The 57,671-nt window shown below is 60.0% G+C and carries 45 protein-coding genes and 2 pseudogenes (1 of these 47 running past the window's edge); 32 read left to right on the top strand and 15 right to left on the bottom strand.

Annotation, left to right across the window (positions count from 1 at the left end; translation table 11 throughout):
* Both BREU_RS04610 and BREU_RS04605 read left to right on the top strand, forming a co-directional pair.
* Window positions 1–612, top strand: partial view of a carbohydrate ABC transporter permease gene (locus tag BREU_RS04610; RefSeq protein ID WP_043164770.1) — the 3' portion only. It extends 258 nt beyond the left edge of the window; only the last 612 of its 870 coding nucleotides appear in the window; the start codon falls outside the window, past its left edge; it ends in the stop codon at window positions 610–612.
* Window positions 613–746: 134 nt separating this feature from the next.
* Window positions 747–2,768: a beta-N-acetylhexosaminidase gene (locus tag BREU_RS04605; RefSeq protein WP_043164768.1), complete on the top strand. Its 2,022-nt coding sequence runs from the start codon at window positions 747–749 to the stop codon at window positions 2,766–2,768.
* Between the two features lie 123 nt (window positions 2,769–2,891).
* Here the strand turns inward: BREU_RS04605 and BREU_RS04600 are convergent, their stop codons facing one another.
* Entirely contained in the window at window positions 2,892–4,169 is a 1,278-nt protein-coding gene (locus tag BREU_RS04600; RefSeq protein ID WP_043164767.1) for a tyrosine-type recombinase/integrase, read from the bottom strand.
* Window positions 4,170–4,558: 389 nt separating this feature from the next.
* On the opposite strand from BREU_RS04600, the gene BREU_RS04595 reads away from it, so the two are divergent.
* From BREU_RS04595 to BREU_RS04580, 4 genes are all read left to right on the top strand, one after another.
* Window positions 4,559–4,936 (top strand): hypothetical protein, encoded by a 378-nt coding sequence (locus BREU_RS04595; RefSeq protein ID WP_044089000.1) that lies wholly within the window; start codon window positions 4,559–4,561, stop codon window positions 4,934–4,936.
* Between the two features lie 189 nt (window positions 4,937–5,125).
* Window positions 5,126–6,013, top strand: coding sequence for an ABC transporter permease (locus BREU_RS04590; RefSeq protein ID WP_044089002.1), 888 nt, complete (start codon window positions 5,126–5,128; stop codon window positions 6,011–6,013).
* Window positions 6,010–7,080, top strand: coding sequence for a hypothetical protein (locus BREU_RS04585; protein ID WP_044089003.1), 1,071 nt, complete (start codon window positions 6,010–6,012; stop codon window positions 7,078–7,080). Before BREU_RS04590 ends, BREU_RS04585 begins: the two co-directional genes overlap by 4 nt.
* A gap of 14 nt (window positions 7,081–7,094) precedes the next feature.
* A complete protein-coding gene (locus tag BREU_RS04580) occupies window positions 7,095–7,769 on the top strand; it encodes an ABC transporter ATP-binding protein (RefSeq protein WP_052382033.1) in 675 nt (224 codons plus the stop codon).
* A 50-nt stretch (window positions 7,770–7,819) separates the two neighbouring features.
* Here BREU_RS04580 and BREU_RS12325 read toward each other — a convergent pair whose 3' ends face one another.
* The 6 genes from BREU_RS12325 to BREU_RS04540 all read right to left on the bottom strand — a co-directional run bounded on the left by BREU_RS12325 (window position 7,820) and on the right by BREU_RS04540 (window position 15,152).
* A complete protein-coding gene (locus tag BREU_RS12325) occupies window positions 7,820–8,557 on the bottom strand; it encodes a hypothetical protein (RefSeq protein WP_223847562.1) in 738 nt (245 codons plus the stop codon).
* Window positions 8,554–9,258: a helix-turn-helix domain-containing protein gene (locus BREU_RS12320; protein WP_223847942.1), complete on the bottom strand. Its 705-nt coding sequence runs from the start codon at window positions 9,256–9,258 to the stop codon at window positions 8,554–8,556. The genes BREU_RS12325 and BREU_RS12320 overlap by 4 nt, the downstream gene beginning before the upstream one ends.
* A 92-nt stretch (window positions 9,259–9,350) precedes the next feature.
* The gene (locus tag BREU_RS04565; protein ID WP_052382032.1) at window positions 9,351–10,595 is read right to left on the bottom strand and encodes a tyrosine-type recombinase/integrase; all 1,245 of its coding nucleotides are present in this window, start codon (window positions 10,593–10,595) and stop codon (window positions 9,351–9,353) included.
* 577 nt (window positions 10,596–11,172) lie between these two features.
* Complete coding sequence (locus tag BREU_RS04555; RefSeq protein WP_223847941.1) at window positions 11,173–11,907, bottom strand: hypothetical protein; 735 nt, start codon at window positions 11,905–11,907, stop codon at window positions 11,173–11,175.
* The gene (locus tag BREU_RS04550; protein WP_044089006.1) at window positions 11,900–13,387 is read right to left on the bottom strand and encodes an AAA family ATPase; all 1,488 of its coding nucleotides are present in this window, start codon (window positions 13,385–13,387) and stop codon (window positions 11,900–11,902) included. Before BREU_RS04550 ends, BREU_RS04555 begins: the two co-directional genes overlap by 8 nt.
* Window positions 13,388–13,847: 460 nt before the next feature.
* Window positions 13,848–15,152 carry a class I SAM-dependent methyltransferase gene (locus tag BREU_RS04540; protein WP_044089009.1) on the bottom strand — a complete coding sequence of 435 codons (1,305 nt, stop codon included), beginning with the start codon at window positions 15,150–15,152 and terminating at the stop codon, window positions 13,848–13,850.
* Between the two features lie 266 nt (window positions 15,153–15,418).
* Here BREU_RS04540 and fucO point away from each other — a divergent pair, with 266 nt between their 5' ends.
* A complete protein-coding gene (fucO, locus tag BREU_RS04535) occupies window positions 15,419–16,570 on the top strand; it encodes a lactaldehyde reductase (protein WP_044089010.1) in 1,152 nt (383 codons plus the stop codon).
* Window positions 16,571–16,695: 125 nt separating this feature from the next.
* Here fucO and BREU_RS04530 read toward each other — a convergent pair whose 3' ends face one another.
* Window positions 16,696–17,622, bottom strand: a complete 927-nt coding sequence (locus tag BREU_RS04530) for a glycosyltransferase family 2 protein (RefSeq protein WP_044089011.1) — start codon at window positions 17,620–17,622, stop codon at window positions 16,696–16,698.
* 78 nt (window positions 17,623–17,700) lie between these two features.
* Between BREU_RS04530 and BREU_RS04525 the strand changes: the two genes are divergently transcribed.
* From BREU_RS04525 to BREU_RS04480, 10 genes are all read left to right on the top strand, one after another.
* On the top strand, window positions 17,701–19,230 hold the full coding sequence (locus tag BREU_RS04525; RefSeq protein WP_044089013.1) for an AI-2E family transporter: 1,530 nt from the start codon (window positions 17,701–17,703) through the stop codon (window positions 19,228–19,230).
* Window positions 19,230–20,453, top strand: a complete 1,224-nt coding sequence (locus tag BREU_RS04520) for a glycosyltransferase family 2 protein (RefSeq protein WP_044089014.1) — start codon at window positions 19,230–19,232, stop codon at window positions 20,451–20,453. The genes BREU_RS04525 and BREU_RS04520 overlap by 1 nt, the downstream gene beginning before the upstream one ends.
* A 62-nt stretch (window positions 20,454–20,515) precedes the next feature.
* Entirely contained in the window at window positions 20,516–21,988 is a 1,473-nt protein-coding gene (locus tag BREU_RS04515) for a D-alanyl-D-alanine carboxypeptidase/D-alanyl-D-alanine-endopeptidase (protein WP_044089015.1), read from the top strand.
* A 24-nt stretch (window positions 21,989–22,012) separates the two neighbouring features.
* Window positions 22,013–23,170: a tRNA lysidine(34) synthetase TilS gene (tilS, locus tag BREU_RS04510; protein WP_044089017.1), complete on the top strand. Its 1,158-nt coding sequence runs from the start codon at window positions 22,013–22,015 to the stop codon at window positions 23,168–23,170.
* On the top strand, window positions 23,157–23,720 hold the full coding sequence (gene hpt, locus BREU_RS04505; protein WP_044089018.1) for a hypoxanthine phosphoribosyltransferase: 564 nt from the start codon (window positions 23,157–23,159) through the stop codon (window positions 23,718–23,720). Before tilS ends, hpt begins: the two co-directional genes overlap by 14 nt.
* Complete coding sequence (gene ftsH, locus BREU_RS04500) at window positions 23,717–25,825, top strand: ATP-dependent zinc metalloprotease FtsH (RefSeq protein ID WP_044089019.1); 2,109 nt, start codon at window positions 23,717–23,719, stop codon at window positions 25,823–25,825. The genes hpt and ftsH overlap by 4 nt, the downstream gene beginning before the upstream one ends.
* 119 nt (window positions 25,826–25,944) lie before the next feature.
* Complete coding sequence (gene folE / locus BREU_RS04495; RefSeq protein ID WP_044089020.1) at window positions 25,945–26,541, top strand: GTP cyclohydrolase I FolE; 597 nt, start codon at window positions 25,945–25,947, stop codon at window positions 26,539–26,541.
* A gap of 87 nt (window positions 26,542–26,628) precedes the next feature.
* Window positions 26,629–27,495, top strand: a complete 867-nt coding sequence (gene folP / locus BREU_RS04490; RefSeq protein ID WP_044089021.1) for a dihydropteroate synthase — start codon at window positions 26,629–26,631, stop codon at window positions 27,493–27,495.
* A 167-nt stretch (window positions 27,496–27,662) separates the two neighbouring features.
* The gene (gene folK, locus BREU_RS04485; protein WP_044089022.1) at window positions 27,663–29,237 is read left to right on the top strand and encodes a 2-amino-4-hydroxy-6-hydroxymethyldihydropteridine diphosphokinase; all 1,575 of its coding nucleotides are present in this window, start codon (window positions 27,663–27,665) and stop codon (window positions 29,235–29,237) included.
* Window positions 29,238–29,436: 199 nt separating this feature from the next.
* Complete coding sequence (locus tag BREU_RS04480) at window positions 29,437–29,967, top strand: DUF3180 domain-containing protein (RefSeq protein ID WP_044089023.1); 531 nt, start codon at window positions 29,437–29,439, stop codon at window positions 29,965–29,967.
* A 47-nt stretch (window positions 29,968–30,014) separates the two neighbouring features.
* Here the strand turns inward: BREU_RS04480 and BREU_RS04475 are convergent, their stop codons facing one another.
* From BREU_RS04475 to BREU_RS04460, 4 genes are all read right to left on the bottom strand, one after another.
* Entirely contained in the window at window positions 30,015–30,920 is a 906-nt protein-coding gene (locus tag BREU_RS04475) for an acyl-CoA thioesterase (RefSeq protein ID WP_044089024.1), read from the bottom strand.
* 269 nt (window positions 30,921–31,189) lie between these two features.
* Entirely contained in the window at window positions 31,190–32,869 is a 1,680-nt protein-coding gene (ettA, locus tag BREU_RS04470) for an energy-dependent translational throttle protein EttA (RefSeq protein ID WP_044089025.1), read from the bottom strand.
* Window positions 32,870–33,027: 158 nt separating this feature from the next.
* Complete coding sequence (locus BREU_RS04465) at window positions 33,028–33,951, bottom strand: serine hydrolase domain-containing protein (RefSeq protein WP_034880541.1); 924 nt, start codon at window positions 33,949–33,951, stop codon at window positions 33,028–33,030.
* 149 nt (window positions 33,952–34,100) lie between these two features.
* Window positions 34,101–34,526, bottom strand: a complete 426-nt coding sequence (locus tag BREU_RS04460; RefSeq protein ID WP_044089026.1) for a peptide deformylase — start codon at window positions 34,524–34,526, stop codon at window positions 34,101–34,103.
* Between the two features lie 3 nt (window positions 34,527–34,529).
* Between BREU_RS04460 and BREU_RS04455 the strand changes: the two genes are divergently transcribed.
* The 11 genes from BREU_RS04455 to BREU_RS04410 all read left to right on the top strand — a co-directional run bounded on the left by BREU_RS04455 (window position 34,530) and on the right by BREU_RS04410 (window position 48,961).
* On the top strand, window positions 34,530–35,177 hold the full coding sequence (locus BREU_RS04455) for a bifunctional diaminohydroxyphosphoribosylaminopyrimidine deaminase/5-amino-6-(5-phosphoribosylamino)uracil reductase RibD (protein ID WP_226556852.1): 648 nt from the start codon (window positions 34,530–34,532) through the stop codon (window positions 35,175–35,177).
* Window positions 35,178–35,408: 231 nt separating this feature from the next.
* Window positions 35,409–36,716: an ABC transporter substrate-binding protein gene (locus tag BREU_RS04450; protein WP_004219837.1), complete on the top strand. Its 1,308-nt coding sequence runs from the start codon at window positions 35,409–35,411 to the stop codon at window positions 36,714–36,716.
* A gap of 19 nt (window positions 36,717–36,735) precedes the next feature.
* Window positions 36,736–37,692, top strand: coding sequence for a carbohydrate ABC transporter permease (locus BREU_RS04445; protein ID WP_044089028.1), 957 nt, complete (start codon window positions 36,736–36,738; stop codon window positions 37,690–37,692).
* The gene (locus tag BREU_RS04440; RefSeq protein ID WP_004219834.1) at window positions 37,692–38,558 is read left to right on the top strand and encodes a carbohydrate ABC transporter permease; all 867 of its coding nucleotides are present in this window, start codon (window positions 37,692–37,694) and stop codon (window positions 38,556–38,558) included. The genes BREU_RS04445 and BREU_RS04440 overlap by 1 nt, the downstream gene beginning before the upstream one ends.
* Window positions 38,559–38,671: 113 nt before the next feature.
* Window positions 38,672–40,666 carry a right-handed parallel beta-helix repeat-containing protein gene (locus tag BREU_RS04435; RefSeq protein WP_044089029.1) on the top strand — a complete coding sequence of 665 codons (1,995 nt, stop codon included), beginning with the start codon at window positions 38,672–38,674 and terminating at the stop codon, window positions 40,664–40,666.
* Between the two features lie 4 nt (window positions 40,667–40,670).
* On the top strand, window positions 40,671–42,302 hold the full coding sequence (locus BREU_RS04430) for a glycoside hydrolase family 43 protein (RefSeq protein WP_022245090.1): 1,632 nt from the start codon (window positions 40,671–40,673) through the stop codon (window positions 42,300–42,302).
* Window positions 42,303–42,483: 181 nt separating this feature from the next.
* The gene (locus BREU_RS04425) at window positions 42,484–44,523 is read left to right on the top strand and encodes a hypothetical protein (RefSeq protein ID WP_152598580.1); all 2,040 of its coding nucleotides are present in this window, start codon (window positions 42,484–42,486) and stop codon (window positions 44,521–44,523) included.
* 4 nt (window positions 44,524–44,527) lie between these two features.
* Window positions 44,528–45,661, top strand: coding sequence for a glycosyl hydrolase family 8 (locus tag BREU_RS04420; protein ID WP_044089030.1), 1,134 nt, complete (start codon window positions 44,528–44,530; stop codon window positions 45,659–45,661).
* Between the two features lie 28 nt (window positions 45,662–45,689).
* Complete coding sequence (locus BREU_RS04415) at window positions 45,690–47,558, top strand: sialate O-acetylesterase (protein ID WP_044089031.1); 1,869 nt, start codon at window positions 45,690–45,692, stop codon at window positions 47,556–47,558.
* Window positions 47,559–47,759: 201 nt separating this feature from the next.
* Window positions 47,760–47,915: an oxidoreductase gene (locus tag BREU_RS12085; RefSeq protein WP_022245086.1), complete on the top strand. Its 156-nt coding sequence runs from the start codon at window positions 47,760–47,762 to the stop codon at window positions 47,913–47,915.
* Window positions 47,858–48,961, top strand: a complete 1,104-nt coding sequence (locus tag BREU_RS04410) for an iron-containing alcohol dehydrogenase (protein WP_152598581.1) — start codon at window positions 47,858–47,860, stop codon at window positions 48,959–48,961. The genes BREU_RS12085 and BREU_RS04410 overlap by 58 nt, the downstream gene beginning before the upstream one ends.
* A gap of 580 nt (window positions 48,962–49,541) precedes the next feature.
* Here BREU_RS04410 and BREU_RS04405 read toward each other — a convergent pair.
* Window positions 49,542–50,438, bottom strand: coding sequence for a nucleoside hydrolase (locus tag BREU_RS04405; protein WP_044089032.1), 897 nt, complete (start codon window positions 50,436–50,438; stop codon window positions 49,542–49,544).
* 78 nt (window positions 50,439–50,516) lie between these two features.
* A complete protein-coding gene (locus tag BREU_RS04400; protein ID WP_044089033.1) occupies window positions 50,517–52,046 on the bottom strand; it encodes an FGGY family carbohydrate kinase in 1,530 nt (509 codons plus the stop codon).
* Between the two features lie 182 nt (window positions 52,047–52,228).
* Here BREU_RS04400 and BREU_RS04395 point away from each other — a divergent pair, with 182 nt between their 5' ends.
* The 4 genes and pseudogenes from BREU_RS04395 to BREU_RS04380 all read left to right on the top strand — a co-directional run.
* A complete protein-coding gene (locus BREU_RS04395; RefSeq protein WP_004219807.1) occupies window positions 52,229–53,455 on the top strand; it encodes an ROK family transcriptional regulator in 1,227 nt (408 codons plus the stop codon).
* A gap of 151 nt (window positions 53,456–53,606) precedes the next feature.
* Window positions 53,607–54,326: pseudogene (gene pelF / locus BREU_RS04390) on the top strand (GT4 family glycosyltransferase PelF); the annotation flags it as partial.
* A gap of 1 nt (window position 54,327) precedes the next feature.
* Window positions 54,328–55,872 carry an exopolysaccharide Pel transporter PelG gene (gene pelG / locus BREU_RS04385; RefSeq protein WP_044089034.1) on the top strand — a complete coding sequence of 515 codons (1,545 nt, stop codon included), beginning with the start codon at window positions 54,328–54,330 and terminating at the stop codon, window positions 55,870–55,872.
* A pseudogene (locus BREU_RS04380) lies at window positions 55,869–56,651 on the top strand (CotH kinase family protein); the annotation flags it as partial. The gene pelG and the pseudogene BREU_RS04380, both read left to right, overlap by 4 nt.
* A 46-nt stretch (window positions 56,652–56,697) precedes the next feature.
* Here the strand turns inward: BREU_RS04380 and BREU_RS04375 are convergent.
* The coding region (locus BREU_RS04375) for an ISL3 family transposase (RefSeq protein WP_044095827.1) at window positions 56,698–57,671 on the bottom strand (974 nt) is incomplete at its 5' end.

The following is a 57,671-nucleotide window of genomic DNA, read 5'->3' as shown; positions in this document are numbered from 1 at the left end:
AACAGCGTGATCGTGACCGCCGTGTCGATCGTCCTGTCGATCGTCCTCGCGTTCTTCGCGTGCGCGGCCCTGACCCTCTACCGGTTCCGCGGCCGCAAGGCGATCATGGTGTTCGTGCTGGCCATCCAGATGACCTCGGGCGGCATCATCCCGCAGTTCATCATCTTCAACCAGTTCGGCCTGCTGAACAAGTACAGCGGCCTGATCCTCGCGTACATCGCCATGGTCCTGCCGTTTGCGATCTGGAACATGCGCGGCTTCTTCCTCAACATCCCGAAGGACATCTTCGAGTCCGCGGCCGTTGAGGGGGCCAACGACTGGCAGATCCTGTGGAAGATCACCTTCCCGCTGGCCGCGCCCGGCATCGTGTCCACGTCCGTGTTCGCGTTCATCAACGCGTGGAACGACTATATGACCGCTTACACGTTTATGAAGGATCAGGCGAAGTATACGTTGCCCGTGTGGCTCTCCTCGTTCTCCACGCCCACCATGGGCACCGACTTCGGCGGGCAGATGGCCGCATCCGTTATCTTCTCCCTGCCCGTCGTGATCTTCTTCATGATCATTCAAAGGAACATCATGAAGGGCGTCACCACGGGAGCCGTCAAATAACCCAACCGAATCGATCGGCAGCATGTGCGGTGTCGGGACCATATCCGCGAAATGGCCTCGACACCGCACTGCCATCTCAGGGCCAAACGAACCTCACAACAATCCTTAGCGATATGCCAAGAAAGGAACTTCCCATGAACGGCCAAATACTCCTGCAAGGATGGACCATCATCCCCACGCCGCAAACCATGCAGCATAAAGCAGGCATCGCATTGCTGCCAATGTGCGGACGAATCAACGAAGCGCGCACGGTCGGTGACGATCGGCATATACTCGCCGCACAACTCATCGACGACATCCGCGCAGCCACCGGATTGGAATGGGACATCGCGACGGGCGACCGCTGGCCGGGATTCATCACCCTGACCATACTTGACAATCCCCATGCACACCCGTCCGGCTCGTATACGCTCGATGTCACCCCGGATGGCGTGACCGTCGCGGGCGTGGACTTCGAGGGCGTGCGCAACGGCGTGCAGACCCTGCGCCAGCTCATCCGCCAATGCGGCGCCGCCCTGCCCCTCCTGCACATCGAGGACCGGCCCGCCTTCGAAACGCGCGGCTACTACCTCGACGTCACCCGCGGGCGCGTCCCCACCCTCGACTGGCTCAAACACTGGGCCGACAAACTCTGCCTCTACAAGTACAACCAGCTCCAGCTCTACGTCGAACACACCTTCCGCTTCGACGGCATGAGCGAGACATGGCGCGGCTCCAGCCCGCTCGCCCCGCGCGACATCCTCGACCTCGACGACTACTGCGCCGAACGGGGCATCGAGCTGGTGCCGTCGGTCTCCACGTTCGGTCACCTCTACATGGCCCTGCGCACCCGGAGCCTGCGCGATCTCGGCGAGTTCCCCGAGACCGCCGACGAACCGTTCGGATTCATCGACCGCATGCGCCACCACACATTGAACATCAGCGACGAACGCGCCTTCACTCTGTCATGCCGGCTCATCGACGACTACCTGCAATTGTTCCGCTCCGACAAGTTCAACATCTGCGCCGACGAGACCTTCGACCTCGGCAGGGGTCGTTCCAAGACCTTCGCCGAGGAGATCGGCGTCGCCGCCATGTACGTCGACTACGTCACCCGCCTGTGCCGCCACCTCGAAGCCCAAGGCAAACAGCCGATGATGTGGGGCGACATCGCCCTCGAACACCCCGAGATCCTGGAGCGCCTCCCCGAAGCCGTCACCCTGCTCAACTGGCAGTACGACCCGCAGGTCACCGACGAGAAGGTCCGCACCGTCGCCCAATCCGGCGCCACACAGATCGTGTGCCCGGCCGTATGGTGCTGGAACGCGCTCCTGCCGCGCATCGACGACGCCTGGAACAACATCACCCGCATGGCCCGCTACGGCACGCAATACCAAGCGGCAGGCATGCTCGTCACCGACTGGGGCGACCTCGGCCACGTCAACGACCCGCGCATGGCCATCCCCGGCATGATCATCGGCGCACAGGAATCCTGGAACCCCGGGCGCATCCCCGACGAGACCGACATGCTCCGACGCATCTCCCGACTCGAATACCACGACGCCAGCGGAGAACTGCTTGATATCCTTGCTCGCGCAAGCCATGCGGCCTGCTTCCAATGGAACCACCTGATCACTTGGCTGGAACTTGATGACGGACGGGGCGGCGTCAACACCGGTGTCCTGCAAACCATCCCAGGACTGCTGCCGGAAAACGAACGACCAGACGATGTGATCCGCGCCCTTCAGGACGGAAGCCGGGCACCGTCACTTGTGGAATCCCGACGGATGCTGCTCCGCTATCTGAAGCACCACATCTCGCTCGGTGAAACCGCAGATCACCTTCTGCAGACCAGCGCCCGTCGAATCTCCGCGATCACCGCGACCGCAGGACCGCGAATCGCAGGAAACGCCGCTGCATTCCGCGTAGCCATCGAGGGGCAACGACTGTTGAACCGAGTTGGTCTCCAGCTTGCGTCCGATGTCGGGGTCATCGACTCTTTGCAGTCAAGTGCCGCATCTCAGCATGATGATACGGCGCGTCTTGCCGAAGCGCTGGAAATCTGGATGGAGGCGTATGCGGCGCAATGGAGTACTCTCAGCCGAGACTCCGAACTTCGTCGGCTGCAAGATACGGTGTGGGAGTTAACGGACTATCTGCGCTTCCAATCCGTCTGATGCTGCGATTGTGAGACTTCGACCAGTCAGAGACCGAAATGCCGTGAGGGACCAGATTCAGATCCCTCACGGCATTTCCTATATGAAGGTGAGTCACGTATCGCGATGGTGCATCACTTTGGTCTAGGACTCACGCCGCTGAATGTCGCTCATAAATGATTCGGCAAGCTCGTCAACCACTTGACTCTGATGTGAGGCGACGGTGAGCTGGTAGTACCGGATAGCCACCTTCTCACTGACGTGTCCCAATTGATTCATGACTTCCCGCAACGTTCCACCCTGAATCATGAGTAATGTTGCATGGCTGGCTCGTAATGCCTGGAATGTCAGATCAGGGCGTCCTGCTTTCAGCCGGGCCTTGGCGAACTGGCCGTCCAGCGTTGTCTGGGACATGATTCTTGCACGTTTGGGCACGAACACCGGCGAATCCGGTCGTGTCAGATCGCAGTAATCAGAAAGGTGCTGTCGAATAAGAGGAATCAGGGTATCCGGGATGTGTACGTTCCTGATGCTGGATTCCGTTTTCGTCTTACCGAATTGGAGATCCCCTCTGTCAGCGTCACCGCGATTCACGGAGTGCCGGACATGAAGTATCTGCCTGTTCAGATCGATGTCTTGCACCTGAAGCCCACATAGTTCACCACATCGCAGACCACCCACTAAAGTCGAGAGGAATACGGACAGTCTGGTGTAATCGGGCATGGCGTCAGCCAGCAGGATCAGTTCGGAAGGAGTCACCGGCGGTACATTGATGCGGGCGGGCTGTGGCGCTGGCGGAATATGGAATATGAAGGGATTGAAGGACAGCAATGGCTCCGAACCGTCCAATCCGCCACGGGTGGCTGACTCCAGTACCGCCTTCAGTCGCATGCATGAGCGTCGGAACGCCCACCGTCCTTCCGGGTGAGGCGCATCATACCAAGCCTTGATAATGGACGGAGTGATCTCGTTAAGCGGCAGGTCCCCAAGACTTGGCAAAAAATGGCCAATGTCCAGATAAAGATTGCGACGCGTGCCACCGGCGATACCATTGCCGTCGGGCAGCCGGTATTCCTCGGCCCATCGCATCACATAGTCGCGGAACAGCATATTGCGTTGTGTCCGGCTCTTTTCCGCGACGGCTTTTCGTCGGCTTCGTTCCGTTGGATGAACCCATTCGGCGATGCCGTTACGATGGAGACTGACAAGATACTTTTCGGCTTCCAACCACCTACGGGCTTCGAGCTCCTGATCCGGCTTGAACTGGCGTTGGACGCGTTTGCCAGGTTCTAATGGATTCGGATATCGAACCTGCCATGCGATTAGCATGCCGGTTCCGTCATAACGGGCCAGCACGGTTCCCCACTTGCTTCGCGGAGGCTTCTGCGGATGGTTTCCATGGGAATGCCTGATTTTCGGCATATTGATCTCCCTCGATCGCGAAAAGGCGCACCCTGCGTGCGCCTTGTGGGGAGATTGAAACCAAAAACCAGTGTAGGCAGATATGCTGAAAGAACCGTTGTTTGTTTTTGTCATCCAGAGATGACAAAAACAAACATAATCGGCCTTAAGCGGGTTATAGAAGCAGCTAGTTGTATCTCTCCCTTCCCGCGATTGACGTATTGCAAGTCATCTCTAGATGTCAATAACTCCTTTTCTGATTGCTTCTCTCTCGCTTGGGCAGAAGACTGAATCTTGCAAGATGAAGTCATAGTGCTTCGACACCTAGCAGAAAGGAAAGTAATTACCATCTAGTTTTTACGTATGCCTTTACACATTCCAAATTTCCCAACAAAAACAAAGGAGTAATCATGATTGTGCGAAAGAAATTTACGGCAATTGTCCTTGCGACAATTCTGGGTATAACTGGCATCGCATTGCCCTCTACCGCTTTTGCCGGCGGTCCGAATTATGGTCGCACATGGGAAAGCAGCATTGGCGGCATCAAGGTGAATGGCTATGTACAGATTCAGGCCTCCTATAATGATGGCGGGCGTCACGCGCGTCGCGGATATCAGCGCTTCACCCGACAGGCCGGCCCCAGTCTGGATACCGGACGACTGTATACATCAGCCGCTTCCTATTCAGGAGACACTCAGGTTCGAAGCAGGACGGACTCCGTCTGGGATTCCGTATTGTGGGGCGATAAGTACGTCACGCACTATTACTGGGGTGTTGAATACTTCTGACGCATTTCTTATTGCACCCATCTAGAAATACCGTGATTGGAAAGATACGGAATGCTAAAAATTACCCGTCATCTAAAGTTTTTTTCTACATCCATTTGCGCAATATCGTTGCTGTTGGGTGTGTTGTCTTCGTTTCTTGCCTGGGCGGTGTACTGGAGCGTTCTTGATTGGCGTGGATCGCAATGGGGCATGTCCGATGCGCGGACGCAACTGGTGCTGACCGCGTCGGCGGATGCCGGGCACGACGACGGGAAGAATCTTGAGGCGACGCGTGATCTGGCCGAGTATCTTTCCGGTCACGGTATTTCCCTGTTGGAGGGTTCCGTGGGGGACGGTTGGCCGGCGATCGTGTTCCAGTCGTCGGGGGCCTCCATCGGATGGGCCGATGCGCTTCCGCGCGGATGCCGGGACATGGACAGTCGCGTGGCTTGTGTGATCGAGTCGTCGTTCTCGGCCGGGCAATGGCGTGAGCATGGGGATGCACCGCTATTGCCCGCCGGGTTTTCCGTCGGCGGTGTCGTCAGGGTTCCGGGGGTGAACGTGGGCGGCAATCTGCAGTATGTGCTCCCGTTGGGGGCGGTTCCCTTGTTTCCCGGCAGCGTGTATGTGAACACGAGCGACCCGCAGCGGCTCCGGGAGATTTCGGATCTGTTCGCGCGCTGTGGCATGGACGTGACCCAACCGCAGGCGCAGTCGTTGTGGTCGTCCCTTGCCGGTGATTCCTTCGTGGGCGTCACCTTGTTGTTCCTCGTACTGGCGTTGGTCTGCGCCTGCGTGTGCGTGACGACGATGGAGACGGCGAGGAAGGCCGACCTGCATGTCAGGCGATTGTTCGGTGCCACTGGCAGGCAGGTGTGGGCGGGCCGGGTGCGCGGGGCCGTTGCCTCGATTGTGACGGGCGTGCTGGCGGGAACCATGTTGAGTGCCGTGCTCATCACCGTGGTGTCGGGCAGGACCGGCATCGGCCCGGCTGTCGCGTTCGCCGCGGCCTTCATCGGCGGGACGGCCCTGACGGTGCTGGTGACGGGTCTGGCCGAATGGTTCGGCATACGATCGAATGACGAGGTGGAACGATGATCCATGAACTGATGACCGGCGTCCGTATGGGATTGAGGCGATGGGGATCGATTCTCGGCATCACGCTGCTCGTCGTCTTCGCGGGAAGCGTGTTCACGATGACGCTCAGCGATGTGCTGACCGAGTCCAGCGTGATCGGCGGCGAGGCTCGTCTGCGGGCCGTCGACGCGGTCACGTTCTCCCCGCAATACCTCCTGCAGTCCCCGAGCAAGACGGACCCCAAGGTGGCGGATGGCCTGCGGGACATGCTGGAGCAGGGCAGGGCGTACTCCGCGATCGTCAACAACGTCGAGATCGACGATCCCGGGTTCGCCAACGGCATACCGGCCATCGTCCTGATGGGCAACGTCGATGACGTGTTCCCCCGATTGGGCTTGTGCTCCCACGCGCCCTGCGCGTCCATCGGCTACCGGGTGGACCGGGCGCAGGCGCCCGACAGTGTGCATATCGCCGGCACCGACGTCAGGGTAACCGGCACGCTGCCGGCCTCGGCGGCCATATTCGACCCGAACACCGCCGGCATCAACCTGGACCGGTATCTCGTCATCCGGCTCGACCCGAGTTCGTTGAACCGGCTCAACGACATCGAACTCGAAGAGGCGGTGACCAAAACGGTCATGTTCAACCCGTCCCGGACCCGGCTCGACGGTTTCATCACGGGAAGCCGCGACGCCGGCCTGATACTCGTGCCGCACCGGCTGAACACGGAGCAGCCCCAACGCGACAGGGATCTCATCGTGCGCGCGCTGATGTACCTGCTCGGACTGTCCGCCTTCCTCGCGCTCACCGTCATCGTGATCATCCAATCATTGTCCGTGACCCTCGCACGGGAGCGGCCGGCGATGCTCGTCCGCCGGCTCTACGGCGCCACCGCCGCGGACGAGGCGATCCGCGTCGCCGGACTCATCCTCATCATGCTGCTGCCCGCCGCCGTGGTGCTGGCATGCTTCCAGCTGATAGGGGAACCGGTGGCCACCGCATCCCGGACGATGATCGCCGTCATCCTCGCCATGGCGGCCCTGGTCTGGACGATCGCCGTACGACGCGCAACCACACACATTCAATGAAAGAAGCACCGACCATGCCACAGACGACCATAGACGCCCGAAACCTGACCAAACGATACACGGACGGGCAGGCGCAGCTCCTCGCCGTGCGCGACGTATCCCTGCACGCCTCGGCCGGGGAGTCGATCGCCATCATGGGACCGTCCGGATGCGGCAAATCCACCCTGCTGCGCATGATCGGACTGTCCATGCAACCCACCTCCGGCTCCCTGCTCCTGCAAGGACGCCCGACGCCGGAAAACGACAAGGACCGGTCCGCATGGCGCAACCGCATGTTCGGCTTCATCCCGCAGGACTACGCGATCCTCGAAGACGAGCCCGCATGGGCCAATGTCGCCATCCCCATGGAATACGCGAAACCCAAGATCAAGCGCGCCGAACGCCGGCAACGCGCCACAGCCGCTTTGGAACAAGTCGGGCTCGCCGGCAAGGCGCGACGCATGCCCGGGCAACTGTCCGGCGGCGAAAGGCAACGCATCGCCATCGCCAGGGCGACCGTGATGCACCCCGCCATCATCATCGCCGACGAACCCACCGCGGCACTCGACACGCACACCGCCGACACCATCATGACCATGCTCCTCGCGCAATGCAGGCAAGGCGCCACGCTCATCCTCGCCACCCACGACCCACGCGTCGCAGCCCAATGCGACACCACCCTCACCATGCGAGACGGCGCATTCATCTGAAGGTTTTCGCAAGGTACAACTGGATCTGCAAGAAAAGGAATTGCCGACAATTACCATGTGGAGAGCGTTTCAATAGTGTCGAGCCCGTCTTGACGGTGTGATTCATCGAGGTTGTCCCAGTACGGGGAATCCTCGATGAGCTTGTCGTGCAGGAGTCTGATGCGTTTGCGGTCGGTGCCGCTGTGCAAGCGTGCGAGCTCCGCATCGGGATCCGGGATGAGGGATGCGAGCATGGCTGCATCATAGAGGTGACGGTCACCGTAGCCGGCGTGGTCGGCGCTGTAGGCCGCGCTCTTGAGTATCAGCGCGCCGAGCAGGTCCGGGATGCGAACCACGACTTCGGCGCCGTCCTTGTCATCGATGAGTTGGACCTGCATGCTGCGTTCCACTGCCTGCGCGCCGCCCGGCATGGATAGCACCGGTGTGCCGGCGATGGTCGCGTCAGCCCCAAGGAACTTGGGAAGGTGATCGGCGACCAGCAGGTCCACGACGTCGCCGTTCGGCGCGATCATGCGGGTCGTGTATCCGGTCAGCGTGCCCGGCTGCGTCTCGAACCCGCGAGAGGTGAGAATGCCGCGCAGTCTGGCGATGCCGCGTCGATCCGCCATGAGGTCGGCGAGCAGGTCGGCGTCGGTGGTGGGTCGTGCTGTCAATCCGCCCATGATGGCGTGCAGCTGGACCATGAGCCCGCCCGTAAGCAGCCATGATTCCGGGATGTTCGCCGCGGCTACCGCGTACACGGTATTCCACGGATGGCCCGTGTTGGGGATGCGGATTGTCGGAATCATGCCTGGTGCTCCTTGCGATGATATTCGTCGATCAGCTGTTGAAGGGTTTCCATGCCGGCGCGGCGTTCTCTCGGGTCGTTGGATTCAGCCAGGTCGGCCGCGCATACGCCGAGAGGCATCGGCCCCTCGCCGGCGGGAAGATCGTCGGCGACGTGGAGCCGTACCCGGACCGGAGTCGCGCCTTGCTTCAACCGGCATTGCCGAATGGCGTCGTTCAGAGCATCGGCGGTGACGTAGCCTTCCACCACGTCTGTGGCGGTCAATTGGAACGAGGCGGCCAATGCTCCGGTGGCGGCGGAGGGACGGATGAGGGTTTCGACCTTGTCGAGGTTGGAGCCCCTGCACCAGTATTCGACCGTCGTCGCACGCCTGCGCGCGAGACGGGTCAGATTCTCCGCATCCATCTGCCTCAGGTATCCCCTGAGCCGGTATCGCTGCTGTCGGCCCAGCCATGGCGCGTCGAGCCCGCTGAGCATGTATAGCGCCCCGAACGCCATGTCTGGTGAATAAGGACGCCCATCCGCACCCTGCCACTGTGCTTGGCGACGTACGGAATCCTCCGTAATCAGCGAGCCGCCTCCCACGGAAAGAGATTCAAGCCGGCCAGCAGCGCGAAGCGCGCTGACCCGTCGCTCGCTCACTCCGAGTCTACGGGCGGCTTCCCGCCGTGTGAGCAGCGTCCGATTCGTTCTGATAGCCATATTCCTATTGTATACAGAACTATTCCAGATTGGGAATAGTTCTGTATACACAGGGCAACAGGGCGTCTCAATCCGTATTCGTCTGCATGTGGTCATTGCGCTGCTTTGATGAAGTCTTCGGCGAGTTGGTTGACGATCTGGTTGCGGTGTCGGGCGACGATGCGCTGGTAGTGCTTGATGGCGACCTTCTCGCTGACGTGACCGAGTTCGTCCATGACTTCCCGCAGGGTGCCGCCCTTGAGCATGAGCAGTGTCGCGTGACTCGCCCTCAGGGATTGGAAGGTCAGGTCGGGGCGGCCGGCTTTCTCCCTGGCTTTGCGGAACTGGGCCTCCAAAGTGGTCTGGCTCATCACCGAGGCTCGTCTGGGGCGGAAGACCATGGCTTCCGGGTCCGTCCATTCGCAGTGCCTGAGCAGGTGGTCGTGAATCAGGGGCACGAGCCCGTCGGGGATGGGCACGGTGCGCCGGCTGGAGTCGGTCTTGGTCCTGGCGATGCGTGTCGAACCGCGATCCGCATAGCCCCTGTTGACGGAATGTCGCACGGTCAGGCGTTTGGCCTTCAGGTCGATGTCCTTGATCTGCAGGCCGCACAGCTCGCCGCAACGGAGGCCTCCGACGAGCGTGGCGAGTATCACCGCCAGTCTCGTGTAGTCGGGCATGTTCTCCGCGATCAGCTTGAGTTCCAGCGGCGTGACCGGTGGAACGTCCTCCCTGGCGGATCGTGGCGCGGGTGGTATGGGCAGGATGAACGGGTTGTCGCGGATCAGCGGCGGGGAGCCGCCCATACTCATCTTCGTGGCGCTGGCGAACGCCGCCTTCAGGCGCATGCATGAGCGGCGGAACGCCCATTGCCCCTCAGGGTGCGGCGCGTCGTACCAGCGTTTGATGTCCTTCGGCGTGATCTCGGTCAGGAGCTTGCCCTTGAAGCCCGGCATGAAGTGCGCGATGTCGAGATACAGGTTCCGGCGCGTGCCGCCGGCTATCCTCTCGCCGTTCGGCAGCCGGTATCCTTCCGCCCACCGGGTCACGTAATCCTCGAACGAGATCAGGTTCGCGCGCTTCCTGCGGCGGCGTTCTGACGGATGGACCCATTCCTGGATGTTCTTGCGATCCAGTTCCACCAGATGCCGTTCCTCTTCGAGCCACTGGTGCGCCTCGTGCTCCATGTCCGGCTTGAACTGACGCTGGACCTTCTTGCCCGGTCGTTTCGGGTCCGGGTACCGCACCTGCCAGGCGACGAGATTGCCTGCGGTATCGTAGCGCGGCGTCACGGTGCCGAACCTGCTCCGCCGTCCCGGCGACGGCCCCATACTGTCCTTCTTCGTCCTTGCGGACATGATGATGCTCCTTGTGCTGAATCCAAGATCGATGGCATGGCATAACGGCCTCGGAAAAATGCCACCAAAAATGCCACCAAGTGGCCGAATACGCTCTCAGTGAGCCATTGCACCTAAAAATGCACCTCTAGTGCCTTAGGCCTTGCAATCATTGAGGTTTAGGCTGATTCGATCACTCGTCACAGGTCGTTTCGACCATCAGCCGCATGAAGATGACGATAAGGAGCAACACTGCTTGCGTGTCTATTGGAAGAAAGCGGGAACCGTTGCTATGATTGATTTTGTAAGTAATGAAGGTAAATTTATTTGCCCCCGGAGTGGTGGAGATGGACCTGTACGACGCTGGGCCGTATCCCCCTCTCTGGGGGTACTTCAACAAAACCCTTGAAAACATTAGGTTTTCAAGGGTTTTCTTTTTCCGTTTGATACAGGTCTGATACAGGCAATCGGTTGGCGTATCCCGCCGTTTGTCCATTCGGAACGCATTCAAAACACCAAAACTGGCGGAATTCCGCTATTGGCACATTCAGCGCACCTGATAACCACTCTGATTACAGTTCGCTTGCCAGGTATGGTTCTACGAATGCGAGGTTGCTGCCGCGTTCGAGTGAGTGGCAGTCCTGCATAGCGTATTGCCAGGTTCCTCCCAAGTGACCGGGTTGCCGTGTATGCGTCGCAGGGATTGGAGAGTCGTCGAGAACAGGTTTGGGTCCTGCGTGAAGCGATCGGCCAGTTTGATGGCACCGCTTTGTTTGTGTTGTGCGTCCAGGTTGTCAGTCCTGCCTCGGAACGCGTGTTCAAGGTTGCGGCTGACATAGAACAGACGGTATGGAATCACAGCGGTGCGACCGCCCTGCTTCTTCCTGAATCCGTCGAGTTTGAGCAGGGCGTCCACGCCGTTTCTCTTTGTCTTTCGATCCGCTATCAGGGCGTCGCGGTTCGTGGTGATGATGTCCGTCATCGAATAGTGGGTTCCATCCACTGACGGGTCCTCCCGCACTCGGTCGTCGGGCGCGAATGCCCCGTCGAGGTCGCAGATCTGGATGACATGGCCGAGCTGACCCCATGTGCGATCATGGTCCTTGAGATAATTCTCGACGAGTTCGCGCACGGTTTGCGAGGGTTTGTTCGCAGGGTAGAACCCGTTGCGCCGGTAGAACTCCTCGCGGTGATTCGGCGCGGTCAGCACGTCGCAATGAAATTCCTGACCTTGGAACAGGCGGTTCTCGATCAACGCCGAGAACGCCGGAACGAGCAGGCTGGCGTCGCTCGAGCCCTCCACGACCAGCAGGACGATCTTGCGTTTAGCCACGCTCCGCCTCCGTTCCGGCGGCATTGAGTGCGGCCAGATCGTCGTCGATGTCATCGTCCTCGTCGGGGTGGCCGGCGGCGTAGAGGCTGTTGCCGAACATGCGCGGTATGGGCGGATCATAGATGTCCGGTCCGCTCCATCCGAGCTCGCTGGCCGTCAGGTACCGTCGGCGCTGGTTGTTCGTGGAGGACTTGCGAGGGATGGTCGCGAACCGGTTGTCGGGATCGGTCACCGTCGTGCGGATGCAGCTGTTCGGCAGCACCTCCAACGCCCGCAGGTTATGGGCGGTGAACACCAATTGCCCCGCGCACCCGTCCGCCAGCTGATACAGCATGTCGCCGAGCAGCAGTTCGAATACGCCGGAGTCGAACTCGTCCACGGCGACCAGCGCGTTCTCGTCGTTGTACGCATGTTTGAGGTAGCCGAGCAGAGCGGTGATGCGTATGATGCCCTCGCTCTCGCAGCGGAAGGGCACCGTGACGTCGCCACGGCGGGAGAACAGCTCCGCGGTGACTCGATCCTCGCCGTCCTTGCCGGAAGGCGCGGTGCCGGTCTTCAGCAGGACGTGCAGGCCGGGCACGATGGTGGGCAGGATGCGGTCGAAGGACTCCACGGTCTGTCCGAGCCGTTTCGCCTGGCCGGGGGTCAGCGGATTGGGCTGCAGCAGGTCGAACGCGAACTCCGTGTTACGGCCAGCCTGGTTCTCCTCCATGATCGGGATGATCGCAAACGCGGCAAAGGAGCCACGACGGGTGGTGGATACGAAGATGTCGTTGGTCGCATAGCCGCACAGGGCCTCGCGCAGACGAACGAACTCACCGAAACGCTCGTTGATATACGTCAACGACCTGGAGGACACGCCGTTCGCCTCCCGCGCGCGGGCCACCGCCCAGTCGATCAGAAACTCGGCGTCCGGCCGATCGTCGAGCGTGGCGCACCGGGAGAACAGGAACGAGCGCCCCTCCATGTACGCGCGATCTGCGGTCCGCGAGACCACGGTCTTCACCGAAGCGATCGCTTCGATGGAACGCCACACGTAGACCGGGGTCGACACGAACCCGTCCGCCTTGGAATCCTCCATGCGATGTCCCAGCACCTCGCGGCCCAGGCGCGAGAGGTCGTCGCCGATGCGCACCGACTCGGCGACGACTCGCGCCCGCGTCGAATCCTTGTTCGCCTTGCGCATGGACACCCTGTACTCAAGATAGCTGGGCTTCTGCTTGTCCCCAATGAGGAACGTCGCCGTCACGGCCGCCGTACCGGCGCTGGCGCTGACGACATCACCGGCGGTGTCCGGCAGTATATTCCCGGACAGCAGTGCGCGCAGTATCCCGATCGCGTCGATGACTGTGGTCTTGCCCGACCCGTTTTGCCCGTAAATGCCCGTGACGCTGCCACCGGCGGGCAGATCATCGAAATCCAGGACTCCATGCGATATGTTCCTCATGTCGTCCAGAACAAGTCTTTTCAAACGAATCATCGCATTGCCATTCTCTAAAACTCATAATAATCAATTTTTAATTGAAATACATGACTATTATACGATGTGACTTGTATGCATACCGCAGCGTTTCGCAATCAGATCATAACCAGAGCGATACAACAGTCCCGATCCGCGATGAGGTGGTTCAATCGAGGCAACATCTGTCCGCCGCAGGGCCACCTGGCGCGGGGTGATGCTGATGGTGCGTTCGTGGTCCGGCGGTTTGCCGTCGGGCTTGCGGGCGTGCTTTTCTTCCAGGGACCCGGGAGGAGGCGGGTTCTGGAGTCCCCGTTTCCTCTCTTTCCCGGAGAAAAGCGCTTCTGTCGCATGAGGGAAAGGAATGGCGTTATTCCGCGGATTTGAAGTGATGGGGTGGTGGCAAGACGGTGCATAAAAAATGCCACGCCAACGCAAACTGGTAGGTGTTGCGTTGGCGTGGCGCATCTTACTGGCAGTATCACGCCCTCCACCAGGGGCGCAGCGGATACCACTTGCCGTCCGGGTGACCAACGCGATCCGGCTTGACGGCGAGGAACTGATGAATCTGGATGCCGTCGAGTTCGAAGTTCAAGGCACAGGCGGCCATGTACAGGCCCCAGACCTTGGCGCGCTCGAAGCCGACATGCTTGACCGCGTCATCCCAGTGTTCGGAGAGGTTCTTGTTCCAGTGGTGCAGGGTCAGCGCGTAATGCTGGCGCAGGTTCTCCTGATGCACTACATTGAAGCCGGCGTCATGGATGCAGGATTCAATGAATCCTGGCGCGCCGAGGTCGCCGTCCGGGAAGATGTAGCGGTCGAGGAATTCGTCGGTGCCGGGCTTGCCGTCCGGCTTGTCGTGACTGATGGTGATCTGATGGTTGAGCAGCCGGCCCATCGGCTTGAGCAGTCGGTACATGTCCTCGAAGTAGCTCTGGTAGTTCTTGGTGCCGACGTGCTCCATCATGCCGATGGAGCAGATGCCGTCGAAATCGCGTTCGGGCACTTCGCGGTAATCCTGCACGCGGACTTCGGCGAGATGCTCCAGACCTTCGCGGCGAATCCATTCGTTGGCATAGGCGGCCTGTTCCTTGGACAGTGTGACGCCGAGCGCCTTGATGCCTCGGCGCGCGGCGGTGATGACCATCGAGCCCCAGCCGCAGCCGATGTCCAGCAAACGCTCTCCCGGCTGCAAGCCGAGCTTGTCGAGAATCAGTCGCAATTTGTTGGCCTGAGCGTCCTCGAGACTCATATTCTCGTCATCGAATACCGCGCAGGTGTAGGTCATCGAAGGGCCGAGGAAGTCGGCGTAGAACTCGTTGGACATGTCATAGTGGAAGCTGACGGTCTCCGAATCGGCTTTTTCGGTGTGGGGGAGCAGTCCATGCTTGATGCGGTCGAACTTGCTCGGGCCCTCGGTGGAGGGGACCGGAGGCTTCCTGAAACCATGGCTGAGAATGCCGGCGGATACGCGGGCTACGGACATGGGCGTGAGGGGCTTGACGTATTTGGCCAGTGAAATCAGTTGACGCATCGCCGGATACGGATCCGCATAATCGATGCCGTCGATGTCGAAGTCGCCGAGCACGTAGGCGCGCACCACGCCAATCTCATTGGGATGGGTCAACAGCTGATACATGCAGTTCGGACTGGTGATTCTGACTTTGAGATCCGCATTCGCGGGGCCGAAGTGCGAGCCGTCGAATGCATCCACACGCAACGGCGCAGCTGAATCCACGAACAGCGAGACCATCTCGGCGACGGTCATCGTTTTGCCATTTGCCATACCTACCTCATTCTCTTATGGTGATACACCCCCAACTTCGGCATTGATTCTAGTCCTCTTCCGGAACGCACAATATATTGGCTACCGGTTTTCGCGACAGGCGTTTTCCCGGTGTTTCGTTCCATGTTCTATGGCTTGTCGTGTTAGTCGCTTCCAGCGTGTTTTCAGGAATACCGATATGCGCAGAGTACAGTAGTGGATTGTTGGGCCGCTCACTGATGGAGAGGCCTGAACGCAGATGCACACCGCTCAAAAGGAGAGCAACGATGGTATATAGGATGATTTTCAACCAGACCGCATACTTCGGCCGTGGTGCCATCAAGGAAATTCCGACTGTGGCGAAGCAGCATGGCTTCACCAAGGCGTTCATCGTGACCGACCCGGTCCTGCTTGAGACTGGCACCGCCGAGAAGGTCACCAAGGTGCTGGACGAGGCTGGTCTGCCCTATGAGGTCTTCTCCAACGTGAAGCCGAACCCGCCGGTCGAATGCATCAAGGACGGCGTCGAGAAGTTCGCCGCATCCGGCGCTGACTTCCTGATCGGTCTGGGCGGCGGCTCCCCGCAGGACACCTGCAAGGGCATCGGCATCATCACCGCCAACCCGGAGTTCGCTGACGTGCTCTCCCTCGAGGGTGTGGCAGACACCAAGAACCCGTCCGTGCCGATCTTCGGTGTGCCCACCACCGCTGGCACCGCCTCCGAAACCACCATCAACTACGTGATCACCGACACCGCCAACAAGCGCAAGTTCGTGGCGGTCGACCCGCACGACATCCCGATCGTCGCCTTCGTGGACCCGGACCTGACCGACTCCATGCCGCGCGGCCTCAAGGTGGCCACCGGTCTCGACGCACTGACCCACGCCATCGAGGGGTACATCACCCCGGGTGCCTGGAGCCTGTCCGACTGCCTGTCTATGCAGACCATCCGCATGATCGCCAAGAACCTCGCGAAGTCCGCCGACGGTGACATTCCTGCCGGCGAGCAGATGGCTTACGCCTCCTACATCACCGGTATGGCCTATTCCAACGTCGGCCTCGGCCTGGTGCACGGCATGGCCCATCCGCTGGGCGGCCGCCTCGGCGTGGCCCACGGTGTGGCCAACGGCATCCTGCTGGCCCCGGTCATGGAATACAACAAGGACTTCACCGGTGAGAAGTACCGCGACATCGCCGACGCCTTCGGTGTGGAGGATGCCTACACCGGCGACCTCGAAAAGGTGCGCGAGGAGGCCGTTCAGGCCGTCCACAAGCTGACCGTGGACCTGAAGAACCCGACCACGATCTCCGAAGTTGGCGCCACCGAAGCCGACCTCGCCCCGCTGGCGCACGACGCCTTCAACGACGTGTGCACCCCGGGCAACCCGCGCAAGGCCACCGAGGAAGACATCCTCGCCATCTACAAGAGCCTGATGTGATCCGTCGATTGCCATAGTCGGCCCCATAGTCTGCGATATACGGCAACAGGCATAGTAATACGATTGAGGGGAGCTGCGGACCTATTTCCGCAGCTCCCCTCAATCTGTTTTTCGGCTGTTTTCGGCTACTTGCCGTGCTTCTCGTCGTATTCCTCGTCGGTGGGCGTCTCGTCGTAGAGCTTCTTGCCCTCGGCCTCGGCCAGCTTCATCTGCTCATTGATCCATGCGGCTTCGGCGGGATTGATATCCGCGGAATCAAGCACTTTCTGCCATACCGGATAGAACAGATGCATCACCGGATACATGGCGGTGAAGAGCACCTCCGGCTTATGCTTGCGCCAATGCTGGGGATGCGCGTTGAACGTGTTCTTGAAACGTCGCATGTAATTCAGGAACGAACCCAGCGAAGTGTCCATGCGCCGCGCGCTCATGGCCGCAATCATGCGCGGCGAATACACGGTTTTCAGATTCCTGCCCATCAGATGCAGGGAGACGTCGATATCCTCATGCATCACATCGGCTTTATCCCGGCAGACTTCGTTTGCGATCTGCTGCCAGGCGGTTGCGCGCAACGCCATATTCGAGCCGAACAGCAACGGCTGGCCGCCGTCGGCGCGGTAGATGCGCTTGCGCAGGGAATTGTCGCCGCGAAGCCCGAAGTGACGGGAAGGCATGTCATAGTACATCACAGGGCCAGTGGCACCCATTGCATCGGCGTCTTCGGTGAAAATACCGCTGACCACCTCGACCCAGTCCGGACGAATCATGCAGTCGGCGTCGAAACGGCCCAACACATCGCCGGTGGCATGGTTGAACCCGTAATTGCGGGTGGGAATCAGTCCCTGCTCATCGTTCTGATGCAGCAGTTTGACAGGAGCATCCGGATGCTCGGCGATGAACTGCTCAACGATCGCACAGGTGTCGTCGGTCGAGCGATTGTCCACCACCAGCACTTCATAGGGCATGACGGTCTGCCGCGTGGCGTTCAGCAGACAGTCTCGGATACGTTCGGCTTCGTTCCACGCGGGGATGATGATCGAAACGGTAAGCATGACTCCAGAATAGAAAAGCGGGTGTACGCCACCGGGAAGAACGGCCGGACATCTCGGTCCCCGCTACAATGGGGAGCCATGAGCGAAAGCGCACGCAATGACACGACACCGGATGCCGGTGCCCAAGCCTCAGGCCGTAAAGGCCCGGGTGCCCCGTCCGATACCGAAAACCGCATAGATCTCGGGTCGCTGTTCCCCGCGAAAGGCGATCCTCGCAGACCTCCCGAATGGTTCGGACGCGCCCTGCTGTATGTGGCGATGGCCATTGTGATATTCAGCTTCTGCTGGCGCTCGTGGGGCAGCATCTCGTATCTGGTGCTCGACATCATCATCTCGCTGTTCCTGGCGCTCGCCATCGAGCCGCTGGTGATCGCGATGGTGAGCCATGGATGGAAACGTGGCGCGGCAACGGCGATCGGTCTGGTGGGTGTGGCCGTGATCATCGGCGTGTTGCTGACGCTGTTCGGCAGCATGTTCGTTTCCCAGGTCGTCGCCATGGTGAGCGGACTGCCCGCCATGTACGAGCAGATCCGCGAGTTCCTCGGACAGTACAGCACGTTCAAGCTACCCGAGATCAACAGCCTTGGTTCTGAGATCCTCAACAACATCCAGACTTCCTGGGTCACCGATTTCGCAGGCACCGCGATGAATACTGTTGGCGGTCTGCTGAGCTTCCTGCTCAACCTGATGACCGTGGTCATGACCACGTATTACATTTCCGCCGCCGGACCGAAGCTGCGCCGCTCGTTCTGCCGTTGGCTCGCGCCCGATACGCAGCGCCGGTTCCTGCTGGTATGGACCGTGGCGCAGGATCAGATCTCGTCCTTCCTGTTCTCCCGATCAATCCTTGCGCTGATCAACGCGGCCTGCACCGCCATCTTCCTTGAAGTGCTGCAAGTGCCCTATTGGCTGCCGTTGGCATTGTTCTGCGGCGTCGTCTCCCAGTTCATCCCCACTGTCGGCACTTACATCGGCGGCGCGTTGCCGGTGCTGTTCGCCTGGGGCAACCGCGGATGGACCTATGCGCTCGCCGTGTTGGTGTTCATCATCATCTACCAGCAGATCGAGAACCTCATCCTTTCGCCGAAGATCTCCCAACGCACGATGGACATCAACGCCGCGGTCGCTTTCCTGGCCGTGCTTGCGTTCGGTTCCTTGTTCGGCGCACTGGGCGCGTTCCTCGCACTGCCGGTCACCGCCTCGATTCAGGTGATTTTCCGCGCCTACACCAGACGGTATGAGCTGATCGACTCGCCGCTGATGTACGATCCGACACCTGAGAAGAAGTCGAAGATCGTGGAGGCGTCCGAGGCGTTCGGCGAGCATGTACTGCACCCTATCGGCGAGCATGTGCCGCGCGCCGCCAAGGGCTCCACCAAGAGGGTGCCTATGGACGACGAGCTGCGCAAGCTCCAGCAGGAGTTGTATGCCCTTGAGACGGGTGGTCCGCTGCCGAAGGACGATGACGAGGATGAATCGGCCACCGTGGCGATTCCGAAGCGTGTTCTGGATGGCGAGCACAAGAAGCGGACGCTGCATGGCGCCGAGGGGCACGACGCCGACGCCCCTGCCGCATCCTCCGACAATCCGAGAACGGGGTGGCGCTGATGACGCTGCTTTCCGTGCTTGACGTGCTGTTGTTCATCATCGGTGGTGCCGGCATGGTGTATCAGGGCGTGTGCATCGTCATGTCGCTGTTCGCCAAACCGGTGCGCTTCCCGGATGCGCCGATGACCAACCGATATGCCGTGCTGATCTCCGCCAGAAACGAGGAGAACGTCATCGGCAATCTCATCGATTCGATTCGTGCGCAGACCTATCCCGCGGATCTCATTGACATCTGGCTGGTGGCCGACAACTGCACTGACAGGACCGCCGACGTGGTGCGCGCACGCGGATGCCATGTGCTCGAGCGGCATAATATGCAGCAGATAGGCAAAGGATACGCGCTGACGTATCTGCTTGGGCACATGCTCGAAACCGGGGTGTCTGACGATTACGACGCCTACTTCGTCTTTGATGCGGACAACAGGCTCGACAAGCACTACTTCGAAGAGATGAACAAGGGCTTCAACGCCGGTTTCAAGATCCTGACCAGTTACCGCAACTCGGTGAACCTCGCCGACAACTGGGTCTCCTCCGGTTCGGCGCTCTGGTTCATCCGCGAATCGAGGTTCCTGTCCAATTCCCGCATGATCCTGGGGTCCTCCTGCCATGTGGGCGGCACTGGTTTCATGTTCTCCCGCGATGTCATGAAGCGGAACAAAGGCTGGAAATTCCATCTGCTCACCGAAGACCTCGAATTCACGATGGATTCGATTCTGCACGGCGACCGCATCGGTTACTGCGGCAATGCGATCCTGTACGATGAGCAGCCGGTCACGTTCGCGCAAAGCTGGCGTCAGCGCCTGCGCTGGAGCAAGGGATTCCTTCAGGTCTTTCGCTATTACGGGCCCGCCCTGCTCAAACGCGCGGTTCGTGAGCGTGATTTCTCCTGCATCGACTTCACGCTGATGCTGTGCCCGTTCACTGTGCTCGGTGTGATTCGCATATTGATGGGCGCGTTGTTCGCGGCCTTCGGCTTTGTCTCCTGGGCCAGCCAATTGCAGTCTCTGATCGGCTGGTCAAGCGGCATCGTGACTTCGGTGCTCGGTCTGATGGCGTTGGCCGCGCTGACCATCATCGTGGAACGTGACCAGATCGGCGCCTCCAACAAGGAGCTGCTGGCATATGTGCTGAGCTTCCCGATCTACATGCTCAGCTACGTGCCCATCTCCTTCCAGGCCATCTTCGCCAAGGCGCAGTGGAAGCCCATCACCCATAAGGGCTGAATCTTGAAGTCCGGGAGGTTCGCTGTCATGCGATCCACGGAACGACACATCGGAGGACATCAATGAGCAGAACAGGCGTGGACGGAGACGGGTCGCATGGCCGCGGCTGTATGGGCCGTCGCATCACCGTGACGATCTCGTCCATCGTCACTGTCGTCTTGTTCACCGCATATTGCATCGCGGACGTCGAGGACATGGTTCCGGGCATACTCACGGCGAAGCCTGTCTCCGCAGTAACCTTCCCGCAGACGGTCGCGGCCAAGACGGGTGACGGTCTGGTCGCCTCGGCCGATCTCGGCAGGTCCATCGACAGTGCACAGGCGCAGCGCTTGGTCACTGACCTGCTTTCGGCCGATGGCGTGGGACATGATGTCTCGGTGATCATCCAAGACGCGCAAGGCCATACCGCAGCCGAGCATGCGGCGTCCACTCCCCGGGAACCGGCATCCACATTGAAGACGCTCACCGCCTTGGCTGCATCATCCACGTTGGACATGGCCTCGACGCTCGACACCCAGACATACATCTCCGAAGACTCCGGCGATACGGTGGTCACGCTCAAAGGCAACGGTGACATGCTGCTTTCCGCAGGACAATCAGACCCCGACCACATCAACGGACGCGCAGGCCTGGCCACATTGGCCCAGGCGACCGCCGCCGCACTCGCCCAACGGGGCATAGGAAGCGTGAGCCTGCATTACGATGACACGCTGTTCGGCGACAGCCGCATACCGCAAGGATTGGCTTCAGGCGATTCGGTGCAGGCCGATTACACCATGTATTACACGCCGGTCTCTTCGATGGCCATCGACGGCGGCCGCCAATACGGCGACGGCTTCCCCGCGCCTGCGGACCCCGATGATTCGACGGGATATCCAGAGCTCTCGCAGCATACCGTACAGGATACGGTCACACGGTTCGCCAGGCTGCTTGCGGACAATGGCATCACGGTAACCGGCGACCCCTCCGCCTCCGCGGCTCCGGAAGGCGTGAGCCCTATCGCCTCGGTCAGTTCGGCGACCCTTGGCGAGATCCTGGCCTATACGCTGAGGCATTCCGATAATACGCTCGCCGAGGAGTTCGGACGGCTGACAGCGCTTGCCTCAGGTGCCAGGAACAGTCCGGAAGGGGGCGTTCAGGCGGTGCGTTCGGCGCTGGAGAAGCTCGGCATCGATGCCGCAGGACTGACCATGGCCGATTGCTCGGGACTCTCGGATGGTTCCCGTCTCACTGCGCACATGTTGGTTGCCGTCCAGCAACGCAATCTGCATGAAGGTGTGGGAGCGGCCGCTGCCGAAGGCCTGTCGGTCATCGGCCTGACCGGCACGGCCGCCTACCGATATACCGACGAGAAGGTGGCCGGCCTGATTCGCGCCAAGACCGGAAGCCTCGCCCATGTGACCTCCATGGCGGGCAATGTCTCGCGCCTCGATGGGGGAGTGCTGGCATTCGCCGTGGTGGTCAACAACCCGGATGATTTTGAGGCTGCGCGCAATGCCGTCGACGTGTTCGTCACCGGACTGGCAAGGCTGTAAACGCAGGATCGGATAAGGATTCATATGGTGTATTCGGCACGACTGCGCACTGCCGTGGGTGGGGTTCGTCTGGCGCTCGCTCAGGCGGGGATTGAACGTCAATCGCCGGAATTCCTGCGCCATGGCGAGCATGAGCCTGCTGCTGATGCGCCGCTGGTGTTGGTCGCATGCTCCGGTGGTCGCGACTCTATGGCGCTGGCTGCGGTAAGCCATATCGTATGTGCCTCGCTGGGATTGCGCTGCGGGGCGGTCATCATCGATCATCAGTTGCAAGACGGTTCGGATACAGTCGCCGACCAGACCGCGCGACGGTGCCACAAGCTCAGTCTGGAACCGGTTCTGGTTCGTGCGGTCGAGGTCCATGATCAGGGCGAGGGACTGGAGTCCGCCGCTCGCACCGCACGCTATCAGGCGTTGTGCGATGCCGCGCGCGAATGGGGCGCGGCCTGCGTGCTGCTGGCCCATACGATGGATGATCAGGCCGAAACTGTGCTGATCGGATTGCTGCGCGGCCACGGCATCGACATGGTGGCAGGCATGCCGCCCGTCACTATGCGTCAGGACGTCCGGTTCCTGCGGCCGCTGCTGGATGTCACACGAGCCGATACAACCGGCATCTGCGAGGATCTGTCGCTCGACTATTGGGACGACCCCACCAATGGTGAGCAGATGGATGGCCCGTTGCCGGGCGGCTATCCGCTGCGTTCTCGCATCCGCCATGACCTGATGCCGCTGCTGCGGCAGCTCGCCGGGGTGGATGTGGCGCGCCACCTGTCCGCCAATGCGCGCCTGATTCGGTATGACAAGGAGTATCTCGATCGGCAGTCAGCTGCGGTCGAGGCGCAGGCGGTGCACGTCGCTCCCGATTCCCGCTCTTCCTGTGATGCCGCTGCGCCCGATGCCGTTGCCCTTGACCCGCGTGCGCAGCAGGGGGCTGGCGCCACGGTGACCATCGATGCCAGGCTGTTGGCGGAAGAACCGCCTTCGATTCGCCTGCGCGTGGTGGCACACGCGCTGAGCGAGGCGCGGATAGCTGCCAGCGCCGCGCACATTGAGGCCATCGATCGTCTGATCGTCGATTGGCATGGACAGAAAGCTGTATGTCTTCCCAGTGGATATTCAGCGAACCGCAAGAAACACGTCATTCGCGTGTGCCAAGATAGAGCGCATGCGAATCGCTGATGTTAAGGAAGAGATTGACCACGAGCTGGTCAGCAGAGCGCAGATCGACGCCAAGATTCATGAGATGGCCGCACAGGTGAGCCAGGACTACCGCGACAAGAACCCTTTGGTGGTCGCGGTGTTGAAGGGGGCCGTCAATACGCTGGTGGAGTTCACCGAAGCGTTGAGCATCCCGGTGCAGATCGACTTCATGAGCCTGTCCAGTTATGGTTCCGGTACTGAATCCACCGGCACAGTGACGGTTCGGCAGGATCTGTCCGCTGATGTTCGCGGACGGCACATCCTTATCGTGGAGGATATTATCGATTCCGGACGTACACTCGCGTGGTTGGTCGATGAGCTCAAGCGTCGTGGTGCCGCATCGGTGGAGGTGTTTGCACTGCTGAACAAGCCATCCCGCCGCGAGGTGGATGTGGAAGTGAAGTACCCGGGTTACGAAATCCCGGATGAGTTTGTTGTGGGCTTCGGCCTCGATTACGACGAACGTTACCGCAATCTCGAATCGATTGCGGTGCTGAAGCCGTCCGTGTACCAAGGAGAACAAGCATGACTTTCCCCCAGGGGCCTGGTCAGGGCAACGGGAACAACCCCAATAACAACCGCAATAACGGCAATCCGTTCACCAACCCGTTCAACCGGGGCAACGGCAACGACGGTCGCGGCAAGAACGGCAACGGCAACGGCAACGAGAACCGGCCGGTCTGGCAGTCGCCGTGGCTGTGGGGTGCCGTGCTCGTGGTCATGGCCGTGCTGATGTTCCAGATGTTCACCACCGGTGCCACCAAGACCATCGACACCAAGGATGGTTTTGCACTGATCAAGCAGGGCAAAGCCACCTACGCCGAGATCACCGATAACAAGCAAGTGGTGCGCCTGGAGCTGAAGGACGACTTCTCCAAGAAGAACCCGGACACCGGCAAGGTCACCAACTACGGCAAGGACGTGCAGTTCTACTACACCTTCGCCCAAGGTGCGCAGGTGGCCAAGGCCGTGGAGGACGGCGACCTCGAGAAGGGCTGGACCTCCAACATCGAGCAGACCAGCATGCTCAGCTATCTGGTGACCTCCATCCTGCCGTTCATCATCTTCTTCGCGTTGTTCTGGTGGCTGATGAGCCGCATGGGCGGTGCCGGCGGCATGCTCGGCATGGGCGGCAAGAAGAACAACGGCAAGCTGCTCGAAGGCCAGACGCCCACCACGAAGTTCTCCGACGTGGCCGGTGAGGATGAGGCGCTCGCCGAAGTCGAGGAGATCAAGGACTTCCTGAAGGATCCCTCCAAGTACAAGGCATTGGGCGCGCGCATCCCGCGCGGTGTGCTGCTGTACGGCCCTCCTGGAACCGGTAAGACCCTGCTCGCCCGCGCCATCGCCGGCGAGGCCGGCGTTCCGTTCTACTCCATGGCGGGTTCCGACTTCGTCGAGATGTTCGTCGGTCTGGGTGCATCCCGCGTGCGTGACCTGTTCGATGAGGCCAAGAAGAACGCCCCCGCCATCATCTTCATCGATGAGATCGACGCTGTGGGCCGCAAGCGTGGCTCCGGCATGGGTGGCGGTCATGACGAGCGAGAACAGACATTGAACCAGCTGCTGGTGGAGATGGATGGTTTCGACAACGACACCAACCTGATCATCATCGCCGCCACCAACCGTCCCGATGTACTTGACCCGGCTCTGCTGCGTCCTGGCCGATTCGACCGTCAGGTGGGAGTGGCAGCTCCCGACCTCGAAGGCCGTGAGGCGATTCTCAAGGTTCATGCCAAGGGCAAGCCGTTCGTGCCGGACGTGGATCTGCATATGGTGGCCGTTCGTACGCCCGGCTTCACCGGTGCCGATCTGGCCAACGTGCTCAACGAGGCCGCGCTGCTGTGCGCCCGGGCCGGCGCCCAGCTCATTGACAACCGAGCCATCGATGAGGCCATCGACCGCGTGCAGGCCGGCCCGCGTCGCAAGTCCAAGGGCATGGCCCTCGAGGAGCTGCGCAACACCGCATACCATGAGGGCGGTCATGCGCTGGTTGCCGCCGCGCTGCGCAACACCGACCCGGTGACCAAGGTGACCATTCTCCCGCGCGGCCGTGCACTCGGCTACACCGCCGTGATGCCTACATCAGACCGCTATTCGCAGTCGCGCAACCAGCTGCTTGACCAGATGGCGTACGCGATGGGCGGTCGTACCGCTGAGGAGATCGTCTTCCATGATCCCACCACCGGCGCCTCCAACGACATCGAGAAAGCCACGAAGATCGCCCGCACCATGGTGGTCGAATACGGCTTCTCCGATAAGCTTGGCGCCATCAAGTGGGCCGATGACGACGACCAGACGACGGTGATGGATGGCCTGTCGCCGCGCAAGTACTCCGATCGCACCGCCGAGGTGATTGACGACGAGGTGCTGAAGCTGGTGGAGACCGCGCACACCGAAGCGTGGAACATCATCAACGACAACCGTGACATCCTCGATGAGCTGGTTCGCCAACTGCTGGTCAAGGAGACGCTCAACGAGAAGGAACTGGCTCAGATCTTCGCCCCGATCAAGAAGGCTCCGGAACGTCAGGTGTGGCTGTCCAACGATCGCCGCCCGGATTCCGACAAGCCTCCGGTGGAGATTCCGGAAAGCCTGAAGCGTTCGGTCGGCTTGAAGCCCGAAGAGCAGTGAGCCTTGGTCTGCTGACTTGACGTATTCCATGAAAAGCCCGCAGTCTTATCTGTCTTGCACGATAGGCTGTGGGCTTATTCATTGGTGTTGTCCATTACGATGAATGGGATGGAGAGGAAATGACCGAGGAATCGACAGGTGCCGATCGCGTCGCCCAATATGATGAGGAAGGCGTGCGCGAGGCTGTCCGCCTGTTCCTGAAATCCATTGGCGAGGATCCTGACCGTGAAGGTCTTCGCGAAACGCCGGATCGCATAGCCCGTGCCGGACGCGAACTGTTCTCCGGCTTGGGTGCTTCGCCGGCCGATGTGCTGGAAAAGCATTTCGACGTGGACACTGACGAACTGGTGCTGGTCAAAGACATCGAACTGTATTCCGTATGCGAGCATCATCTGCTGCCATTCCACGGCGTGGCCCACGTGGGTTACATTCCAGCCAAAGACGGCGTCATGGGACTCAGCAAGCTGGCGCGTCTGGTCGAAGTGTACGCCCGTCGTCCACAGGTGCAGGAGCGTCTCACCCAGCAGATCGCAGACGCCTTGGTGGAGTATGCCGGTGCACGTGGCGTGATCGTGGTCACCGAATGCGAGCATCTGTGCATGTCTATGCGCGGCATCAAGAAATCCTCCGCTCGCACGGTGACTTCCGCGGTGCGCGGATTGCTGCGCAATCCCGCCACCCGTGCAGAAGCCATGAGCCTCATCCTGGATAAATAACCGGATACATAATTGGATAAATAACCGGATACATAATTGGATAAATAAGTCTTGTATATGATTGGTTCGTCACATAGAGGGGGACATATGACTGATCTACAGGCATTGCATGACGCACCATGCACCATGGTGATGGGCGTGCTCAATATCACCGAGGATTCTTTCTCGGACGGGGGCCTCTGGCTCGACCCCGACAAGGCCGCCCAGCACGGTCGTGACATGATGGCGGCCGGTGCCGACATCATCGACATCGGGGCCGAATCCACCCGTCCAGGAGCCAAACGAGTCAGCGAAGAGGACGAGCATCGTCGTATCACCGGTGCCGTCAGCGCATTGATTCCCGCTGGCGCCGTGCTGTCCATCGACACCACGCGCGCATCGGTGGCGGCTGCGGCGCTGGAAGGCGGGGCGCAGATCATCAATGACGTCTCAGGCGGCACATTGGATGCCGAACTGCCGCATGTGGTGGCCGACCATGACTGCCTCTACATCGTGCAGCACTGGCGTGGTTGGCTCGCCGGTTCCAAAGGCGCCAATCCCGATCAGGATACGTCCGTGTACGAGCACGGTGTGCTCATCGACGTGCATGACGAGCTGATGCGTCAGGTCGATGCCGTGCTGGATGCCGGAGTCAAGCCTGAACGCATCATCATCGATCCGGGTCTGGGATTCTCCAAGCCGGGCATCGAACATAACCTGCCGCTACTGACCGGATTGAAACTGTTCCGTGCCGCGGGATATCCGGTGCTTATCGGCCAGTCACGCAAGCGCTTCATTTCCGCCATGCTCGCCGATGCCGGCATCAGCGAGCCTTCCATGGAACAGCGTGACGATGTAACCGCCGCCCTTTCGGCATTGAGCGCGGAACATGGTGCATGGGCCGTGCGCGTCCATGACGTGGCGAAAAGCCGTGCCGCCGTCATAGCAGGCAACACCTGGCGCCAATACCTATAAGCTATCAGTCCTTCCGACTCCTCTGAAGAGTGACGTGCACGCTCTCGGTTCCCCTCCGAGAGGTTGCCGTGTGCAAGGTTCGTTCCTCCTCTGGCTCCCCTCTCTGAGGGGAGCTGTCAGCGACGCTGACTGAGGGGAGTCAATCACATCACAACGAAAGACCTCCAATGGACACCATCACCCTTACCGGCGTACACGCCAATGGCACTCACGGCGTGCTCCCCTTCGAGCACGAACGCCCACAGACCTTCATCGTGGACGCCACCTTGCACCTCGACCTCGCTGGGGCCGGTGCATCCGATGATCTGCAGGACACCATCGACTACGGACGTGTCGCCAAAGACATTGTCGCGGTCATCGAAGGCGAACATGTGGATCTGATCGAACGTCTGGCACAACGTATCGCTGACCGTGTTCTTGCCGACGCGCCGGCCGTACGGGCCATCGACATCACCGTGCACAAGCCGCATGCGCCCATTGTCGTGGCGTTCCAGGATGTATCGGTATCCATCACACGTGTGCGGAATGAGCATGGCCGTGCCGTGCCGGTGTCGGCGACCGAGTCCGCTCCAATCGGGCTGCGATCCGACGCCGGGCCTGAACCGAGTGTCGATGCAGGCGTATCATCCCCGGTCAGCAGACGCGACGTCGCCGTCCATCATGCCGTAGTGGCATTGGGCGGCAACCTCGGCAATGTGGAATCCACCTTGCGTGCGGCAGTGCGCGAGATCGACGGACTCGCCGGCACACAGGTGACCGGCATATCGCCGTTGTATCGTACCGCCGCATGGGGCATGGCGGACGGCGCCCCTGACTTTCTCAACGCTGTCGTGGAATTGGAGACCACAATGGGCGCACATGACCTGTTGGATGAGTTGCAGGACATCGAGCGTGCGCATGGACGCAATCGCGAACAGCATTGGGATTCACGCCCTCTGGATCTCGACATCATCGATTTCGACGGCGTGTGCAACGCCGATCCCGATCTGTCGCTGCCCCATCCACGCGCATGGCAGCGCGCCTTCGTGTTGGCGCCTTGGGTGGCGCTGAACCCATCTGCGCGCCTTGCCGGCGCACATGAAGGGCTGGTCCGTGATCTTCTGGCCGCGGCTCCTGACCGGGATGCCGTACGTCTCGCATCGGAGGATTGGATGCTGGGCGGTCATGCCGCCGGCGTCGAGGCTGGTGCTGATACGGTGCGTCCGGGCAACGGTTCTTCGCCGGCCAAGACGGCGGCAAAGCCCTCGCTGGCTTCGGCGGAGCCCACGCCTGTCTCCCGTAAGGCGGTCATTTCGTTGGATTCCACGTCACAGGATGCCGAACACCAGTTCCGTGAGGCGATTGTGTCCATCGACAGCATCCCCGGCAACCAGGTGCAGGGCATCTCCCCGCTGTATCACGTGTCGCATTTCGATGGGCCGGATGCGCTGAGCGCGGTCATCCAAGTGGAGACCAAGCTGCCCGCCGCCGACCTGATCACGGCGCTGGGCAGCGTCGAAGCCCTGCACGAGGGGAGCGTCGATCTGGATCTGATTGATATGGAGGGTGTCGCCTCGGATGTTCCAGACTGCCGTGTGCCCTTGCCCTCCGCCAGAACCCATGCTTCGGTGCTGGCACCGTGGATGGACATGGATCCCGAAGCCACATTGGGCGCCGAACCGGTATCGTTCCTGCTGGCCATGGCACCGGATGCCGGACAGGTGGGCATGTTGTCCGACCATTGGATCATGGCGGCCGAGTAATGGTTGCCGCTGTGCTGCTTATGCGGCCCTCCGCACTACACACCTATTCGTCAGCCTGCGGCTGCGGCACCTCGCCGGGGCCGGTGGCCTTGCGAAACAGGGGGTGTAGGGATGCGGGGATTGCGGCTGGGCGCGTGGCGGTAATGCGGTTGATGGCAATATATGAGTGATTGTGGTATTTGAGCTAAGGAGGTGGCGCGTGAAGGTACGCCGAACGCCATGGTGGCAGTATGTGATTGGCGCCGTTCTGGGGTTGCTCGCCGGAATGGGACTGGCCTTATATGGCGAACAATCAGGTCTTTCCCTGATTGGCACGCCTTGGGTGGTGGCCGGATTGCTGGCCGTGTTGGGATTGATTGTGCTGGTTCTGGCGCTCCAGGTGCACAAATACGCGAACACCGATCCCAAGAAGCGCCCGCACAGCTTCATCAATCCTACCGTCGCGGTGAATACCCTGGTGCTGGCCAAGGCGCTCGGCCTCGCCGGCGCCGCTCTCGCCGGATGGTATGTGGGACAAATCCTGATGAGCGTCAGTCACATCGAAGCGCCGTTCTACCATGACGCCATCATCCAGTGTGCGGTGACGGCGGTGGTCTGCGTCGCCGACATGATCATCGGCATCATAGGCGAATGGCTATGCCAATTGCCACCGAATGAGGGGCCCGAGAATCCCAAACTCGCAGAGGCGAAACGTCGTCAAGAGGTGGCCAAGGCCTATCGGGAGCAGTAGCGTTCCCGGCGGACCTTGTCACTCCAGCTGTTGTACGGTGTCGCCTCTTATTGCCGCGGTACGCGGACCATGGCCTCCTGTGCAATCACGGCGACCAGGTCTCCGCTCTGCGAATACACCTTGGCATTGCCGAGCCCGCGCCCGTGAGCCGCAATGGGCGTATCCTGCACATACAAATGCCACTCATTGATGTCGAGATCGCGATACCACCACATCGAATGATCGATAGAGGCATAGGAAATGCCCGGCGTGGAGATCGACAGACCGGCGCGACGAAGCACCGGTTCCATCATGAGCTGGTCGCAGCCGATGGCCAGCAGCGCGCGATGCATCACCTGCGGTACATCGACATGCCCATCGACTTTCATCCACACCATTTGCTTGCCGGAATCATGCGCGGCGGATTTCTTGTCGGCCTGAAGCATCACCGTGGGAGTGATGTGACGGATGTCGAATGGTGATTTTTCCGCATAATAGCTGGCGAATGGGGACTTTTCGGCAAATGGCTGCATCAGCTCCTTGGCTGAGGTCAGCGATTCCGGATCAGGCAGATCATCCGGCATCGGATCGGAGAATTCCACACCCTCCTGACCGGTTTCCTGGAAGGATGCAATGGCGGTGAGAATTGACCCTTCCGCCTGCGTGACATTGACGCGGCGGGCGGAGAAGGAGCGGCCGTCGCGTAGGTTCTCCACATCGAACAGCAGATCCTGACGGATGTCTCCTGCGGTGATGAAATAACCATGGATTGAGTTCGGCAGTCGGGAGGCCGAGACGGTTTTGGATGCGGCGATGACCGATTGGGCGATGACCTGACCGCCATAGACTCGGCCGGTGGGGAAGTACATGCTTTCGCCGTTGATGTATGTGTGGTTGCGGTAGGTGGATGGCTCTCCAAGTCTCAGCACCTTCACCAAATGATTCAATGGGGTAACGGTGTTTGTCTGAGTCATGGGCGCCTCGATTCATACGACGATTGTTCAATACTGGTAGGCAGTCTACCGATTGAGAGTTAAGAGAGTGTGCAGGGGAATGTAAAAAGCCTATGAGGAAAGTAAACGTTCGGTGAGGTATGGTCGCAGGCCACAATATGGCCATGAATATGGATATGCCCATAAATGGGGGCCGGAGTCGGTGTCGACACCGGTGGGGTGGCCGGCAATGACAAAGGCCGCCAACGCAGAGCGATGACGGCCTGATGATGAAGACAAGCGCAGTTGAATCAGCCGCGCACGAGCTTCTTGTGCAGACGGTGCGGGCGGGCCGCGTCCTCGCCGAGGCGAGCGATGCGGTTCTCCTGATACGCCTGGAAGTTGCCTTCGAACCAGTACCACTTCGCCGGGTTCTCGTCATCGCCCTCCCACGCGAGGATGTGCGTGGCGACACGGTCGAGGAACCAACGGTCGTGGGAGATGACCACGGCGCAGCCCGGGAAGCCGAGCAGTGCGTTCTCGAGGCTTTCCAGCGTCTCGACGTCCAGATCGTTGGTGGGCTCGTCAAGGAGCAGCAGGTTGCCGCCCTGCTTCAGGGTCAATGCCAGGTTCAGACGGTTGCGCTCGCCACCGGAAAGCACACCGGTGAGCTTCTGCTGGTCGGAGCCCTTGAAACCGAAGCTCGCCACATAGGCGCGGGTCGGGACCTCCACGCCGGCCACCTCGATGAAGTCAAGACCGCCGGAGACCGCCTCCCACAGGTTCTTGTTCGGGTCGAGGCCTTCACGGTTCTGATCGACGTAGCTGATCTTGACGGTGTCGCCGATCTTCAGCTCGCCGCTGGTGAGCTGTTCCAGACCGACGATGGTCTTGAACAGCGTGGACTTGCCCACGCCGTTCGGGCCGATCACGCCGACGATGCCGTTGCGCGGCAGCGTGAAGCTGAGGTCGTCGATGAGCACGCGCTCGCCGAACGCCTTGTGGATGTGCTTGGCCTCGAGCACCAGCGAACCCAGACGTGGGCCTGCCGGAATCTGGATTTCGGAGAAGTCCAGCTTCTTGTTGTTGCGTGCCTCCTGCTCCATCTGGTCGTAACGCTCAAGACGGGCCTTGTTCTTGGCCTGACGGGCCTTGGGGGAGGAGCGAACCCAGTCGAGCTCGTCCTTGAGGCGCTTGGCGAGCTTGGCGTCCTTGGCGCCCTGGATCTCCATACGCTTGGCCTTGGTCTCCAGATACGTGGAGTAGTTGCCCTTGTACGGGTACAGGTGGCCGCGGTCGACCTCGCAGATCCACTCGGCCACGTTATCCATGAAGTAACGATCGTGGGTAACGGCGATGACGGCACCCTTGTACTGGTGCAGGAACTGCTCCAACCACAGAATCGACTCGGCGTCAAGATGGTTGGTAGGCTCGTCGAGCAGCAGCAGATCAGGAGCCTCCAGCAGCAGCTTGCACAATGCCACACGACGGCGTTCACCACCGGAGCATACCGTTACCGGAGTATCCGGATCCGGGCACTGCAAAGCATCCATAGCCTGCTCAAGCTGAGAATCAAGATCCCAACCGTTTGCAGCATCGATATCGTTCTGCAGCTTGCCCATCTCATCCATCAAAGCATCGAAATCGGCATCCGGATTGGCCATCTCTTCGCCAATCTGATTGAAACGAGCCACCTTTTCAGCGATCTCGCCGAACGCCATCTTGATGTTCTCGCCAACAGTCTTGGTGTCATCCAGCGGTGGTTCCTGCTGCAGAATGCCGACGGTATAACCCGGAGTCAAAGAAGCCTCGCCATTAGACACGGTGTCGAGTCCGGCCATGATCTTCAGCAGCGTGGACTTACCCATGCCGTTCGGGCCAACAACGCCAATCTTCGCGCCTGGCAGGAAGCTCAAAGTCACGTCATCGAGAATCACACGGTCGCCGTAAGCCTTGCGGGCCTTGATCATCTGGTAAATGAATTCAGCCAATGTTGTGTTCCATCCTTAAGAAACGTTGGAATTCCAGCGTGTTGCATGAGCGGTCAACGGAAACTCAATCAAGGATTCCGGAACGCAACCCACGCACAATACCGTGCATAATTATCCCATACCCCATCTACACGACGGTATGGGCGAAAGTCGTGCGCTCAGGCAGTAAGCGGAAGTAGCAGATGCTCATGCAAAGCAGGACGAACGATATTGTCGAAATCACCAGATTCCGGGCATTGAATCGCAACAACCAAACCCTGCTTCGGCAAAACCGTAGTAATCTGACCGTACGCACCATCCGCACGATATGCCCCCTCATAAGGCGACATCCAGAACTGATAGCCATAACCGCACGTCCAAATATTGCTATACGGAGTGTCGATCTGCTTACCGGAAGCCTGCTTGACCCACGATTCGCTGACAATGCGCGTGCCATGCCAAGTGCCATCATTCAAATAGACCTGGCCAAGTTTCAACATATTCGCAAGCGACATGTAGATCCCGCCGCCTGCAATCGGATGACCTTGCGGATCACATTCCCAAACAGGCCAACCCTGATCCAACTTGGAAAAAATCGTGCCATACAAATACTCGCCAAGACGCATGCCGGCAGCCTGCTCCAACATGCGGCCCGCCAAATCAGAATCCGCAGACGAATAGCAGAACGTGCTGCCGGGCTCCACCTCAACCCTGCGAGAGAACATGTACCGTAAATAATCAGGCGCACCAACACCACTGCGCCGGTCAGGGTTCATCAAATACGCATGATTGAAACCGCTCGACATAGTCAGCAAGTGCCTCAGCGTGATCTGGCCCAACTCCAGTTGCGCATCGGAGGGAACATACTCGGGGAACGAGTCGACCAATCGCGAATCGAGCGACAGCAAGCCATCTTCAATCGCAATGCCAATAGCCGTCGAAACATAACTTTTCGTATGGGAATAAATATTGCGATCCTGGTCGGGAACGAAATGACGTTCCGCGATAATGGCGTCGCCATCCGCAATCGCAACGGCTTCGACGGGCAGGGACTCGCTTTCAATGAGTTTGACGAAATCGTTGAACATATCGATGGCACCCATGAAATCTCCTTTGACACTGCCCTACGGTGCATTACGGAAACTGTAACGTAAGGCGGTTACGTACGATTGTTACATCAAACGATTTTTCCTAAGCCTGTCGCTAGATGGAGCGCCCGAAAAGCCGCTAGGTGCCATGCCTGAAAAAGTCGTTAAATGATAATGCCTTCGCAATGATCGATCTCGTGCTGGATGATCTGCGCGGTGAAACCAGTGAACGTGGCATGGCGCTCGCGGAACTTGCGATCCGCATACGAGACCTCAATGCGCTGGAAGCGGACCGTGCGGCGCTCGCCTTTGAGAGACAGGCAGCCTTCGGAGGCGTCGTAGGCGCCGTCTTTCGCAGTGATCGTCGGGTTGAACATTACGAAGATGCGACCGCCGAAATCCTCGTCCACGAATGCAATGATGCTCTTCGAGACGCCGATCATGTTTGCGGCCATGCCGACGCAGCCGTTGCGGTGCGCGTCGAGTGTGTCTTTGAGATCCTGTGCGACGGCAAGATCCTCGGGCGTATTGAGCGCCTCCGCCGACGGCTGGCTCAAAAACGGAATGGACGTCATGATTTCGCGCTGCATGTGATGTTTCCTCTCACTGGTTCCTTTGCTGGTCTGCCAACATTGTATGGCGTTATTGTGCGACGCCGTACGGCGATGGAACGGATGACCGGTTCGCGCCTATCCATTTACGAAATGTCTCATGGCGATTTTGAAATGTGGGACCGCAATCGACGCAATATGCTTGGAACCGTGGATGACATGCCTCAATATCGGAAATACATGACGCAGGCGCTGGAACTGGCCCATAAGGGAGCCGGTTGGGTGAATCCGAATCCGTTGGTCGGCACGGTGGTGGTCCGCGACGGCGAGATTCTCGCAGCCGGATACCACGACCGCTACCGCGGACCGCATGCGGAACGCATGGCCTTCGACTATGCCGACGAGCATGGTGTCGACATGCATGGAGCCACGGTCATCGACACTCTCGAACCTTGCTGCCATGTCGGATCGCAGCCGGCATGCACCGATCTAATTCTTTCGCACGGCATAACGCGCGTCGTGGTCGGTTCGATCGATCCGAATCCCATCGTGGCCGGCAAAGGACTTCGCATTCTTGAGGAAAACGGTGTGGAAGTGGTATATGACGTGATGCGGGCGGAATGCGACGCCATCAATCGCCATTTCTTCCACTACATCACCACAGGAATGGGGGTGCGGACGAAATGTTGATAAATCAACGTTTTTTAGACCCTTTTTCCTATTTGACAAATGATTTAACTATAGCTATTATGTGCTTCGTAAATAGAAGACATAAATTTCGAAAGGAGGATGATTCGTCAAGTGCAGTGGTTCCGCAGGACGGAACCCCGATTTTCTGTTTGTGGGCAACAACGATGTGCCGTTTATTTCTCGCATCGACATTCGTCGGTGCGGGAGTTCACCGATGAAAGGGAATGATCAATGAAGATGAAAAGATTCGTGGCCGCGGCCATTGCTGCAGTCTCGTGCCTGAGCTTTGCCGCATGTGGTTCTGACACCGCCAGCAAGGACGAGAATGTGATTCACATCATGTCCTCGGGCGATTCCTCCGCGAATATGGAGCGGGCGCTGGTCGACGAATACAACAAGACCGCCGATGTCAAGGCTGTTCTTGATCTGGTGACAAGCGCGGATTATCAGAACAAGCTGCAGACGGTCATGTCGAACCCGAAGTCCGATTCGGCTCCCGACATTTTCTTCAATTGGGCGGATGCTTTGATGATCCAGTACGCTCGCGCCGATGTGAGCGCCCCGCTTGATGAGTATATGGAGAAGGATCCGGAACTCAAGGACAACTTCCTGCCGTCCATTCTTGACGCCGCCAAGGTCGATGGCAAGTATTACGGCATCCCGGTGCGCGGAGTCCAGCCCATTGTGTTGTTCTACAACAAGAAGGTGCTCTCTGACAACGGCATCGAAGCCCCGACCACCTTCGACGAGTTCTGCGATGCATGCGAGAAGCTGAAGTCCGCAGGCCTGACGCCGATCGCGCTGGGCGGCGGCGACCAGTGGCCGACGCTGAACTGGTATTCGGTCATCTATCAGCAGGTGATGGGCAATGACGACGTCCAGAAGATGATGGACGGCGGCGTGGACGAGTGGAGCTCGCCCAAGAGCAAGAAGGCGCTGGAGATTATCCGCGACATGGTCGAAAAGGGATACTTCGGCACTACGTACGATTCGGTCAAGCACACCGATGGCGCCGCCCCGGCTCTGCTGGAGCAGGGGAAGGCCGGCTTCGAGCTGATGGGCTCGTTCGGCTATTCGGGCCACAAGGCCGCGGCCCCTGAATTCACCAATGATGATCTCGGCTATATGGTCTTCCCGCCCATCGATGGGGTGAAGGGCGACGCCAAGGATCTCGTCGGCAACCCGTGCAACTACTTCAGCATGAACAAGTACACCAAGCATCCTGAAGCCTGCGTCGAGTTCCTCAAGATGCTGTATTCCGATAAGTGCGTGGAGGATCAGCTGAAGGCCGGCAACCTGCCCGCAACGACCAACGCCAGCGAGATGGTGGAGAAGGTCGTGGACAATGCCTCCGACGGGGCTTTCCTCGAGTGGGAGTCTCAGGCGCTGACCGATGCTCCTCACTTCATGATCACTTGGACTCCGAACCATGTGTCCTCGTCGTCTCAGCCGATGCTCGACGGCATGCAGCAGTATTTCAATGGCTCCATCGACATGGGCACCTTCATCGACGAGATGAAGGCCCTGCCGACCGAGTGATTTCACGATAGGACAGACCATGGCAACAAAGCGTAACTCATCTGAGATGCAGACGGGGAACGCCGAGGGCCAGGTTCGTCGCCCAAAGAAGGGCGCCTCCTTTGTCGGAGGCGCCCGGCCTTCGGGCCTCTGGGCCGTGCCTGCGGCGGTGTTCTTCTTTATCTTCGGCATCCTGCCGCTGTTTATTGTGGTGGGGTTGTCATTCTTCAAATGGAATGGCTTGGGCACGCCCCAGTTCGCTGGAGGGCAGTACTGGGCCCAGTTCATTCATGATCCCAAAGTCATGAAAAGCGTCGGCGTCACGCTTACGCTGACGATTCTGGGCATCGTGACGCAAACGCCGCTCTCACTGTTGCTTGGCGCCTGGGCGGCGGGCCGGCAGCGGTATCGTGCGGTGTATACCGCCATCTACTTCATTCCATATCTGTTGTCCGGCACGGCCATTGCCGTTGCCTGGCGCGCCATGCTCGATCCGAACTTCGGCATGCCGTCGAAGATGCGTTGGCTGTTCGGGGACGGCAATATCTTCGGTAACGCCTCCTCGGCCATCGCGGTGCTGGTGTTCGTCAGCCTGTGGCAGTTCACTCCCTTCCATGCACTGCTGTATCAGGGGGCTGTCCGTGCCATTCCGAAGACTTTGTATGAGGCCGCTTCCATCGATGGCGCCGGTAGGATTCGTCAGTTCTTCTGTATCACCATCCCCCAAGTCAGGAACACGCTGATTACCTCGCTGCTGTTCCAGGTCGTGGGCGGCTTGACCGCATTTGACGCGATTCTGGTGTTGACCAAGGGCGGTCCCGGCACTGATACGCAGAATACCGCGTATTACATGTATTCGACGGCGTTCAAGGCGTACAACTATGGCTATTCGAGTGTCATCGCCGTGGTGCTGATCGTGATAGCGACCATCCTGTCCCTGGTGATGGTGAAGGTGTCCGGATATGACAAGATGCGTAGCGAATTGGAGGGTATCTGATGGCCACGAAACATGAAACGGGCGCGGTGAAAATTCCGAAGCGCCGTTCGCTCGAACGTCCAAACTGGGCTGCCGGTGTTTTGTCAACCCTATGGCTGCTGGTGGTCGTCGTACCGCTGTACATCATGGTCAAGGCGTCGATTGAGGACAAGCCTCATTATTCCGAAGAGGGGCCATTGTCGTTGCCGACGATGTTCACCTTGGACAACTACACCAATGCGTTGGATCAGGGATTCCTGCAGGCATTCATCAACACGGCGATCGTCACCGTTTCGGTTGTGGCCATCGTGCTGATCGTGGTGCCGCCGTTGGCCTTCGCCATCGTCCGCAGCCGAAGCAAATTCGTGAATGGCGTGTTCCAGATCATGCTGCTGGGCATTGCGATCCCCGTGCAGGCCATCATCGTTCCGCTGTTCTTTATGATTCGCTCCGTTGGCTTGTACGACAACCTGATCAGCGTGATTGTGGCGTCTGCCGCATTCTCGATTCCGATGTGCACCATCGTTCTGACGGCGTCGATGCGTCAGATCACCAATGAGTTGTATGAGGCCATGTCGGTCGACGGCGCGTCGGTGGTGAGGATTTTCTTCCAGCTGACCCTTCCCATGTCGAAATCGGGACTGGCGACCGTGATCATCTACTCCGCGATGGGCGCATGGAATAACTTCATGTTCCCGCTTATCTTGACGCAGTCCGATTCCAACCGCGTGCTGACGCTGAACCTGTACCAGTATCAGAGCCAGTTCGGTATCGACATCCCCGGTATGATGGCCGCGGTCATCCTGTCCGTGCTGCCGATCTTGGTGGTGTACTTCATCGGACGTCGCTCGCTCGTCGACGGCATGATGGGCATGGGCGGCAAGTGAGTATGGTGCCGGGGACGCCATAATGAGGGGTGTCCCCGGCATCGTCTCCGTCCAAATCAACGTCTTCGATCCGCACATGGAGGTGCGGACGAATGGTGAAAGGGTAAATTGTAATGCAGTACCATGTTTCTCCCGAAGGTTCTGATACCGCCCAGGGTGGGCCGGATAATCCGTTCCGGACGATAGGGCATGCCGCGCAGGTCGCGATGCCCGGCGATATCGTCATCGTTCATGACGGCGTGTATCGGGAATGGGTCGATCCGAGACGCGGCGGGACCTGCGAGGCCGATAGAATCGTCTACCGCGCCGCCGACGGGGAAAAGCCCGTGATCAAGGGGTCCGAGATCATCTGCGGGTGGAGCCGATACAAGGATGACGTCTGGCGCGTGACGTTGGACGACGCCATGTTCGGCGATTACAATCCGTACAGGCAGCCGCTGTTCGGCGATTGGCTCGCGATGCCGTCGCGTGGCGAGGACCCCGACAAACATCCGGGCATGGTGTTCCTCAACGGCAGGGCGTTGTATGAGGTGACCTCGCTCGAGGATACTTTTGCGCCGCGGTACCGTGACCATGTCAAGGACTATGTCACGGATGTCGCATGTGCGATCGACGATCCCGAGATGACCCAATGCGTATGGTACGCCCGGGTCGAGGACGACCGTACGGTGCTGTACGCGAATTTCCATGGCGCCGATCCCAATGAGGAATGCGTGGAAATCGCGGTGCGTCGGTCCTGTTTCTTCCCCAGACGCCATCACGTGAACTACATCACGGTCAGCGGGTTCGAACTGTGTCAGGCCGCCACGCAATGGGCGCCGCCCACCTCGCATCAGGTTGGCGCCATCGGACCGAACTGGGCCACCGGATGGATTATCGAGCGCAACCTCGTCCATGACGTCAAATGCTCGGGCATCAGCCTGGGCACCAGCGAGGAAACAGGCGACAACGAATGGTATCGGACCGAGCGCAAGACCGGTCACCAGTACCAGCTCGAAGCGGTGTTCAAGGGGCTGCGTATCGGATGGAAGAAGGGATTCGTCGGCTCGCATATCGTGCGCGACAACGTGATTCATGATTGCGGGCAGAACGCGATCGTCGGCCATATGGGCGGAGCGTTCAGCACCATCGAACATAACCATATCTACCGCATTGGTGCCCGGCGCGAGTTCTTCGGCTGGGAGGTGGCCGGCATCAAGCTTCACGCGGCGCTCGACGCCCGCATCCTGGACAACTGCGTGCATGACTGTTCATTGGGGATGTGGCTTGACTGGCAGGCCCAAGGGGTGCGTATCAGCCGCAACGTGTTCTACGACAATGTCTGCGATCTGGAGATCGAGGTCACGCATGGTCCGTGTCTGATCGACAACAATGCGTTCTGTTCGGCGATGACATACGACAATTATGCTCAGGGGACGGCGTTCGTCAACAATCTGATCGGCGGCACCATCTCAAACAACAGCGTGTTGGATCGTTTCACTCCGTATCATTACCCGCATTCCACGGAGGTGGCCGGCAACGCATTCGTCTATGGTGGCGACGACCGATACGCGTCCAACATCTTCCTCGACGGCGCCGGGACCCTCGGGTCCACGGGACTATCCGCATACCGCGGATACCCGTCCACGATGGCGGAGTATCTGCAAAGCGTCCACGACATCTTCGCGTCCGGGGTCACGAATGGGCACGATCCGCAGCCCGTGCAGATGCTGTACAGCTGGGACAACGCCTACGTCGGCGAGGCCGAAGGCCCCGAAGGGGAGCAGGGGACCACGCATGTGGCGTCGCCCGTCAACGTCCGTTGCGAGTTCAAGGGGGATGACCTGTATCTGCTGTTCGATTGCCCGACGGAGCTTGCGGACAAGAAGGCGGCCGTCGTGGGCACGGCCGATCTGGGCGTGCCGCGCATCGTGGATGAACGGTATGAGGAGACGGATGGATCCGATATCGTGATCGACACCGACATCGTTGGGCGCCGGCGCGCGGAACTGAGTTCCGTGGGGCCATTCGCCGAGCTTCATCCGGGATCCAACCGTCAGCTGGTCTGGTGTGGCGCGGTCCGGACGACGGACGACGCCTGCCCCTCCTGCGGCGTCAAGGAATGGTGAGACCATGAAGATCACCAATCCGGTGCTCACCGGCTTCCATGCGGATCCTTCGATGATCCGCGTCAAAGACACCTATTACATCGCGAACTCCACATTCGAATGGTTCCCCGGCATCCGCCTGCACGAGTCCAAAGACATGGTGCATTGGAACACGTTGCCGTACCCCTTGGGCGCCGAACAGCTTGACATGCGCGGCGATCCGGCGTCCGGCGGCGTATGGGCGCCCGACTTGTCCTATGCGGACGGAAGGTTCTGGATCGTCTATTCCGATGTTCATATCGTCAACGGCGCGTTCAAGGACGTCGTCAACTACCTGACGACCGCCGAGGACATCCGCGGGCCGTGGTCGAAGCCGCTTCGTCTGAACGGCGTCGGATTCGACGCCAGCCTGTTCCACGACGACGACGGCCGCAAATATCTGGTGCAGCAGACGTGGGACCATCGTGAATACAAGCATCAGTTCCACGGCATCACGCTGACCGAGTTCGACACGGCGACGATGCGGCTGAAGCCGGAGACGGCCCGCACGATCTGGATGGGCGACGATGTCAAGCTCGTCGAGGGGCCGCATCTGTATAAGATCAACGGCTGGTACTATCTGTTCTGCGCCGAGGGCGGAACGGTATGGACTCATCAGGAATCCGTGGCCCGCTCCCGCACGCTCGACGAGCTGTCGTTCGAGGCCTCGCCCACGAACCCGTTCATCACGAACTTCGACATCCCAGGCAGCTACCTGCAGAAGCAGGGCCACGGCGCGCTGGTGGACACCCCGTCCGGCGAATGGTACTACGCGTCGCTGTGCGGCCGCCCGTGGCATCACGAGACCGAGTCGTTCACCGACCCGCGCGGCTGGTGCACGCTGGGGCGTGAGACTTCAATCCAGAAGGTCGAGTGGGCTGAGGATGGTTGGCCGTACATCGTCGGCGGTCATGGCGGCGAACGTTATGTGGAGGCGCCGAAGGACGCGATCGAGACAGTCGCGCCCGCAAGCCGCGATCAGCACGACGAGTTCGACGCCGACGTGCTCGGTCTCGACTGGAACACGTTGCGTGTGCCGTTCGACGAGAAGATGGGCTCGGTCGGCGGCGGCAGCCTGAAGCTGATCGGCCAGGGCTCGCTGTGCAACACGTTCGACCTGTCGCTGGTGGCCCGCCGCTGGCAGGCGTTCGATTTCGACGCCGAGACCTGCGTGGCGTTCGATCCGAAGACCTACCAGGCGATGGCCGGTCTGACGAACTACTACAACGACCAGCATTGGTCGTGGGCGTTTGTCACGTACGACGAGGACCGCAAGTGCCGCGTGATCGAGGTGGCGCAGAACGACCGCAACAATTACACCTCGTTCTTGCGCGAGAACGCCGTAGTGGTGCCCGAGGGCGTCGATCGCGTATGGCTGCGTGCCAAGGTGCGCACCCAGTGGTACGCCTACGAATACTCGTTCGACGGTGAGACCTGGACCGAATTGCCGGTCAGGCTCGACGCGAGGATCCTCTCCGACGACTACGTGAACCAGACGTACGGCGGCTTCTTCACCGGTGCCTTCGTGGGTCTGGCCGCGGTCGACTATTCCGGCTACGGCGAAGTGGCCACCTTTGACCACTTCGACTACCGGGAAATTTCTGGGATGGAAGACTGATAGATGGTCGTTTCGCGGGATGTCTTCCCGCGAAACGACCATATCAATAATCAGTATTGTTTTGGCGCATGATGGCAACGTTTTGCGAAGATATGAGAACGATATGAGTAGTGAAGTATGCAATGAGGTAGGAATGGCTCTGGAATGTTCCGCCCGACGAGCCGACGGCGCGGGACGGTATGTGCGTCTTGATGAATGCGGTCTTGCCGTCGAAGTCGACTGGCACGGAGGAAACGGGTCCCCCGCCGATCCGTGGCGTTGCACGGTAACGGTGCGCAATGACGGCTCCGTTGCGTTCGAAGGGGTCGTTCGCATCGATATCCCGATTCGGGCTGACGGTGAACCGCGGTTCTTCCTGCCAGGGTTCATGTATGGGCGTAATCGTGGAGAGGCGCCGCTGCGAACCGCGACGAAATTTCCCCGGCTTCGTGAACGGAGCGAACTGCCAGCCTCATCATGGTGGATGATTCGAGGAGACAGGCTGTCCAATCCATGTGCATTGGCCGTGACCCGTTCCCGTGTCGTCGGTGTGGTGTCCAGCCCCTATCTGGTTGACCGCGGTGATGGGATGTTGGTCGGACATGAGGCATGTGATGAACTGCCTTTCGTCCAGTATGCGGGATTCAGCTGCATGTTGCCGACGCCTGGAATCGTGCCCTGCGACGACCACGCCTCGGTGGGCGTGACTATCGGCTATGAGAACGCGCCCTGGTTGTTCGTCAGCTCGACGGATATCCGCGAACGTCCTGACTCGGCGGAAGGGCCGATTACACTGGCGCCTGGAGGCGCGGCGATTATGCGCTTGGACATCGTCGACGCTCCCGCCCGGGATGAACGGGCTATCATACCGGTGCTGGAAACCGTATACCGTCGTTTTCATGAACCGCCGCGTCAGGTCGGCGCTCCCGCTCGGGCTATACGCGACATTGCAGTCGCCGTTGATAGAGACGCGTGGCTGGAGGACGAACACATGTACGCGGGGTTTGTCTTCGACCATCATAGTCCGGGAGATGAGATCATCGAAGGTAAGCCGTATATGTACCGCCGGTTGGGATCGAGTAGTTGGACCAACGGCATGGCCTCCGCGGTACCGATGTTGGCGTCGGCTTGGCGGTTGGGGGACGATGCTATGCGTCGTCACGCCCTCGACGGCATCGAGCATATCATCCAACATTGCATCAACCCGACGAACGGATTGCCCTACACGGCGGTGGAACATGAGCGGTGGAGCAACCGCGGTTGGTGGTTCGACGGACTGTCCAATCCCGGACACAGCGGGTACCTTGTCGGGCAGACGATGTACTCGGCGTTGCGGGCGTGGCAGATCGAACGGCGGTTCGGCGGAATCGATCACTCGGACTGGCTGAAGATCATCGGGAACGTCATTCCCCGATTGGCGGCAGGGCGCAATGCGGTTGGCGAATACCCATTCGTGTTCGATGAGATGGACGGCTCAGGAGCCGAGTACGAATCGTTCGGCGGTGTGTGGTGTCTGGCCGCATCCGCGTATTGGGCTTTGCTGACCGGCGACCACTCGGATCTGGATGGGATGCTCCTATCCGAACGTCATTATCATGACCGGTACGTGGCGCATATGGAATGCTATGGTGCGCCGCTGGATACATCGAAAGCCGTGGATTCCGAAGGTATATTGGGATATATCAAGGCGGTCGGATGCCTATACGCCATTACCGGAGACGCTATGTATCTTGACCGGATGCGAGAGGCGTTCGCCTATGAATGCAGTTTCCGTTTTTGCTGGAATTCGCCCGTTGGCGTACCGCCTCTGAACGAAGTCGGCTGGTCGAGTTGCGGAGGCAGCGTCACTTCGACCAGTAACGCCCATATCCATCCGATGTCAAGTGTGGCCATCGAGGATATGGTTTATTACCTCCGATATCGGAACGACACATATATCGCGTCGCGTTTGTGCGATGCGGTCGGCTGGAGCTGCCAGACATATAACCTCAAGGATGGTGAGTACGGATATGGGCGGGTCGGCTGGATGTCGGAACGGTTTTGTCACTGCCAGGGGTTTTTGGACGAGAGGTACCCGGATGGAAGCCTGTGCAGCACGTGGCGTTGTCTGATGCCTTGGGCGGCGGGAGCGATCTTGGACGGTCTGACGGGTCTGTACTGGGACGTCATGCCGCATGATGAGTTGCCAACCGTCACCATGGTATCGCGGGCGATGGGTTGCGTCCATGATGAGAAAGGATGAAACAATGGGTGCGGGAGCCATGGGTCATATGGAGACCAGCATGTTCGAACAGTACGGGTACGGCCGCGAGGCCATCCAGGCCCGGCTGGAACGCAACTGGACCGAGATGTTCGAAGGTCCGGACAAGATCTACTGGGAGAACGACGAGGGCCTTGGCTACGTGATGGACACCGGCAACCACGACGTGCGCACCGAAGGCATGAGCTATGCGATGATGATCGCCGTGCAGTACGACCGCAAGGACGTGTTCGACAAGCTGTGGGGCTGGGTCATGAAGTACATGTTCATGACCGAGGGCTTGCACAAGGGCTACTTCGCCTGGTCCGTGGACCTCAGCGGCGTGCCGAACGCCGACGGCCCGGCCCCCGACGGCGAGGAGTACTTCGCGATGGCGCTGTTCCTGGCCTCCGGGCGCTGGGGCGATGGCGAGGGCGTGTACGAGTACTCCCGCCACGCCCGCTCGATCCTGCATACCTGCGTGCACCGGGGCGAGGATGGCGAGGGCTACCCGATGTGGAATCCGGAGAACCATCTGATCAAGTTCATCCCGGAAACCGAATGGACCGACCCGTCCTACCATTTGCCGCACTTCTATGAGGTGTTCGCACAGCGTGCCGACGAGGCCGACCGCCCGTTCTGGCGCGAGGCCGCTGCCGCCAGCCGTCGGTATCTGGTCACCGCCTGCCATCCGGAAACCGGTATGAACCCCGAATACTCAAACTATGATGGCACGCCGCATGTCGACGAGCGCGACCACTGGCACTTCTATTCCGACGCCTACCGCACCGCCGGCAACATCGGGCTGGACTGCCTGTGGAACGGCGTCGTGCCCGAGCTGTGCGATGCGAATGCGCGTCTGCAGCGTTTCTTCCTCGAACACGACCGCACCTGCGTCTACGCGGTCGACGGCACGCCGGTGGACGAGACCGTGCTGCACCCGGTCGGCTTCATCGCCGCCACCGCCGAGGGCTCGCTCGCCGCGATGCGCTCGCAGGAGCCGGACGCGCTCGATAATGCGATCCGCTGGGTGCGCCTGCTGTGGGACACGCCGATCCGCACCGGCACGCGCCGCTACTACGACAACTTCCTCTACGCGTTCGCGTTCCTCGCGCTCGCGGGCGAATACCGCGTGTGGTGAATATGGCTGAAACAAGGAGTTGGACACAATGAAATCGACATTGCATATCAATCCGTTGTTCGGTGAAGGATGCGTGCTGCAATCTGGCATGCCGGTGAGGATCTGGGGTGGTGGCCGCCCCGGTTCCACGATCGAGGTCTCGGTCGCGGAACGGCGTGCCGATGCCATCGTCGACGCCGATGGCGCGTGGACGGTCACGCTCGAACCGTTGGACGCTGGTGGTCCCTATCGCATGACGGTCAGTGAAACGTCGGAAGCGGCGACGCGGGAATCATTGAGCCATGACGTTTATGCGGGCGAGGTGTTCATTTGCGCCGGACAGTCGAATATGGAATATCAGATGGAATTTCTGCACTGGCGTTATCCGTCCGAATTCACGCGTGAAGCCGACTCGCTGCTGCGACATTGCAAAGTGCCGGTCAGATTCGATTTCCACGGGCCGCGTCATGAATTCTATGAACCGGTACAATGGGTTGGCGCTGCATCGGATACCCTTGATGAGTTCACTGGAATCGGCTACTTTTTTGGACGTATGATTCGGGAATCGTTCGGTGTGCCGGTCGGTCTGCTTAATATCACGCTCGGCGGCTCACCGATCGAATCATGGATGGATGAGGAGACACTCGCTGCATGGCCGAGGATGCTCACTGATCTGGCACCATACCGGAATGATGATGAAGCCCGTGTGCGCAATGAGTCTAGCATTGAGGCCCGCACCCGGTGGCATGAAGATCTGCGTGTGCGAGAAGTCAACCGATGGAATGAGGATGCGGAAACCGGAACCGTGAACCTGCCCGCATTCCTGTCGGATGCCGATCCTCGTCTAGCTGGGTTCCGCGGTGTGATCCGCTTGCGGCGTACGGTTATGTTGCCGACGTATGCGGTTGGACGGCCTGCTGTGCTGCACTTGGGGGCGATGGTTGATTCGGACATCACCTATGTGAATGGTGTTGAAGTGGGGCGGTCCGAGCACCAGTATTTCTCCCGTGACTACGTTGTCCCGGAGAATGTGCTGAAGGCCGGCCCCAACGATGTAGAAGTACGGCTGGTGTGCGAACGCGGCACGGGCCGGTTCACTCCCGGTAAGCGCATGCATCTGGATGTGGGCGATGACTCGTTCGATCTGAGCGGAGCTTGGCGGTACATGATCGGTGCCGAAATCGATGAGGATTGTCCGACGGAAGATTCCCTGCAGTGGAAGCCATTAGGCCTGTACAACGGCATGACCGCGACCTGCGCCGGGTACGGCGCCCGTGCGGTGCTCTGGTATCAGGGTGAATCCAATACTGGTGATGTGGCCGATGAGTATGGGCATATGCTTACGGCGATGATCGGCTGCTGGCGACATGCTTGGGATCAAGAACGATTGCCGTTCCTGATTGTGCAGTTGCCGGTATTTTCAATCGACAATGTCGAGGATGGTGGATGGGCCTTGGTGCGGCAGCATGAATGGCAGGTGTCGAAGACCGTTGATGATGTGGCAACAGTGGTTGCGCTCGACGCCGGTGAATGGAACGACCTGCATCCGTGGAACAAGCGTGTGGTCGCCGAGCGGTTGTTCCATGCGGCCTGCGGTCTTGTCTATGGTAAAAATGACGCACCGAAATCACCTGAGCCGAAGTCCGCGGTGTTGACAGACGGTGAGCTCGTCATCGACTTTGCAGGTGGTCCGTTATACACCTTGGACGGGGACGAACCGCGCGAATTCGAGCTTGTTTGGGAGGACGGCTCCGTGCATGCCGTCTCCGGGCGCGTTGAAGGCGACAAGGTCGTCATTCGTGTGCCCTGGCGTAAGCCGACATCCATCCGATATGCGTGGAGTAATGCGCCCGGTCGTGGTCTACTGTGTTCGGGGAAAGGTATGCCTGTGCCACCGTTCGCCATGCCGATTGAGTAGAGAAGACGCGCCGAAACCGGATGTTCGCCGTTCGACCAAGTCGGGACGTGGCCGAACGACGAACTTGCTATCGGATGTCTTGAGCAATTCCAAGAGGTAGCGGAGCGTATAGAAGTCTGTTGGGCAGAATGATCGGTTCGACGATTTCGCCGTTCGCCGAATCCATTGCGTAACCGAGCCGTTCATGAAAGGAATGAACATATGAGAAACTTCATCTTCCACAATCCCGTCAAGATCTATTTCGGAGAAGGTCAGGTCTCGCATGTGGCCGAGGAGGCCAGGTCTCGCCCCGGTGCCGCGTGCTGCTGGTCTACGGCGGCGGCTCGATCAAGCGCAACGGTGCCTATGACGATGTGACGGCCGCGCTGCGCGAGGCCGTCAACGAGGTCATCGAACTCTCCGGCGTGACCCCGAACCCGCGACTCGACAAGGTCTTCGAAGGCGTGAACCTGGTTCGGGAGCACGGGGTGAACCTGATCCTGGCTGTCGGCGGCGGCTCGGTCATCGACTGCGCCAAGTTCATCTCGCTGGGTTCCGGCCTGGGCGAGGACGAGGACCTCTGGTACGACTACGTCGAAACCGGCAAGCCCGCCCCCGAAAACCTTGTGCCGCTCGGCGTGGTGCTGACCACCGCCGTCACCGGCTCCGAGATGGGCGGCGTGGCTGTGCTCACCAACTGGGCCCGCAACCGCAAGCTCGGCTACACATCCTTCCCGCTGACGCCGAAGTTCTCGGTACTCGACCCGACCTATTTGCTCACCCTGCCGGCTGAACAGACCACCTACGGATTCGTGGACATGTTCTGCCACACCTGCGAACAATATTTCTCGCTACCCAGCGACGACAATCTCTCCGACGAGATGGCCGAGGCCATCCAACGGCATATCCTGCGCTCCTGGCGCGCCTGCCGTCGCCATCCGCGCAGTTATGAGGCCCGTAGCAACGCGATGTGGGATTCCACGTTCGCGCTCAACCGCGTCATCTCGCGTGGCAAGGAGGAGGATTGGGTCACGCACGGCATCGAGCATGCGCTCTCCGCCTACTTCGACATCTCGCACGGCGCCGGCCTGGCCGTGGTCCATCCGCACTGGATGAAGTACGTCTACACCTCACGCCCCGAAGCCACCGCACGCTTCGCCCGCTGGGCGGTGAACGTGTGGGGCGTGGACTCGACCGGCAAATCCGAGCGCGAGGTGGCCGAGGAGGGCATCGAGCACTACGTCGACTTTCTGCGTCTGGTCGGTGCCCCGCTCACCCTGTCCGAGGTCGGCATTCCAGCCGATCCGGCCACGCTGGACAAGCTCGCCGACCATGCCGGCGACGTCGGCGGCTCCTACCGCCGCATCACCCGCGACGATGCGCGCGCCATCCTCGCCTTGTGCGTGACACCGGTCGTGTTCTGAGGATGTATCAAGGTGTATCGAGGGATGGAGGCGCCGAAGACTTGATATCCACACCTGCCGTATACACGTCTATGACCACACATTTTGCCCTCCACCTGTACATCGATACGCAGCCGCCACGGTGTACGGGGAGGGCAAGTCGTACATGGATGTGCGATGAAAGGCGGCATCTCCGCTTCGGTGGCGGGGCAGGCATGCCTCGCCACCGAGCCGTTGTCGGGCACATGATTCGGCATATGCCACTGTCGAGCGGCCTTATTACCCTGCTCTTGACGGGGTGCGGAAGTCCTTGAAGCGTTGGATTGCGCTTCCATACCGTGCCGCGGCGGAATCGGACTCGGCATAACGGTTTGGTTTCGCCGTTTTGCTATGGTATCTCGGCTGTGGCATGGTACGGGGCACCGTTATCAGGTGCTATGGTGTTCCGTACCGGGATCGGGTGGTACGGAACACCAATCGCCGAGCGTTGCAGAACCTGTACCGCAAAGGGGCGGCCTTCCGGTTGTGATTTCGATCGTGAACAGCCTTGTCGCCCCGATGGGAGGCGTCACCGTTGGGGCGGCCGCATATTATCGGGTCGTCAACCGCGTGCGAACAGCGTCAACTTGGCGAAGAGGTCCTCGAGAATGAATCGACTGTCAATGCTGTCGTAGATGCGTATCGTTGGGCGAGACGGTATGAAAGCAGTGGAGCTGTCCGGCTTGACCAATGGTGCCGGCGCGTAATGGAATTCGCCGCAATCATGCTTCATCGCCAAGCCGACGGCGGGCGAATCTCCCAATGACCAGCTTTCTCCCGAAGTCCAGAACGCGAAATCACTGTCATTGTATTTCACGAGATTGTCGAACAGGAACTCGCCGATAGCGCCCGCATCGGCAAGCTTACATTGTAGTTCGGCAATGCTCACATTCATCGTACGGTAGACCTGATAAGGCACCAGCCAGAGATTCGCACCACTGGTCAGCACCAGATTGGCGCCTTCCACGTCGTTGCCGGAGTTGAATTCGCGAATGGCTTCCTCATCGTTGCCGGGAAGCTGCGTGCCGATCCAGATGATGGTCATCCGGCTGACGATTTCCGGGTGCAGCTTGATGGCGGCGGCCACGTTGGTGATGGCGCCGAGGCACAGTACGAACAGCGGATGGGTATCGGTGCTCAGAGCTTCGTCGAGAATCACGCGCGAAGCGGGGGAGAGGTCCTCATCAGAGGCGAGGTGCAGCCCCGCCAGCGGCGTGCGGGCGCCTTCGAGTACCGGTACATCGGAGTTCAGCAGTTGAACAACCGTGGACGCGGTGCGGAAGCTGCGTTCCATACTGCCCGCTTCGTTGAAATGCTCGGCGCAAATCGCCTTGACCATGAACTTCGGTGTCAGCAACGCCTGAGCGATAGCGAACGGGTCGTCGGCCTCGCAATCGGCGTCGGTGTCGATGATGACACGAATCTGCTTATCATCACGGACTGTGAAATGAAAAGTCATCAATGTTCCTTTCCTGATGGTGATATGCGATGAGGCTGCTGGCCCTCGTCGTTCCGACAACCTCATCGTGTGACTTCATCAACCGCGCCAGCGCACGTACTGCTCGTACACCTGCGGGGTTGGTTCGCCGGTCAGTGTGGTCTCGACTTTGACCGGCCACGTCGGCGGTTCGGTCTCGCCGGACAGCACCCAGGCGGCCTGACGGGCCGCGCCGATCGCCACGTACTCGTCGGTTTCTGGCAGTTCGATGTCCATGCCGAGGATCGCGGGGGCCAGCGCGCGCACGGCCGCGAACTTGGTTCCGCCGCCGATCAGCAGGATGCGCTTGACGTCCACGCCCAGACCCTTGACCAGTTCAAGGCAGTCGCGCTGCGAGCACAGCAGACCCTCCACGAACGCGCGGGCGATGTTCTCTCGCCTGGTGTTCGCCAACGTCATGCCGTACAGCGCCGCCGTGGCGTCCGGACGGTTCGGGGTGCGCTCGCCGTCGAAGTGCGGCACCAGCGTGATGCCGCCGGCACCCGGTTCCGCGGCCGCGGCCAGTTCGGCCAGTTCGTCGTAGTCCACGCCGAGTGCGGCGCGTCCGGCATCGGAGATGCGCGAACCGTTGATCGTGCAGGCCAGCGGCAGCCAATGTCCGGTGCAGTCGGCGAATCCGGTCACCGAAGCGGTCATGTCGTAGGCGGGCACGGGGGAGATGGCCGCGGCCACGCCCGAGGTGCCCAGCGAGATGCTCACGTCGCCCACACCCATGCTCAGGCCCAGCGACGCCATGGCGTTGTCGCCGCCGCCGGGGCCGATCGGGCAGCCGCCCTCCACGTCCTTGCCGGCGATGGCCGGATCGGCCACGTCGCCGGTCTCGGTCGGGCCGAGCACGCGCGGCAGCACGATGCCGGCGATATCCTCTTCGCCGCGTCCCAGCGCCATCGCGAGCAGGTCACGGCGGTATTCGTTGGCGGTCGCATCGAAGTACGCGGTGCCGGAGGCGTCGGAACGGTCGGTGAACAGCGCATCCAGGTTCGCCTTCATCTCCTCGGCGGTCGCGTCCTCGCCCAGAGGGCCGTGGCCGGCGATGCGCCAGCTCAGCCAGTCGTGCGGCAGGCAGATCGCGGCGATGCGTGCGGCGTTCTCTGGTTCATTCGCGGCGACCCACGCCACCTTGGTGATCGTCAACGAGGCGACCAGCGAGGAGCCGACGGCCTTGACCCAGCGCTGGCGGCCGCGCATCGCCGGATCGTCGGACAGGTCGTCCTCGCTGCCGTCGGCGGCCTTCTCGGCCTCGCCCAGACAGGCGATGAGCACGTCGGCGTTCGTGGCGGAACGGGTGTCGTTCCACAGCAGTGCGTCACGGATCACGCGGCCATGGTCGTCGAGCAGTACCATGCCGTGTTGCTGGCCGCCGACCGCCAGCGCGGCCACGTCGTCGAGCCCGCCGGCCTGTTCCGCGGCCTCCTGGAACGCCTGCCACCAGGCATCGGGGTTCACGCTGGTGCCGTCGGGGTGCTTGGCCTGCCCGAAACGGACCATCTCGCCGGTCTCGGCGTCGGTGACGCGCACCTTGGTCGACTGGGTGGACGTGTCCACGCCGGCCACCAGAACTCTGCTCATTGTGCCTCCTTGCAACATGCCGCCAAAAACGTCGGGCTGATGGCGTTTGGCCGAATACGGTCGCCATTATACGCAAATAGTTTGACGAATGAACTATACTGGTGTGTGTACCATTTTCACAATGTTGTGGGAGGCACGCCGGAGGCGATGAAGCACCGGAACACATAGAGGAGAGCTACGTCATGACTACGCTGCGCAGAATCAACCAGGACGATCTACGCAACCACAATCTTTCGGTGGTCATCAGCACACTGCTGCGCGCCGCCGAACCGATGAGCCGCGCCGAACTGGCCAAACAGACGGGACTGACCAAGGCGACCATGTCCCTGCTGGTTTCCATGCTTGTCGACAACGGCGTCGTGCGCGAGGGGACGCCGAGCGTACAATCCTCCTATGGGCGCCCCAGCACGCCGCTGCTCATCGTCGGAGGCCGATACTGCGGCATCGGTCTGCAGGTGAATACGGACGGCTACGGCACCATCGTGCTCGACTTGGACGGCACGGTGGTCGCGGAACGCTGGGTCGATGCGGATATGTCCGACGTGGACGCCGACGACATCTTCTCCGAACTGAACGCCCTGTCACTTGAGCAGGAACGGCTGCTGGCTGACCGCGGATACACCGTGACGGGTACCGGACTGGCATTGCCCGGTCTGGTCACGGATGACATGAGGCTCCTCATGGCCCGCAACCTGGGATGGGAACAGTTGGATCTCAAGCGGTTCGACGTGGTGCGGCGGCTGGATGCGACTGCGGGCAACGAGGCGAATATGGCGGCGCTCGCGCAGATTCCCGGATACGCCATGCACCGTGAGGACGACGGCATCGTGGAACCCAACGCCTCATTCATCTACCTGTCCACGGACGTCGGCATCGGCGGCGCGGTGGTCCGTGGCGGACATGTGGAGATCGGCGACCATGGATTCGGCGGGGAACTCGGCCACGTGTCGGTGGAGCTGCGGGGACCGGTGTGCCGGTGTGGGCGGCGGGGGTGCCTGGAGACCTATGCCGGCCGCAGGGCGATGGTGGAGTCCGCAGGCATCGCCAGCGGGTCGGCGGCCGCGCGGCGCGAGTCGATCAACGAGCTGATCGAACGGTGGCGTGACGGGGACGTCAAGGCCGCGGCGGTGGTGGACAAGGCCATCGAGGCCATGGTCTCCGCCATCGCGTCGGCGATCAACATCTGCGACGTCGATACGGTGATGCTGGGCGGCGTATGGTCGCAGTTCGGGCCGGAGATCGCCTCGCATATGCAGGGCATGATGCGGCGCCAGGTGCTTGGATACCCCGAGGTGCGCGCCAAGGTGCTGATGGCCGACGTGACGTCCAAACCGGCGTTGATCGGTTCGGCCGCCATCGGTCTGCGCCGCTTCATCGACAATCCGATGCGGTTCGTCTCGACCGACTGACGGTCCGCACACGGATGCACGCGTGTTCCAACCTAGGCCTATAACGTCGGGGGCGCGGCAAGAGGAGCTGCCTGATACAGTGGCACGTGGCGATTCCGCCCGGGCTGCGCAGGTCAAGGATCGTCCGCGGGTCTCCCCGTGTTCATGCCGTACCAGCTTGTTCGGTCGTGCCCGTCTTATCCAAATTGGCATGGGTGCGCCCGCCGATGCCTGTCAGGTGATTCCCAATGGCATTCAATACGAACGTTTCTGCGGTATTCCTTTCAAACCCGACGACGGTTGGGTTGATATCGGCGCGGTGGTGCGCATGGCGCCCATCAAAGATGTGAAAACCCTGATTCACGCGTTCCATGAGCTTTCCTCTCGCGTTGACAATGTGCGCTTGCATATTCTCGGCGGTGTTGACGATCAGGAGTATGCCGACGAATGCTATGAGCTTGTGGAACAGTTGGGTGTGCGCAATCTTGAGTTCACCGGCCGTGTGAACGTGGTCGAATACATGCGCAAGCTTGATTTCACCGTGTTGACCAGCATTTCCGAAGGCCAGCCGCTGTCGGTGCTGGAATCGTTCGCAGCCGCACGCCCCTGCGTGACCACTGACGTCGGCTGCTGCCGTGAGCTTTTGGAAGGCGAGGAAGGCGACGATTTCGGCACGGCAGGCTTCTACGTGCCCCCGATGTACCGCGAGGGCCTGAGCCGAGCCATGGAACGCATGTGTTCCAGTCGCACGCTGCGTGAGACCATGGGGCAGATTGGCCGTAACCGTGTGAACGCCTATTACCGGCATGAGCGCATGCTTGACGATTATCGCAAGCTGTATAGCGATACCGCGGATCAGTTCGGATTGAATCGGTTCGGATTGGAGCGCTGATATGGCCGGTATTGGATTTGAACTGAAGAAACTGTTCCACCGTAGAGGCTTGATGGCGATGCTGCGAGCCTACGGCTATGCCGGCGTGATTTGCGCTGGTCCGATGCTGTTGGGTGTACTCCTGCAGTTCGGCGTGCTGATCGTGAGCAGCTGGTGGCAGGTGGGCCGCCCCGACCGCGATCTGCTCGTATGCATGATCACCTACACGCTGCTTGCCTCGTTGGTGTTGACGAGTTTTCTGTCGATGCCGGTCACCCGTTTTCTGGCGGATATGTTGTTTGATCACGATGAGAAGATGATTCTGCCGTCGTTCTGGGGGTCTACTGGCATCATGCTGGTGGTGGGCGCGGTGTTGTACACGGTGTTTCTGCTGTTTTCCGGTGCCACGCTGATGCAGGGCGCGTTGTGTTTGTGGCTGTTTCTTGAAATGGTCGTCAACTGGAATGCGATGAGCTATTTGACGGCCATTAAGGATTACAAAAGCATTCTGTATTCTTTCGTGGCTGCGGTGTTGGGGGCGTTCGTTACGTCATGCGTGTTGCTTGCGTTGGCCTGCCCTCCTGTGGAGTCGCTGTTGTTTGCAGTGGTGCTTGGCTATGGTGTGATGCTGGTGTGGGATGTGCTGCTGCTGCATCGGTATTTTCCGCAAAGTCGTGAGCATCCGTGGCTGTTTCTGCAGTGGGTTGACCAGTTTCTGCCGTTGGCGTTGACCGGATTGCTGACCACCATCGGCCTGTTCGCCCATTTGGTGATCACCTGGTGCGGTCCGCTCGGCATCAAGGTGAAGGGTTTGTTTTATGGCGCGCCATATTACGATGTGCCCGCCATGCTTGCATTTTTGACGATTCTGATCACCACGGTGAATTTTGTGGTGTCGGTGGAGGTGAATTTCTATCCGACATATCGTTCGTATTACAGTCTACTCAACGATGGTGGCACGGTCAAAGACATTACCATTGCCGAAGATGAAATGCTGACTGTGCTCAATCGAGAATTGCATTACACGGCGTTGAAGCAATTGTTGGTGACCGCTGCCGTGATTTCGTTGGAAAAAACAGTGCTGAACGCGCTTCCTTTGGGTTTCAACGATGCGATGCACGGATATTTCCGTGTGCTCTGCGTGGGGTATGCCCTTTATGCGGTCGGCAACACCGTGATGCTGATTCTGCTGTATTTTACCGATTATTCCGGTGCATTGACGGCGTCGGCATTGTTTGCGGGTTCGACGGTTGTGTTCACAGTAATCGGACAGTTCTTCACTACGTCGCTGTTCGGTTTCGGTTTTCTGATGGGGGCATCGCTGTTCGCCATATATGCGACATTCCGGCTCGCCTCATACACCGACAATCTGCCATACCGAGTGCTGGGGCAGCAGCCGATTGTGGCGCAAACGAAACGTGGACGTTTCACCGAACTGGGCATACTGCTTGAACATGGCGAACAGCGGGTCGACCAATCATTGCATCGCTCAGGGCATGCACGGTCTTCTGACAAGGCGAATATTGCAGAAACGGATGTCATAATCGGGAGGAATCGTAAATCATGACATGGTGGAACCGACGCAACACAAAAGCCATTACCACGCTTGTCAAGCAAATAGCGGCATTGACGGCAATGCTGACGGTGCTTTCCTGCGCCGGATGTGCGACTTCATCACCCAACGATAATGAACAATCGCAATCATCGGATTCGTCACAGACGCATGAGCAAGTCAAGAAAAGCGCTGAACAAAGCATCGACGGCGCACACTTGCGCGACAACGAATCGTTATACAAGGTGTATGACGACAGCGGTGTCGAAACCATGTATTTGACGGTATCGCGCGGTAATTCGTCGGAAGGCACCGACCATAGCTGGAGTGAAATCAACCAGTATTCCGTTGATGACTATGCGGCCATGGGCGTTGACCGCTACAAGGTCAATGGTTTGCTGCAGGTCGGCGACGAACAAGGACCGGTTTCCGGGGAGCTTGGTTTTGGTGAAAGCGCGCCGAACGCCACCGTGCAGATACGTGGCCAGTCATCGAGCAAAAACGAGCAGAAGAACTACAAGATCGAGTTGAAAAGCGGCAAAGGCAAGTGGCGTGGGCAGCGTACCATCGCATTGAACAAGCATATGGGCGAAGGTCTGCGTTTCCGTAACAAAATGGCGTACGATCTCATCAAAGGCATCGACCAGATGATGGGACTGCGCACGCAATTCGTGCACTTGTACGTGAAAGACGAGACCAGCGGATCGGATTCCTTCGACGATTACGGTCTGTACACGCAAGTCGAACAGCTCAACAAAACCGCATTGCAGGTGCACGGACTCGATAAAAACGGCTCTTCGGGTGTTTGTGTGGGTGTGGAGCACTGGTCCGGCCTTCTGGTTATTGGCGTCCGGGGAGTTGGAGGTCAAGTCCTCCGCATTTGAGCATGACGAGGCTGATGAGGTTGTCGAGGTTGCGGTAGCCGTAGCCGATCTTGATGGTGGTCTTGATCTTGTTGTTGATGGCCTCGAGCCTGGCGTTGGACAGTCCGGAACGGATGGTTGTGAGGATGTCGAAGTGGCGTCTGGCGATCTTCTCGCCGAGCGGGACGAATCCCGGGATGCCGGACAGGAACGCGTCCGCGGCCCATTGGCGCAGCATGGGCGCGGCCTCGTCCGCCGTCTGCTTGAGGATCATCCTGAGGCGTTCCTTGAGCTTGTACGCCTCCCAGAGGGTCTCGTTGGTGTTCGCCACGCACTCCAATTGGGCCTTCTGGCCGGCGGTCAGGTCGCCCTCGTTCTTCAGCAGCGCCCATCTGGCGCCCTTGATCGGGTCCTTGGCGCCTTTCCGGGTCGTGCCGGTCTTTCTGGCCTCGCGCCATGCGGCGGTTCGGACCTTGTCGAGCGCGTCGGTCGCCCAGGACACGATGTGGAACCCGTCGAGGATGCGTTCGGCCTGCGGGCACCAGCGGAACGCGCACTCGTCGATCCACCGCGCCCCGTCGCCGGTGATCACCTGGATGGATGCGCGCTGGGCCGGCGTCAGCTGCTGGAAGAACAGGTCGAAGACCTTCTCCCCGTGCCCCGGGTGCATCCAGACCACGCGCCCGCGGTCGTGGTCGATGACCACGGTCATGTACTTGTGGCCCTTCCGGTAGCTGGTCTCGTCCACGCCGATGGAACGCAGATGGTCGAACAGGCCGGCGCCCTGTTCGGCGCGCAGGTCGTCGGCCACGCGCCGGCAGATCGGCCCCACGCTCTTCCAGTCGACGCGAGTCAGGGCCGACACGGCGCTGCGCGGCGCGTGCACGCTCAGCCACGCGACCTGTTGCTCGAAGTCATACGTGTACGCGCTCTTGCGTCTCGCCCACGGCA

The sequence above is a fragment of the Bifidobacterium reuteri DSM 23975 genome (assembly GCF_000741695.1).
In the GTDB taxonomy this organism is placed as follows: Bacteria; Actinomycetota; Actinomycetes; order Actinomycetales; family Bifidobacteriaceae; genus Bifidobacterium; species Bifidobacterium reuteri.
Note: the sequence above shows the minus strand (reverse complement) of the source record. Positions and strands in the feature narration are given on the sequence as shown.

Bases quoted from the DNA above. Each gene is read 5' to 3' on its own strand.
- BREU_RS04475 (WP_044089024.1), bottom strand. From the start codon at position 30,920: ATGACTCAGACAAACACCGTTACCCCATTGAATCATTTGGTGAAGGTG.
- BREU_RS12085 (WP_022245086.1), top strand. From the start codon at position 47,760: ATGAGAAACTTCATCTTCCACAATCCCGTCAAGATCTATTTCGGAGAA.
- BREU_RS04415 (WP_044089031.1), top strand. From the start codon at position 45,690: ATGAAATCGACATTGCATATCAATCCGTTGTTCGGTGAAGGATGCGTG.
- BREU_RS04465 (WP_034880541.1), bottom strand. From the start codon at position 33,951: ATGGGTGCCATCGATATGTTCAACGATTTCGTCAAACTCATTGAAAGC.
- BREU_RS04590 (WP_044089002.1), top strand. From the start codon at position 5,126: ATGTCCGATGCGCGGACGCAACTGGTGCTGACCGCGTCGGCGGATGCC.
- pelG (WP_044089034.1), top strand. From the start codon at position 54,328: ATGGCCGGTATTGGATTTGAACTGAAGAAACTGTTCCACCGTAGAGGC.
- tilS (WP_044089017.1), top strand. From the start codon at position 22,013: ATGGTGTATTCGGCACGACTGCGCACTGCCGTGGGTGGGGTTCGTCTG.
- BREU_RS12325 (WP_223847562.1), bottom strand. From the start codon at position 8,557: ATGATTCCGACAATCCGCATCCCCAACACGGGCCATCCGTGGAATACC.
- BREU_RS04550 (WP_044089006.1), bottom strand. From the start codon at position 13,387: ATGATTCGTTTGAAAAGACTTGTTCTGGACGACATGAGGAACATATCG.
- fucO (WP_044089010.1), top strand. From the start codon at position 15,419: ATGGTATATAGGATGATTTTCAACCAGACCGCATACTTCGGCCGTGGT.
- BREU_RS04515 (WP_044089015.1), top strand. From the start codon at position 20,516: ATGAGCAGAACAGGCGTGGACGGAGACGGGTCGCATGGCCGCGGCTGT.
- BREU_RS04440 (WP_004219834.1), top strand. From the start codon at position 37,692: ATGGCCACGAAACATGAAACGGGCGCGGTGAAAATTCCGAAGCGCCGT.
- folP (WP_044089021.1), top strand. From the start codon at position 26,629: ATGACTGATCTACAGGCATTGCATGACGCACCATGCACCATGGTGATG.
- BREU_RS04600 (WP_043164767.1), bottom strand. From the start codon at position 4,169: ATGCCGAAAATCAGGCATTCCCATGGAAACCATCCGCAGAAGCCTCCG.
- BREU_RS04595 (WP_044089000.1), top strand. From the start codon at position 4,559: ATGATTGTGCGAAAGAAATTTACGGCAATTGTCCTTGCGACAATTCTG.
- BREU_RS04450 (WP_004219837.1), top strand. From the start codon at position 35,409: ATGAAGATGAAAAGATTCGTGGCCGCGGCCATTGCTGCAGTCTCGTGC.
- BREU_RS04580 (WP_052382033.1), top strand. From the start codon at position 7,095: ATGCCACAGACGACCATAGACGCCCGAAACCTGACCAAACGATACACG.
- BREU_RS04445 (WP_044089028.1), top strand. From the start codon at position 36,736: ATGGCAACAAAGCGTAACTCATCTGAGATGCAGACGGGGAACGCCGAG.
- BREU_RS04525 (WP_044089013.1), top strand. From the start codon at position 17,701: ATGAGCGAAAGCGCACGCAATGACACGACACCGGATGCCGGTGCCCAA.
- BREU_RS04400 (WP_044089033.1), bottom strand. From the start codon at position 52,046: ATGAGCAGAGTTCTGGTGGCCGGCGTGGACACGTCCACCCAGTCGACC.
- ftsH (WP_044089019.1), top strand. From the start codon at position 23,717: ATGACTTTCCCCCAGGGGCCTGGTCAGGGCAACGGGAACAACCCCAAT.
- folK (WP_044089022.1), top strand. From the start codon at position 27,663: ATGGACACCATCACCCTTACCGGCGTACACGCCAATGGCACTCACGGC.
- BREU_RS12320 (WP_223847942.1), bottom strand. From the start codon at position 9,258: ATGGCTATCAGAACGAATCGGACGCTGCTCACACGGCGGGAAGCCGCC.
- BREU_RS04585 (WP_044089003.1), top strand. From the start codon at position 6,010: ATGATCCATGAACTGATGACCGGCGTCCGTATGGGATTGAGGCGATGG.
- BREU_RS04460 (WP_044089026.1), bottom strand. From the start codon at position 34,526: ATGCAGCGCGAAATCATGACGTCCATTCCGTTTTTGAGCCAGCCGTCG.
- BREU_RS04540 (WP_044089009.1), bottom strand. From the start codon at position 15,152: ATGGCAAATGGCAAAACGATGACCGTCGCCGAGATGGTCTCGCTGTTC.
- BREU_RS04455 (WP_226556852.1), top strand. From the start codon at position 34,530: ATGTTTCCTCTCACTGGTTCCTTTGCTGGTCTGCCAACATTGTATGGC.
- BREU_RS04520 (WP_044089014.1), top strand. From the start codon at position 19,230: ATGACGCTGCTTTCCGTGCTTGACGTGCTGTTGTTCATCATCGGTGGT.
- BREU_RS04405 (WP_044089032.1), bottom strand. From the start codon at position 50,438: ATGACTTTTCATTTCACAGTCCGTGATGATAAGCAGATTCGTGTCATC.
- BREU_RS04435 (WP_044089029.1), top strand. From the start codon at position 38,672: ATGCAGTACCATGTTTCTCCCGAAGGTTCTGATACCGCCCAGGGTGGG.
- BREU_RS04395 (WP_004219807.1), top strand. From the start codon at position 52,229: ATGACTACGCTGCGCAGAATCAACCAGGACGATCTACGCAACCACAAT.
- BREU_RS04430 (WP_022245090.1), top strand. From the start codon at position 40,671: ATGAAGATCACCAATCCGGTGCTCACCGGCTTCCATGCGGATCCTTCG.
- hpt (WP_044089018.1), top strand. From the start codon at position 23,157: ATGCGAATCGCTGATGTTAAGGAAGAGATTGACCACGAGCTGGTCAGC.
- BREU_RS04565 (WP_052382032.1), bottom strand. From the start codon at position 10,595: ATGTCCGCAAGGACGAAGAAGGACAGTATGGGGCCGTCGCCGGGACGG.
- BREU_RS04605 (WP_043164768.1), top strand. From the start codon at position 747: ATGAACGGCCAAATACTCCTGCAAGGATGGACCATCATCCCCACGCCG.
- folE (WP_044089020.1), top strand. From the start codon at position 25,945: ATGACCGAGGAATCGACAGGTGCCGATCGCGTCGCCCAATATGATGAG.
- BREU_RS04530 (WP_044089011.1), bottom strand. From the start codon at position 17,622: ATGCTTACCGTTTCGATCATCATCCCCGCGTGGAACGAAGCCGAACGT.
- BREU_RS04420 (WP_044089030.1), top strand. From the start codon at position 44,528: ATGGGTGCGGGAGCCATGGGTCATATGGAGACCAGCATGTTCGAACAG.